Annotated in this window: 50 protein-coding genes (2 of these 50 only partly in view); 29 read left to right on the top strand and 21 right to left on the bottom strand. The window is 36.7% G+C overall.

The annotated features are described in order from the left end of the window. Positions 1 to 297, bottom strand: partial view of a T9SS type A sorting domain-containing protein gene (locus tag AEQSU_RS02500; protein ID WP_014781283.1) — the 5' portion only. Its footprint begins 438 nt before the window's first position; the window shows 297 of its 735 coding nt (coding positions 1–297); the start codon lies at positions 295 to 297; its stop codon lies off the left edge, out of view. Positions 298 to 657: 360 nt separating this feature from the next. Here AEQSU_RS02500 and AEQSU_RS02505 point away from each other — a divergent pair, with 360 nt between their 5' ends. From AEQSU_RS02505 to AEQSU_RS02515, 3 genes are all read left to right on the top strand, one after another. Continuing rightward, positions 658 to 2,349, top strand: a complete 1,692-nt coding sequence (locus AEQSU_RS02505) for a T9SS type A sorting domain-containing protein (RefSeq protein ID WP_014781284.1) — start codon at positions 658 to 660, stop codon at positions 2,347 to 2,349. A gap of 339 nt (positions 2,350 to 2,688) precedes the next feature. Beyond that, a complete protein-coding gene (locus AEQSU_RS02510; protein ID WP_014781285.1) occupies positions 2,689 to 4,359 on the top strand; it encodes a T9SS type A sorting domain-containing protein in 1,671 nt (556 codons plus the stop codon). A gap of 111 nt (positions 4,360 to 4,470) precedes the next feature. Next, entirely contained in the window at positions 4,471 to 5,034 is a 564-nt protein-coding gene (locus tag AEQSU_RS02515; protein WP_052309051.1) for an NUDIX domain-containing protein, read from the top strand. A gap of 131 nt (positions 5,035 to 5,165) precedes the next feature. Here AEQSU_RS02515 and rsmG read toward each other — a convergent pair whose 3' ends face one another. Continuing rightward, complete coding sequence (gene rsmG / locus AEQSU_RS02520) at positions 5,166 to 5,795, bottom strand: 16S rRNA (guanine(527)-N(7))-methyltransferase RsmG (RefSeq protein WP_014781287.1); 630 nt, start codon at positions 5,793 to 5,795, stop codon at positions 5,166 to 5,168. Between the two features lie 84 nt (positions 5,796 to 5,879). Between rsmG and AEQSU_RS02525 the strand changes: the two genes are divergently transcribed. From AEQSU_RS02525 to purT, 4 genes are all read left to right on the top strand, one after another. Beyond that, entirely contained in the window at positions 5,880 to 7,022 is a 1,143-nt protein-coding gene (locus AEQSU_RS02525; RefSeq protein WP_014781288.1) for a fatty acid desaturase family protein, read from the top strand. Between the two features lie 5 nt (positions 7,023 to 7,027). Then, complete coding sequence (locus AEQSU_RS02530; protein ID WP_014781289.1) at positions 7,028 to 8,215, top strand: pyridoxal phosphate-dependent aminotransferase; 1,188 nt, start codon at positions 7,028 to 7,030, stop codon at positions 8,213 to 8,215. A 120-nt stretch (positions 8,216 to 8,335) separates the two neighbouring features. Beyond that, positions 8,336 to 11,245: a GEVED domain-containing protein gene (locus AEQSU_RS02535; protein ID WP_014781290.1), complete on the top strand. Its 2,910-nt coding sequence runs from the start codon at positions 8,336 to 8,338 to the stop codon at positions 11,243 to 11,245. A gap of 95 nt (positions 11,246 to 11,340) precedes the next feature. Beyond that, positions 11,341 to 12,507 (top strand): formate-dependent phosphoribosylglycinamide formyltransferase, encoded by a 1,167-nt coding sequence (purT, locus tag AEQSU_RS02540; RefSeq protein ID WP_014781291.1) that lies wholly within the window; start codon positions 11,341 to 11,343, stop codon positions 12,505 to 12,507. A gap of 24 nt (positions 12,508 to 12,531) precedes the next feature. On the opposite strand, the gene AEQSU_RS02545 is transcribed toward purT, so the two are convergent. Both AEQSU_RS02545 and trkA read right to left on the bottom strand, forming a co-directional pair. After that, positions 12,532 to 14,037 (bottom strand): TrkH family potassium uptake protein, encoded by a 1,506-nt coding sequence (locus tag AEQSU_RS02545; RefSeq protein WP_014781292.1) that lies wholly within the window; start codon positions 14,035 to 14,037, stop codon positions 12,532 to 12,534. Further along, positions 14,037 to 15,386 (bottom strand): Trk system potassium transporter TrkA, encoded by a 1,350-nt coding sequence (trkA, locus tag AEQSU_RS02550; RefSeq protein ID WP_014781293.1) that lies wholly within the window; start codon positions 15,384 to 15,386, stop codon positions 14,037 to 14,039. The genes AEQSU_RS02545 and trkA overlap by 1 nt, the downstream gene beginning before the upstream one ends. Positions 15,387 to 15,623: 237 nt before the next feature. Between trkA and ubiE the strand changes: the two genes are divergently transcribed. Beyond that, the gene (gene ubiE / locus AEQSU_RS02555) at positions 15,624 to 16,355 is read left to right on the top strand and encodes a bifunctional demethylmenaquinone methyltransferase/2-methoxy-6-polyprenyl-1,4-benzoquinol methylase UbiE (protein ID WP_014781294.1); all 732 of its coding nucleotides are present in this window, start codon (positions 15,624 to 15,626) and stop codon (positions 16,353 to 16,355) included. A 3-nt stretch (positions 16,356 to 16,358) separates the two neighbouring features. Next, entirely contained in the window at positions 16,359 to 17,066 is a 708-nt protein-coding gene (gene porT, locus AEQSU_RS02560) for a type IX secretion/gliding motility protein PorT/SprT (protein ID WP_014781295.1), read from the top strand. On the opposite strand, the gene AEQSU_RS02565 is transcribed toward porT, so the two are convergent. Then, positions 17,053 to 17,781 carry an RNA methyltransferase gene (locus AEQSU_RS02565; RefSeq protein WP_014781296.1) on the bottom strand — a complete coding sequence of 243 codons (729 nt, stop codon included), beginning with the start codon at positions 17,779 to 17,781 and terminating at the stop codon, positions 17,053 to 17,055. The genes porT and AEQSU_RS02565 overlap by 14 nt on opposite strands. Positions 17,782 to 17,817: 36 nt before the next feature. Here AEQSU_RS02565 and tamL point away from each other — a divergent pair, with 36 nt between their 5' ends. The 5 genes from tamL (at position 17,818) to AEQSU_RS02590 (ending at position 25,438) form a co-directional block, all read left to right on the top strand. Then, a complete protein-coding gene (gene tamL / locus AEQSU_RS02570) occupies positions 17,818 to 20,376 on the top strand; it encodes a translocation and assembly module lipoprotein TamL (RefSeq protein WP_042492252.1) in 2,559 nt (852 codons plus the stop codon). A gap of 102 nt (positions 20,377 to 20,478) precedes the next feature. After that, a complete protein-coding gene (gene fbaA, locus AEQSU_RS02575; RefSeq protein WP_014781298.1) occupies positions 20,479 to 21,546 on the top strand; it encodes a class II fructose-bisphosphate aldolase in 1,068 nt (355 codons plus the stop codon). A gap of 135 nt (positions 21,547 to 21,681) precedes the next feature. Then, complete coding sequence (accD, locus tag AEQSU_RS02580) at positions 21,682 to 22,557, top strand: acetyl-CoA carboxylase, carboxyltransferase subunit beta (RefSeq protein ID WP_014781299.1); 876 nt, start codon at positions 21,682 to 21,684, stop codon at positions 22,555 to 22,557. 122 nt (positions 22,558 to 22,679) lie between these two features. Then, positions 22,680 to 22,949: a 30S ribosomal protein S15 gene (gene rpsO / locus AEQSU_RS02585; RefSeq protein WP_014781300.1), complete on the top strand. Its 270-nt coding sequence runs from the start codon at positions 22,680 to 22,682 to the stop codon at positions 22,947 to 22,949. 245 nt (positions 22,950 to 23,194) lie between these two features. Next, complete coding sequence (locus AEQSU_RS02590; protein ID WP_014781301.1) at positions 23,195 to 25,438, top strand: polyribonucleotide nucleotidyltransferase; 2,244 nt, start codon at positions 23,195 to 23,197, stop codon at positions 25,436 to 25,438. Between the two features lie 150 nt (positions 25,439 to 25,588). Here AEQSU_RS02590 and AEQSU_RS02595 read toward each other — a convergent pair whose 3' ends face one another. The 3 genes from AEQSU_RS02595 to AEQSU_RS02605 all read right to left on the bottom strand — a co-directional run bounded on the left by AEQSU_RS02595 (position 25,589) and on the right by AEQSU_RS02605 (position 27,310). Then, a complete protein-coding gene (locus AEQSU_RS02595; protein WP_014781302.1) occupies positions 25,589 to 26,143 on the bottom strand; it encodes a hypothetical protein in 555 nt (184 codons plus the stop codon). A 28-nt stretch (positions 26,144 to 26,171) separates the two neighbouring features. Beyond that, complete coding sequence (locus AEQSU_RS02600) at positions 26,172 to 26,507, bottom strand: hypothetical protein (protein ID WP_157429242.1); 336 nt, start codon at positions 26,505 to 26,507, stop codon at positions 26,172 to 26,174. 236 nt (positions 26,508 to 26,743) lie between these two features. Then, positions 26,744 to 27,310, bottom strand: a complete 567-nt coding sequence (locus AEQSU_RS02605) for a hypothetical protein (RefSeq protein ID WP_014781304.1) — start codon at positions 27,308 to 27,310, stop codon at positions 26,744 to 26,746. Positions 27,311 to 27,406: 96 nt separating this feature from the next. Between AEQSU_RS02605 and AEQSU_RS02610 the strand changes: the two genes are divergently transcribed. From AEQSU_RS02610 to AEQSU_RS02645, 8 genes are all read left to right on the top strand, one after another. Continuing rightward, entirely contained in the window at positions 27,407 to 28,441 is a 1,035-nt protein-coding gene (locus AEQSU_RS02610; protein ID WP_014781305.1) for a hypothetical protein, read from the top strand. Between the two features lie 11 nt (positions 28,442 to 28,452). Further along, a complete protein-coding gene (locus AEQSU_RS02615; RefSeq protein ID WP_014781306.1) occupies positions 28,453 to 28,848 on the top strand; it encodes a hypothetical protein in 396 nt (131 codons plus the stop codon). A 177-nt stretch (positions 28,849 to 29,025) separates the two neighbouring features. Beyond that, a complete protein-coding gene (locus AEQSU_RS16580; RefSeq protein ID WP_157429243.1) occupies positions 29,026 to 29,364 on the top strand; it encodes a hypothetical protein in 339 nt (112 codons plus the stop codon). A gap of 322 nt (positions 29,365 to 29,686) precedes the next feature. Then, the gene (locus tag AEQSU_RS02625) at positions 29,687 to 30,232 is read left to right on the top strand and encodes an RNA polymerase sigma factor (RefSeq protein WP_014781307.1); all 546 of its coding nucleotides are present in this window, start codon (positions 29,687 to 29,689) and stop codon (positions 30,230 to 30,232) included. A gap of 1 nt (position 30,233) precedes the next feature. Further along, positions 30,234 to 30,854: a hypothetical protein gene (locus AEQSU_RS02630; protein WP_014781308.1), complete on the top strand. Its 621-nt coding sequence runs from the start codon at positions 30,234 to 30,236 to the stop codon at positions 30,852 to 30,854. Positions 30,855 to 30,980: 126 nt separating this feature from the next. Continuing rightward, positions 30,981 to 31,844, top strand: coding sequence for a sigma-70 family RNA polymerase sigma factor (locus AEQSU_RS02635; RefSeq protein WP_014781309.1), 864 nt, complete (start codon positions 30,981 to 30,983; stop codon positions 31,842 to 31,844). A gap of 369 nt (positions 31,845 to 32,213) precedes the next feature. Next, the gene (gene rpe / locus AEQSU_RS02640) at positions 32,214 to 32,876 is read left to right on the top strand and encodes a ribulose-phosphate 3-epimerase (protein ID WP_014781310.1); all 663 of its coding nucleotides are present in this window, start codon (positions 32,214 to 32,216) and stop codon (positions 32,874 to 32,876) included. Between the two features lie 42 nt (positions 32,877 to 32,918). Continuing rightward, on the top strand, positions 32,919 to 33,902 hold the full coding sequence (locus tag AEQSU_RS02645; RefSeq protein ID WP_014781311.1) for a YpdA family putative bacillithiol disulfide reductase: 984 nt from the start codon (positions 32,919 to 32,921) through the stop codon (positions 33,900 to 33,902). Here AEQSU_RS02645 and AEQSU_RS02650 read toward each other — a convergent pair. The 12 genes from AEQSU_RS02650 to xrtF all read right to left on the bottom strand — a co-directional run bounded on the left by AEQSU_RS02650 (position 33,883) and on the right by xrtF (position 48,619). Next, positions 33,883 to 34,719 carry a zinc-dependent peptidase gene (locus tag AEQSU_RS02650; RefSeq protein ID WP_052309012.1) on the bottom strand — a complete coding sequence of 279 codons (837 nt, stop codon included), beginning with the start codon at positions 34,717 to 34,719 and terminating at the stop codon, positions 33,883 to 33,885. The genes AEQSU_RS02645 and AEQSU_RS02650 overlap by 20 nt on opposite strands. 152 nt (positions 34,720 to 34,871) lie before the next feature. After that, a complete protein-coding gene (locus AEQSU_RS02655; protein ID WP_014781313.1) occupies positions 34,872 to 36,302 on the bottom strand; it encodes a SusD/RagB family nutrient-binding outer membrane lipoprotein in 1,431 nt (476 codons plus the stop codon). Between the two features lie 11 nt (positions 36,303 to 36,313). Further along, on the bottom strand, positions 36,314 to 39,526 hold the full coding sequence (locus tag AEQSU_RS02660) for a SusC/RagA family TonB-linked outer membrane protein (protein WP_014781314.1): 3,213 nt from the start codon (positions 39,524 to 39,526) through the stop codon (positions 36,314 to 36,316). A 377-nt stretch (positions 39,527 to 39,903) separates the two neighbouring features. Then, on the bottom strand, positions 39,904 to 40,437 hold the full coding sequence (locus AEQSU_RS02665; protein ID WP_014781315.1) for a hypothetical protein: 534 nt from the start codon (positions 40,435 to 40,437) through the stop codon (positions 39,904 to 39,906). A 330-nt stretch (positions 40,438 to 40,767) separates the two neighbouring features. Further along, complete coding sequence (locus AEQSU_RS02670; protein WP_014781317.1) at positions 40,768 to 41,088, bottom strand: four-helix bundle copper-binding protein; 321 nt, start codon at positions 41,086 to 41,088, stop codon at positions 40,768 to 40,770. 84 nt (positions 41,089 to 41,172) lie between these two features. After that, entirely contained in the window at positions 41,173 to 41,526 is a 354-nt protein-coding gene (locus tag AEQSU_RS02675; protein WP_014781318.1) for a heavy-metal-associated domain-containing protein, read from the bottom strand. Between the two features lie 102 nt (positions 41,527 to 41,628). Further along, complete coding sequence (locus tag AEQSU_RS02680) at positions 41,629 to 43,863, bottom strand: TonB-dependent receptor (protein WP_014781319.1); 2,235 nt, start codon at positions 43,861 to 43,863, stop codon at positions 41,629 to 41,631. Further along, positions 43,860 to 46,370, bottom strand: a complete 2,511-nt coding sequence (locus AEQSU_RS02685) for a heavy metal translocating P-type ATPase (protein WP_014781320.1) — start codon at positions 46,368 to 46,370, stop codon at positions 43,860 to 43,862. Before AEQSU_RS02685 ends, AEQSU_RS02680 begins: the two co-directional genes overlap by 4 nt. A 108-nt stretch (positions 46,371 to 46,478) precedes the next feature. Next, complete coding sequence (locus AEQSU_RS16080) at positions 46,479 to 46,898, bottom strand: HYC_CC_PP family protein (protein WP_014781321.1); 420 nt, start codon at positions 46,896 to 46,898, stop codon at positions 46,479 to 46,481. 155 nt (positions 46,899 to 47,053) lie between these two features. Next, entirely contained in the window at positions 47,054 to 47,602 is a 549-nt protein-coding gene (locus AEQSU_RS02695) for a DUF3347 domain-containing protein (protein WP_014781322.1), read from the bottom strand. A gap of 40 nt (positions 47,603 to 47,642) precedes the next feature. After that, positions 47,643 to 48,077 carry an exosortase F system-associated membrane protein gene (locus tag AEQSU_RS02700; protein ID WP_014781323.1) on the bottom strand — a complete coding sequence of 145 codons (435 nt, stop codon included), beginning with the start codon at positions 48,075 to 48,077 and terminating at the stop codon, positions 47,643 to 47,645. Further along, positions 48,074 to 48,619 (bottom strand): exosortase family protein XrtF, encoded by a 546-nt coding sequence (gene xrtF, locus AEQSU_RS02705; RefSeq protein ID WP_014781324.1) that lies wholly within the window; start codon positions 48,617 to 48,619, stop codon positions 48,074 to 48,076. The genes AEQSU_RS02700 and xrtF overlap by 4 nt, the downstream gene beginning before the upstream one ends. 98 nt (positions 48,620 to 48,717) lie before the next feature. Here xrtF and AEQSU_RS02710 point away from each other — a divergent pair, with 98 nt between their 5' ends. Next, positions 48,718 to 49,173 carry a GAF domain-containing protein gene (locus AEQSU_RS02710; RefSeq protein ID WP_014781325.1) on the top strand — a complete coding sequence of 152 codons (456 nt, stop codon included), beginning with the start codon at positions 48,718 to 48,720 and terminating at the stop codon, positions 49,171 to 49,173. Positions 49,174 to 49,327: 154 nt separating this feature from the next. Here AEQSU_RS02710 and AEQSU_RS02715 read toward each other — a convergent pair whose 3' ends face one another. Continuing rightward, on the bottom strand, positions 49,328 to 50,584 hold the full coding sequence (locus AEQSU_RS02715) for an ABC transporter permease (protein ID WP_014781326.1): 1,257 nt from the start codon (positions 50,582 to 50,584) through the stop codon (positions 49,328 to 49,330). 158 nt (positions 50,585 to 50,742) lie between these two features. Between AEQSU_RS02715 and purH the strand changes: the two genes are divergently transcribed. The 6 genes from purH to rodA all read left to right on the top strand — a co-directional run. Next, positions 50,743 to 52,275 (top strand): bifunctional phosphoribosylaminoimidazolecarboxamide formyltransferase/IMP cyclohydrolase, encoded by a 1,533-nt coding sequence (gene purH / locus AEQSU_RS02720; RefSeq protein ID WP_014781327.1) that lies wholly within the window; start codon positions 50,743 to 50,745, stop codon positions 52,273 to 52,275. A 64-nt stretch (positions 52,276 to 52,339) separates the two neighbouring features. Next, the gene (locus tag AEQSU_RS02725) at positions 52,340 to 53,368 is read left to right on the top strand and encodes a rod shape-determining protein (RefSeq protein ID WP_014781328.1); all 1,029 of its coding nucleotides are present in this window, start codon (positions 52,340 to 52,342) and stop codon (positions 53,366 to 53,368) included. A 104-nt stretch (positions 53,369 to 53,472) separates the two neighbouring features. Beyond that, positions 53,473 to 54,300 carry a rod shape-determining protein MreC gene (gene mreC / locus AEQSU_RS02730; RefSeq protein ID WP_014781329.1) on the top strand — a complete coding sequence of 276 codons (828 nt, stop codon included), beginning with the start codon at positions 53,473 to 53,475 and terminating at the stop codon, positions 54,298 to 54,300. Further along, positions 54,290 to 54,799 (top strand): hypothetical protein, encoded by a 510-nt coding sequence (locus tag AEQSU_RS02735; protein WP_014781330.1) that lies wholly within the window; start codon positions 54,290 to 54,292, stop codon positions 54,797 to 54,799. The genes mreC and AEQSU_RS02735 overlap by 11 nt, the downstream gene beginning before the upstream one ends. Continuing rightward, positions 54,796 to 56,658, top strand: a complete 1,863-nt coding sequence (mrdA, locus tag AEQSU_RS02740) for a penicillin-binding protein 2 (RefSeq protein ID WP_014781331.1) — start codon at positions 54,796 to 54,798, stop codon at positions 56,656 to 56,658. The genes AEQSU_RS02735 and mrdA overlap by 4 nt, the downstream gene beginning before the upstream one ends. Continuing rightward, positions 56,658 to 57,671 carry the 5' portion of a rod shape-determining protein RodA gene (gene rodA / locus AEQSU_RS02745; protein ID WP_014781332.1) on the top strand. Its footprint extends 243 nt past the window's final position, so only the first 1,014 of its 1,257 coding nucleotides appear in the window; it begins with the start codon at positions 56,658 to 56,660; its stop codon lies off the right edge, out of view. The genes mrdA and rodA overlap by 1 nt, the downstream gene beginning before the upstream one ends.

Raw genomic sequence — 57,671 nt, forward strand, 5'->3', positions numbered from 1 at the left:
TGGAACAGTTGAACCTGGTTGAAGATCAGTATAGCACTGTAGTGCATAACATAATTCGAAATCCAAACCGGAAGCATTTTCAACAGCAACATATTCAATTCTAGTATATATTGTTTCTGAAGGATTATCATTGGCAACAAAGAACTCATAGTTCGCTGATGTTCCATATCCATATTCTCCAAATTCCAGAACATCCCCATTATTAAGAACGTTTCCTAATATATCAGTTACTGTGTATTGCGCATTTGCAACTGTAATTGAGCCCATTAGGGCTAAAAAAAGTAATTTAAGTTTCATTTTTTGAGTTTTTTAGGGTTATTTTTATTTAAAGTGATTACTCAGTATTACAAAAGTAAATATATTTATTGCAATTTCTTGTATCTTTAAGTATTCTATTCCAGTAATTTAACACTTTTCGGGCGTTTACGCAAGAGTTAAGCACTAATAATAAGAAATCTATGCTTTCTAATTTATTATAAAACAATTTCTGATTGAATTTCTTCCTATTTGCAAGTTTTTATAAAAAATAGAAGTCTATATCTTGACTTGCTAATAATTTTTAACATTAGTTCAAAAAATAGTATTATCTCAGGGAATGATACTATATAATAATGGAGTAAATTCGCCTTCAGACTTAACTTATTAAAAATCAGAAAAATGATTAATAAATTATCCCTATTTGTATCTTTTCTTTTGTTGGTAGCTAACAGCTTTTCGCAAACAATTGTATCGACTTCCCCTCAAAATCAAAATGTAATTTTTGAGGAGTTTACTGGAATTCATTGTACATTTTGTCCATCAGGACACACCATTTCTCAGGCGCTTCAAGATGCTAATCCGGATAGAGTTTCCTTAATTTACATACATCAAGGCGGTTATGCCAACCCTGGAAACGGTGAGCCAGATTTTAGAACCCAATGGGGGAACGCAATCGTAAATCAAACCTACTCAGGGTCAGGTTTTGGATATCCATCAGCAACCGTTAACAGACACATTTTTCCGGGTCGCTCCATGGCTAGCGGAGGAGGAACCGCTATGGCCAGACCTTATTGGGTAATTTCAGCAAATGAAACTATGGCAAAAGTTTCTCCAGTTAACCTTGCCGTTGAAGCAAGTATTGACGTACAAACTAATGTAATGACTGTTCATGTAGAGGGTTATTATATTAGTGACAGTCCAGAAACCACTAATTTATTAAACGTTGCTTTATTACAAAATAATACTAAAGGGCCTCAAACAGGCGGTGGAGCAGGCAACAATTATATCCACATGCACCGCTTAGTCGAGATGATAACAGGTCAATGGGGCGAGCTAATTAACAATACAACCGCCAATACTTTTGTAGATCGAACCTTTACTTACACCATCCCAACCGCATATAATGATGTACCAACCGTATTGGAAGACATGGAAGTAGTAGCTTATATTTCAAACACCAATCAGGAAATTCCAACTGGTCATTCCACCTTACCTACATTTACGGGGCTTACTATTGCCTATGATGCGTCACTTTTAGAAATCCCAGAAATATTACCGACTTGCGTTGATGAGTTTGGGACTGATATTATTGTCAAAAACGTTGGAATAGAGCCACTAACCTCCATAGCTATTCAATATATTGTTAATGGGGATTCACACACTTATAACTGGGTTGGGAATATCCTTTCACTTAGAACCGAAGCTATAAGTTTGCCACCAGTAAACTATACCTTAAATATTGAAAATACTTTGGAAGTAGCACTGCCTGCAGATGATAACAATTCCAATAACTCAATATCGACCACTTTCGAAAAAGCCCCGCAAGGAACCGGACTGGTAAACCTGGAGCTTATTACAGATAATTGGGGATATCAGATGAGTTGGAAAATTTTAGATTCCAATGGAGACATTGTAGATAGTGGAGATTCTCCTTACAGTAATAGTACAATTAATATAGACTTATCTCTTGAGGCCGATTGTTATTCTATTATCCTTACAGACAGCGGCAATAACGGCGGAACAACGGTAACCCTAACAGATTCTCAAGGAACGCAGCTTTTTTTCGCAGAAGGAAATTGGGGCAGTAAAAGAAAGGGCAATTTTAGAAGCAATGGTGTTTTGGAAATAAATAGTTTTAATACTGATAAGATTAATCTTTATCCAAATCCTGCAACTACAATTTTAAATCTTAGAAATGCAGAAAATGCAAACATTCTAATTTATGATGTTCTTGGAAAATTAATTATTTCTCAAAAAAACGTTGCTATGGATTCCCTAATCAATGTTTCTAAATTACGAGACGGAACCTATTTTATGAAGATTTCAAAAGATAACCTTACAACGACCAAGCGCTTTTTGATTTCGAAATAATCAAATTCACATAATTTAAAAACCTCGATTTTTCGGGGTTTTTTTATACTACATACTTACCCCTTCTAGTGTTTAAAAACTCGGAATGTTTTTGATTTTTTATATTCTAAAGATAAAGTTTGATACTAACCAAAATCTCAAAAACAAACCCTTTCTAATTATCAAAAAGGTTGATTAATAAATCTGAAAGGTTTTAGAAATCAATAAAACCGAGAGATTTAAAGACGCGACGTTTGAAAGTTTAACAGTAAAAAACTGCCGTTGAAGTTGTTATAATTAATTAGATAACCTACTTTTACCAAGAATCTTATACTTAAAATAATAATAAATCTTAAAATCATGTGTAAAAAACTACCCCTCAGCTTGGTTATTGCTTTATTTGCTTTTGCCACGTATGGACAAACCATCGTATCAACCTCACCAGAAAACAAAAATGTTGTTCTTGAAGAATTTACAGGTATTCATTGTGTATTTTGCCCAGATGGACATGCTATTGCTAAAAGCATACAAGACGCAAATCCAGACCGCGTTTCTTTAGTAAACATTCATACTGGTGGTTATGCAAATCCAGGTGCTGGCGAACCAGATTTCAGAACTCCATACGGAGCTGCTATCGCCGCTCAAACAGGATTAACAGGCTACCCATCAGGAACCGTAAATCGTCATGTTTTTGTTGGAGGCAAAACTATCCTAGATAGAGGACAGTGGGCATCACGCGCCAACCAGACGATGGCAGCTGCGTCCAATGTAAATGTTGGTGTTGAAGCAAGTATCGACATAAACACTAGTGTATTGACTATTCACGTTCAAGGATATTATACAAGTAATAGCCCAGAATCAACAAACTTACTAAATGTAGCTTTGTTACAGAATAACACCAAAGGACCACAAACTGGTGGTGGACAAGGAAACAATTATAACCACATGCACCGTTTGGTTGATATGATAACAGGTCAATGGGGTGAAGAAATAACCACAACCACTACTGGAACTTTAGTAGATCGTACTTTTACATACCCTATTCCTGTTGACTTTAACGGAGTTCCAACTGAATTAGTAGATATGGAGGTTGTAGCTTTCATTACTGATACACATCAAGAAATTCCTAGTGGTAGCAGAGTATTGCCAGAATTTACTGGACTTGTAAATGCAAATGACGCAAGTATAAGATCAGTAACAGACTTTCCTAAATCTTGCGAAACTGAACTTACACCAGAAATTAGCATCCAAAATTTAGGTCAAAACCCAATTACTGCTTTGGCTATTGAGTACACTGTAAATGGTGAGGCACACACTTACAATTGGACTGGAAATCTTGGATCACTTCGTAGCGAGACTGTAGAACTTCCAACAGTTCCTTTTGTATTACAAGGGTTAAATACTGTTGTAGTAACACTACCAAGTGACGATAATAATTCAAACAACAGCGTAACCAAAACTTTCAACCAAGCTCCTGTTGGATCTGGAATTGTATATATGGAATTACAAGTTGATAACAACGGATCTCAAACAAGATGGTATGTTACTAATTCAAGTGGTACCGTACTTTATCACGGTGGACCATACCCAAATGGTAACCCACAGGTTATAAACGAAACATTCACATTAACTGCAGACTGTTATTCATTCCGCGTTTTGGATATTCCAAGCAACGGTGGTGGTGAAATAACGTTAACAGATCATCACAGTAACCAATTATACCATACTGATGGTAACTATGGCAATGGAGAAACTGCGCCATTTGGAAGCAACGGTGTTTTGGGTGTAACTCAAAATCAATTAGATAATGTTAGCTTATATCCAAACCCAGCATCTAAAACAATTAATGTGAAAAATGCTGAAAACGCAAATGTTCAAGTATTTGATGTACTTGGAAAATTGATTCTTTCACAGAGTAATATTTCTATGGATGCACAATTAAATGTATCTCAGCTTCAAGCTGGTACTTACTTTATGAAAATTTCTAAAGACAATCTTATTACAACCAAGAAGTTCTTAGTAGTAAACTAAAGTTCACTCATAAATATTTTGAAAAACCCCGACACGTTCGGGGTTTTTTATATCTTAACCCTTCCAGCAACTGAAATGCTGGAAGGGTTTTCATTTAATAAATTATCTAATATGAAATATTCCATCAGCGAAGAAAAAGTAGTTTTCCACGACCATTACAAAATAATAAAAGCTAAAGTAGCTTACGACACTTTTGAAGGAAAACAAATTAAAACCAACCGTCTAGCTTTTGAAAGAGGAGATTCCGTAGCAATTCTTTTGTATGAAAAGGAAACCAAAAGCGTGCTATTAACAAACCAGTTCCGTTATCCAACTTGTAAAAATAATGATGGCTGGCTCCTTGAAATACCCGCAGGTTCTATGGAAGAAAATGAAAACCCAAATGAATGTGTAACCCGAGAAGTGATGGAAGAATTAGGCTATAAAATCACCAACCCTAAACATATAAACACATTCTACTCTTCGCCTGGAGCTTCAACTGAGCGCATTTTTCTGTTCTTTTCTGAAGTTTCTAAAAATGACAAAACTGAAAAAGGTGGAGGTGCAGAAGATGAAAATGAAGACATTCAATTGATAAGACTACCTGCTTCAGAAATTACTTCCAAAATTTTAGAATTTAAAGATGCTAAGACTATTCTTGCGCTGCAATGGTTTCTTTTAGAATGTAGTCATTAGTTGGTAATGAGTAATTATTAAATTTTGAAAGTTTTAAAAAACAAAAAATCTTCTATATTATTTTTGAAAATCCAGAGCAAAACCAGAAACTTGAATATTGAATATTGAATATTGAATATTGAATATTGAATTTACCCTTTATACTTCATAGGTAAATAAACTACGCTTTTGGTTTCATAAAAATCTTCTTCAAAAAAGTCATTCAAAGGAAAAACAGAGGCATTTCTATAAACTTTTAATTCTTCTGAAAGATCGCCTCCTTTTAAATAAAGAATTCCATTCTTACGATCGTGAATACTTTTTTTAGCAATTTTATCATTAACCCAATGTACAAAAGTTTCCATTTGGGCTACGGCGCGGCTAACTATGAAGTCATATTTTCCAGAAACCTCCTCCACACGAGCATTGGTGGTTTTTACGTTTTCAAGTTGCAAGCCTTCAACTACTTCGTCAACGACCTTTATTTTTTTCCCAATACTATCCACAAGATGAAAATTTACTTCAGGATAGAGAATGGCCAGTGGAATTCCCGGAAAACCACCGCCAGTTCCTACATCTAAAATTTTTGAGCCAGGAAGGAAAGGCTGCACCTTCGCAATTCCTAGTGAATGCAAAACGTGACGTATATAAAGTTCATCAATATCCTTTCGGGAAACAACGTTAATTTTCAAGTTCCAGTCTTCGTATAACTCTTGCAACTTATGAAACTGATTTTTTTGAATATCAGTAAGTTGCGGAAAATATTTCAATATCAGATCCATAATTATATTTAGGAGACAAAAGTATGTTATCTTTGCGAAAATTATGATTTTGGAAACAAAGATTTCACTAAAAGATAGTTATTTTTGTGCGTTTCACGATTGTATCCCCCAATTAAACAATACATTTTGACATATAAAAATTTAAATTTCTCCAGAGTTGACAGTGCTAAATTTTTTAGGACTTTAAACAAACGCGTTAACGATTACTTTAAAGATAACAACATCTCCAGAACTGGTAATTGGAAACTGCATCTGAAAACAATCATTATGTTTTCAATCTATCTTACCCCCTATTTCCTTTTATTGACCCTAGATTTTCCAGGTTGGGTGCAAGTGTTATTCACCATAGTTATGGGTGTCGGGATGGCTGGTGTTGGTATGAATGTGATGCACGATGCAAACCACGGGGCGTATTCCTCAAAAAAATGGGTGAATAAAGTTATGGGAGGCAGCATGTATATTCTTGCAGGAAACGTTTATAACTGGCAAGTTCAGCACAATGTTTTGCACCACACCTATACAAATATTCACGGCCACGATGAAGATCTAGAAGCTGGAAGAATTCTTCGATTTTCACAACATTCCAAATGGCACAAACTTCATAGATTCCAGCAATGGTATAGCATTTTCTTCTATGGACTGCTAACATTTAACTGGGTACTTACCACAGATTTCTTTCAAACAAAAAGATACTTAGCTCGTAAACTTTCCTACGGCAAACTGCCAAAACCAGCAAAACAATGGAGTATTCTGGTTATCACCAAATTAATTTATGTCTCGCTTTGGATTGTTATCCCAATTTTGTTTTTCAACATCGTTTGGTGGAAAATATTAATAGGCTTTTTCATAATGCATTATGTTGCAGGACTAATTCTGAGTGTTGTTTTTCAACTTGCACACGTAGTTGAGGACACTGAAATTATGCTTCCAGATGAAAGTGGAACGATGAAAAATACCTGGGCAATTCATCAGTTATTCACAACGATGAATTTCGCTACAAATAGCACAATTATGAATTGGTACACAGGTGGCTTAAACCATCAAGTAGAGCATCATATTTTTCCAAATATCAGTCATATTCATTACAAGAATATTTCAGAAATAGTAAAAAGTACTACCCAAGAATTCAACTTACCTTATAAAGAATATAAAACCACACGTCTGGCTATTCTTGCACATTTCCGTCATTTAAAAGAAATGGGGATGAAGCCAGTTGTATCTGCATAATCATTATGGACAACAGACTTTCAAAACGAGTAAACGAGATGGCTATCTCGGCAACCTTGGCAATGGCTGCCAAAACAAGAGAATTAAAAGAACAAGGAATAGACATTATTGGCTTGAGTCTTGGAGAACCTGATTTTCCTATTCCAGAATTTGTGAAACAAGCTGCCATTCAAGCAATTGAAGACAATTATCACTCCTACACACCAGTAGATGGCTATGGTGATTTGAAGAAAGCCATCATCACCAAATTCAAAAGAGACAACAATCTTGAATATAAACCTTCTCAAATAGTTGTATCAACAGGTGCAAAGCAATCTTTGGCTAACCTAACGATGGTACTTTTAAATGAAGGCGATGAAGTGTTGTTACCAGCGCCATATTGGGTTAGTTATGCAGACCAATGTAAAGTTGCAGGCGGAATTCCTAAAGAAATTTCAACTTCTATTGAAACCGATTTTAAGATAACAGCCCAATCTTTGGAAGCTGCAATTACGCCAAAAACTAAAATGATTATTTACAGTTCACCTTGCAATCCAAGTGGTTCAGTTTATAGTAAAAAAGAACTCAGGAAGTTGGCAGATGTTTTGGTGAAATATCCAGAAATCATCGTAATTAGTGATGAAATTTACGAACATATCAACTTTAGTGGCAATCACACTTCCATGGCAGAATTTGAAGATATGTATGACCGTACTGTGGTTGTAAACGGAGTTTCAAAAGCCTTTTCAATGACCGGATGGCGCATTGGCTACATTGGCGGTCCAGAATGGATTGCCAAAGCCTGTACTAAAATGCAAGGACAGGTAACGAGTGGCGCAAACGCCATTGCTCAAAGAGCTACAATTACGGCTTTGGAAAACCCTCCAAGCAAGATACAATTTATGGTAGATGCTTTTAAAGAAAGAAGGGGCTTAATTCTTAACCTACTTTCAGAAATTGAAGGCTTTAAAACCAACAAACCAGAAGGTGCTTTCTATGTTTTTCCAGATATTTCCTATTTCTTCGGAAAAACACTTCGTGGAAAAAACATAAATACCGCTTCAGATTTTTCATTGTATCTTTTAGAAGAAGCAAAAGTGGCTACTGTTACAGGTGAAGCCTTTGGCGACCCTAACTGTATTCGTTTATCTTATGCAGCTTCAGAAGCAGAAATCAAAGAAGCAATGCGTCGTATTAAAGAAGCATTGGCCTAAAACTTAATATACATTAACTTATTTTGAACGAGATTGATTATAATTAATTAATCTCGTTTTCATTTTAGAAATTATCTGTATTTTAGACCCTTATAAAATTTTAATCAAAACAAACCTCCTATGAAAACAAAGTTTACACTATTTCTATTTTTCTTTGCTATACTTTTTCAAGTGCAAGCGCAAGAAAAAACTAAAGCAACATATGTTGGCACCGTGGGCTCCGTAGTTCACGTACCATCAATAGCTTCTCAAACTAATTTAGCTCCTGCAAGGGTTAAGGAAGCTGTTATGCAAGACCGAAGAGCTTCAAAAAATTTAATTATCCCTGGAAAAGATCCTCAGATTGAAGATGATTACTTCTCAAGAAATCCGGATAAAATGGAGCAGCTTCTTAGCGGAAAAGCGCCAACCTTGGTTTTTGATGCTGCATCTTCAAGTTCACAACCCACAGATCCATCCATTGGTGTTGGTCCAAACCACGCCGTTGTAGTATTCAATACTGGTTTCAGAATTTTTGACAAAAGTGGAAACCCGTTAACAGGTCAAGTTAGTCCAAATCCAACTATTTTTCCAAACGGAGGATGTTGTGATCTTACTATTTCTTATGATAACGCAGCAGATAGGTTTGTAATGACATTTTTAGGAAGTGGCGCACAAGTTGCCGTTTCCGATGGTCCAGACCCAGTAAACGACGGTTGGTATGTTTACAATATCCCCCAAATTAATGATTATCAAAAGCTTTCTGTATGGAGTGATGGTTATTATATGACAGACAATACCTCTGCCACTAACAGAGTTTACGCAATGGAACGTACCAAAATGCTTGCTGGAGATCCAGGCGCACAAATTATTGGTTTTCCACTTCCAGGAATCGCTACAAGCGGTTTTTATAGCCCTCAAGCTTTAAATGTGACCAACGATGACCTACCAGCTCCTGGAGGAATGCCAATAGTATATATGCAAGACGATGCATGGTCTGGAGTTACTGAGGATCATTTAAAAATTTGGACAATAGATGTTGACTGGGCAAGCCCAGGAAGTTCAACAATTTCTGCTCCACTTGAGTTAACTACCACTCCATTCATTGGAGTATTTGATGGAGGATCATTCTCAAACCTAGCTCAGCCTGGCGGGGGATCTATTGATGCGCTACAAGCTACAATTATGAACCAAGCTCAATTTAGAAAATTTAGCGGCCACAACTCTGCAGTTTTCAATTTTGTTGTTGATACGGATGCAACAGGTGGTGAACTTGCAGGAGTTCGTTGGTTTGAATTACGCCAAGCTGGCGACGGACAACCATGGTCAATATATCAAGAAGGTACTTACACTGCACCAGACGGAAAACACGCTTGGCACGCAAGTATGATGATGGACGTACAAGGAAACATTGGGATGGGTTACACCTCAATGGCCGGCCCTTCTACTCCAGATCCTACAACCAAAAGGGTTAGTTCTTACTATACTGGACGTTATGCCAGCGATCCTTTAAATACCATGACTATCGCGGAAGAGTTGATTGCCGCTGGTAATCAAAACATTCCAGGCAATCGTTATGGAGATTATAGCAAAATTGATTTAGACCCTTCAAACGGCAAAGAATTCTGGTTCATCAACGAATATATGAACAGTGGTAGAAAAGATGTAGTTGGTGTATTTCAAATTGCGCCAAACTTCAACAATGATATTGGAGTGGTGAGTATTGATTCTCCTTCTACTGGAACACTTTCAAATGCTGAGACAGTTACAGTAACTATTTTTAACTACGGTCAAAATAGTGCTTCAAACTTTCCAGTTACTTTTCAAGTAGATGGTGGCGCAGTGGTTTCAGAAACTTTTACAGGAACAATTGCTTCTGCCGCAACTGCTCAATACACGTTTACTGCAACAGCAAATATGGGAACAGTTGGACAAACATATTCCATTACAGCAAAAACCAATTTATCCGGTGATGAAGACAATACAAATGATGCCCGTACAAAATCAGTTACTTATTTGCAACCAAATGATATTGGTGTGAGCGCAATTACAGCTCCAAATTCAGGTACTGATCTAACAGGTGCTGAAGCTATTAAAGTTACGATTAACAACTTCGGTGGTGAATCTCAGTCAAATTTTGATGTGTCTTATGACTTAGACGGAACAATCATTACTGAAGAAGTTGCTGGTCCTTTGGCTGGAAACGCTTCAATGGCTTACACATTTACACAAACAGGAGATTTTTCTGCTTTGGGAAGCTATAACTTAAGAGCTTATACTTCTTTACCTGGTGATAGCGATCCTTCAAATGATTCAACTACTAAAATCATTATTAAACAAAACTGTCAACCAGTTGGCGATTGTTCTTTTGGTGATGGGTTTACGCTTGTTCAAGTAACAGATATAAACAACCCATCAGGTTGTGAGGGTTATGCAGATTTCTCAAATCTTGTTGCAGGAATGGAGCCAGATTCCACGAACGACCTTACCATAAAAACAGGTTATGGAGATCAGTTTATTCGTGTATGGATTGATTTTAATGACGATTTTGTATTCACAAATGACGAAACCGTGGTTAACAACATTGAAGTTGCAAATGGACAAGGAAGCGGAACATATACGCTAACCACAGATTTAGTTATCCCAGCAGGAGCTGCAATAGGTCAACACCTAATGCGTGCAAAATCTAACTGGAATGGCCCAGTACCAGATGACGCTTGTGAAGAAACAAGTTTTGGTGAAACTGAAGATTATTCAGCAATGATAGGAACTGTTGGTATTGGCGAAAATATTTTTGACGAAAACGGTCTCACCATTTTAACGCTTGAAAATAACAATTTCGATGTAAGCTTAAAAACTGTAAATTATTCAGATGCTATGAACCTTTCGGTTTACAATACTCTTGGACAAAGAATGTTATTCAAGAAATTGGAAAACAATGGCAACGGATACAATTATAAATTAGACATGAGCTATGTGGCTCAAGGAGTTTACCTAGTTCGCGTTGGTAATAAACAAGACGGAAGAGTTAAACGAATTATCGTTAAATAATCGATAAATTCTTTCATTATTGAAAACCCAAAGTACTTATTGTGCTTTGGGTTTTTTCATGAAATCAATAAGAGTATTTTTACAAAAAACATAAAATGGCAAAAATTTTATTATTTGGAAGCGGAGAGTTAGGCAAAGAATTCACAATCGCCGCAAAACGAATCGGGCAAACCGTAATAGCTGTTGATAGCTACCCAAATGCACCCGCAGCGCAATTAGCAGATTTTTCTGAAGTAATAAATATGCTAGACGGAAATGCAATGGATGCTATGATTGAAAAATACAAACCAGACTATATAGTTCCCGAAATTGAAGCCATTCGCACCGAACGTTTTTATGAATACGAAAAACAAGGTTATACAGTAATTCCTTCAGCCAGAGCAGCAAATTTCACAATGAACCGAAAAGCAATTCGTGATTTGGCTTCAAAAGAATTAGGCTTAAAAACTCCCGAATATCGTTATGCCACCTCAGCAGAAAGTTTGAAAAAAGCAGTTGAAGAAGTAGGAATGCCTTGCGTAGTAAAACCTTTAATGTCTTCCAGCGGAAAAGGCCAAAGCTCCATAAAAACCGCAGCAGATATTGAAAAAGCTTGGAACTATTCACAAGCAGGCTCTCGCGGCGATGTAGCCGAAGTGATTGTAGAAGCCTTTGTAAATTTCAACTATGAAATCACGCTGCTTACCGTAACCCAACGCAACGGAAAAACACTTTTCTGCCCACCAATCGGTCACCGCCAAGAACGTGGAGATTATATGGAAAGTTGGCAACCCGCACCAATGGAAAGTGCTATTTTAAAAAAAGCCCAGCAAATGGCCGAAAAAGTAACAACTGCCCTAACCGGCTTCGGAATTTGGGGTGTTGAATTTTTTATGGCAGATGACGGCGTTTATTTCTCAGAACTCTCTCCACGCCCACACGACACAGGAATGGTAACGCTCGCGAAAACTCAAAATTTCAATGAATTTGAATTGCATCTTCGCGCCATACTTGGACTTCCAATTCCAGAAATAACGCAGGAACGTATAGGTTGTAGCGCGGTAATCTTAGCTTCTGAAAATTCCGAAAACCCAACGTATGAAGGTTTGGAAATAGTAGCAGCTTCCTCAAAAACAGATTTCAGAATTTTCGGAAAACCTGCTTCCCGTCCTTATAGAAGAATGGGCGTAGTTTTAACCTATGATAATCTTGACGGAAATATTTTAGAAGTAATTGAAAGAGCAAAAAATTTGGCGAGCGAAGTAAAAGTAATTTCAGGTTAACACTTAAAAAAATCATAACTCAAATTACCTATTCCTCCAGAAAAAAGGCGTCAACAAAATAAGCACGGTAAATAATTCCAACCTACCAATAAGCATCAAGAAGCTGGACCACCATTTTGCGGCATCCGGTAAATATGCATAATTATCCACAGGACCAAGATCGCCAAGCGCAGGACCAACGTTTCCTAAGGTTGAGGCAGCACCTCCGAGAGCTGTTTTAAAATCCAAACCAAGCCACGAAAAAACCAAAGTACCAATTATAAAAGAAAGCATATAAAGAATAAAGAAACCAAGAATATTAAAAACAATTGGCTGCGGCACTGCTTTTTGATTGTAACGAACAGGTAAAATAGCGTGCGGATGTAGCGTTCTTTTGAATTCTAGCACACCGTTTTTAATCATAATTAAATGGCGCATTATTTTGATTCCACCTGCGGTTGATCCTGCACAACCACCTAAAAACATCATTCCGAAGAAGAAAATAGTTAAGAAAGGTGTCCACAAAGTATAATCTGCACTCACGAAACCTGTGGTTGTAATAATAGTAAGTACTTGGAAAAGCGAGTGACGTACTGCACTTTCAAAAGGACCCCAAACCATAGGATGCGCAATGCTTGACAGCGAAACATCTGCTTGAAAATATATCAATAAAGCTCCAACAATTGTTAGTCCAACGATCAATATTGAATACATTTTAAATTCTTCGTCATGTAATATTTTTTGAAACTTCCGCTTAAAAGCGAAATAGCTCAAAACAAAATTACTTCCCGCCAAAAACATAAACACGATGATAATATATTGCACCATCGGATTATCGTTCCAATAAGCAACGCTAGCATTTTTAGTTGAAAATCCGCCTGTACTAAGTGTTGCAAGAGAGTGGTTGATAGCATCAAAGAAACTCATTCCCGCAATTTTCAACAAAATGGTTTCAGCTAAAGTGTAACCTACATAAATTAACCAAAGTCTTTTCGCGGTGTCCGTAATTCGTGGATGTAGTTTGTCTCCACCAGGACCAGGTGCTTCGGCTGCAAAGAGTTGCATACCGCCAATGCCCAGTAAAGGCAAAATTGCAATTGCCAAAACGATGATACCCATACCACCGATCCAATGTGTAATGCTTCGCCAGAATAAAACACCTTTTGGAATGCTTTCAATATCGGTTAAAATGGAGGCTCCCGTAGTTGTATAGCCACTCATTGTTTCAAAAAAAGCATTGGTAAAACTGGGAATAGCTCCGGTGAAAATATAAGGTAGCGTACCAATGAGCGCCATAAAAATCCACCCAAAGGCAACAATTATGTATCCTTCTCTTTTTTGAATTTCTTTTCGGTGGTTTTTAGTCGAAACCATAACAATACCACCAACTCCCACTGCCACTGCCCCAGCCATAAGCATTTGCGCCAAAACACCATCTTTGTAGTACCAACTTACAACGGATGACAAAAGCATAAAACCACCATTCACCATTAGCAAAAGGCCCATTAAATGCGAAATGATTTTGTAGTTAAGTTTGGTCAGTGAACTCATTATATAAAGAGTTTTTCAACTTTTCCGATGGATTGCGGCAAACAGCAAATTACAACTCTATCGCCATTTTTTATTTCGAAATCGCCCAAGGCAATAATCCCTTCACCGTTTCTAACAACGCCACCAATTATAGCCGAAGCAGGAAAATCCAGGTCTTTTATCCTTTTGTTGCAAACTTTGGATTTTGACGAAACCATAAATTCCAAGAGTTCGGCATTCATGTTGTTGAGCTTCGTCATAGCAACCACTTCGCCTCTACGAACGTAGCGAAAAATGTTATTGGCAGCTAAAAGTTTTTTATTTATAAGCGTATCAATTCCGATGGAATGCGAAAGTTGAAAATAATCCATATTTTCCACCAAGGCAATTGTTTTTTTTACTCCCTTGGATTTTGCCATCAAACAAGACATAATATTAGTCTCGCTATTACCGGTTACGGCGATGAAAGCATCCATATCTTCAATAGATTCTTCAGTTAGCAAATCTACATTTCTACCATCACCATTAATTACAAGACAGCCAGGAATATCATCCGCAATTTCGAAAGCTTTGTCTTTACTGCTTTCTATAAGTTTAACGTTGAAATGGTTTTTACATAAATCCATTGCGGTTTTGTAACCAATTTTACTTCCGCCAAGAATCATCACGTTTTTAATTTCCTGTTTGCTTTTTCCGGAGAGTCGAAAAATTTGATCGTCCCCCTTTTCAACCGTTGTAAAATAAACCTGATCACCTTCTTTAAATTGCGTATTTCCGCGAGGGATAATGGTGTACTGAGTTCCATAGCGTTGAATCGCGATAGGTACAAACTGCAATTCGGGATAAATTTTCGCCATCTCCTTCACCGTTTTGCCAACAAAAGCAGAAGTACGGGAAAGATTGAGGCCAATCATTGTGAGCGCTCCGTTTTCAAATTCATAATTTTCGTTGAAAGCACTCTGTCCAAGTAACAATTCAATTTCATTGGAAGCTAAAGATTCAGGAGAAATCAATTCATCAATACCAAATTTGGTAAAACCTACTTCATCTTTCTTATCAATAAACTCTGTATTGGAAATACGTGCAATTGTTCGTTTGGCGCCCAACTGTTTTGCGAGAACGCAAACGGTTATATTCGTGGTTTCACTAGAAGTAACCGCAATAAGAAGGTCTGTTTCGGCTACGCGTGAATCCTTCAAAACTGCGATTGATGTACAATCTCCGCGCACGACGCGAATATCTAAATGCGTATCGGCGTGTGCCAAACATTCGCGATCGGTATCTATAAGTGTAATGTTTTGCGATTCAAAAGAAAGCAATTTAGCAAGGTGAAACCCTACTTCACCAGCGCCGGCAATGATGATTTTCATTGAATAATTATTTTTGTTTGAAAAATAAACAGGGACAAATATATAGAAATAAAAAGTAGAGAGGCACGGACGTGGGTCTTTATGATTTTGATTGTTAAGATGCAGGGTCGTGCGTGTTTATGATTTTGATTATGGGGACGTTATAATAGTCGAGACGTCCGATTATAATTATAGAGAAGCAAGTCGATGAATCTTTACGGTTTCAGTAAAAAACACTAGTTTTGCAAGCGCAATTTTATGGAAAAGAAAATAACACCTTATAAAAATTCTTCAGAAGGAAAAAAGAAGCAGGTTGAGCAGATGTTCGACACTATTTCTGAGGAATATGACGGCCTAAACCGAGTAATTTCATTAGGTTCAGATATTAAATGGCGGAAAAAAGTCATTAAAATGGTTGCTGAAAAAAATCCAAAAACCATACTTGACATTGCCACGGGAACCGGCGATCTTGCTATTCAGTTTGCTGAAAATTCTTCCGCAGAAAAAATTATTGGTTTGGATCTTTCTGAAGGTATGCTTTCGGTAGCTCGCAAAAAAGTTTCGGGAAAGCCCATTTCAGAAAAAATTGAATTTATTCAAGCAGATTCTGAAGCCTTGCCTTTTGAAGACAATAGCTTTGATGCTATCACGGTTTCCTTCGGTATCCGCAATTTTGAAAACCTTGAAAAAGGTCTTTCAGAAATTCTTCGGGTATTGAAAAAAGGAGGCATTTTCGTGATTTTGGAAACTTCTGTTCCTTCAAAATTTCCTTTTAAACAAGGTTATCATTTTTACTCAAAAAACGTTTTACCGCTTGTAGGCAAAGTGTTTTCGAAGGACAAAGTTGCTTACAAATATTTAAGCGAAAGTGCATCAGCATTTCCTCATGGTGAAAACCTCAACAATATTTTACGCAAAATTGGGTTTAATGAAGTGAAAAATATACCGCAAACCTTTGGCGTAGCAACCATATATAATGCTACTAAATAATTTATGAAGAAACTATTTTTTATACTGGCCGTTTTATTATTTGCAAACAGTGCGAGTGCACAATGGTTTTTCAATAATGAGCGTATTGCCAACTTAGAAAATTTTGACAAGAAACGCCTTTCTTGGGGTTACTTTTTGGGCTTCAACAATTACGATTTTAAATTTGACTACAAAGATGACTTAGGTAAGAATACGGATATTCAAGTAGATCGTTCTTCGGGCTTCAATGTTGGTTTGGTGGGCGATGTGCGTATAAATGAATATCTAAATTTACGTTTGGAACCAGGTTTATATTTTATGCAACGAAACCTTATTTTTCCTGGTTTTGAAGAGAAAAAAGATTTTTTGCGTGAAGTGAAATCTACTTACGTTCATGTGCCTCTTTTATTAAAAGTTTCAACTAAAAGGTTGAACAATATTAAACCATTTATCGTGGGTGGTCTCTCCACATCGCTCAATCTTTCTAGCAACGAGAAAAACCCTGAAGACAATGAGCAGGGAAGATTTCGGATGACAAAAAATACTAATTATTACGAACTTGGTTTTGGGATAGATTTTTATCTGTATTATTTCAAATTTACGCCTTCCATTCGTGGCATTTTTGCGCTGAATAATGAATTAGTTCCAGATGACGATCCCAACAGTCCATATACTGGAAACATTGAAAAAATGTCCAGTCGAGGCATTTTTGTAAACTTTACTTTTCAATAGTTCTTCTAAATTCACTTAAAAGAATAGCCGTTGCTGTTGCAACATTAAGGCTTTCGGTTTTTTGAATTTTTCCAAAACGAGGAATTGTTATTTTGTGGGTTATCTTCTGAATTATTTCTTCGGAAATACCATTCGCTTCATTGCCCATCACTATTATTCCGTTCTCGGGAAGTTTTTCAGAATAGATGTTTTTTCCATCCATAAATCCTCCGTAGATAGGTAATTTCGTTTTTTCCAAATATTCAGAAAACGATAAATAATGAACCTGCACTCGCGCCAAAGAACCCATCGTTGCTTGAACTACTTTGGGGTTAAAACAGTCTGCCGTGTCTTCGGAACAAAGTAATTGCTGCACTCCAAACCAATCGCAAAGCCGAATAATGGTTCCTAAATTTCCAGGATCGCGAACAGCGTCTAAGGCAACTATCAATCCTGAATCCTTCGTTGCTCTGGGTTTTGGAATTTCAAAAACCGCCAAAGAAGTGTTTGCAGTTTTTAGAAAACTAATTTTTTTGAGTTCAGCTTCGGTTATGTGAAAATGGTTTTCAGTAGAAACTTGAGCCACGTCTGTTGAGAAAAACCAGCGAAGTTTCATGTTTTCGCGGAGCAATTCGGCTATCACCTTTGGTCCTTCAGCCACAAAAAAACCAGTTTGGTCGCGGTACTTTTTCTGTTGAAGACTCGTTATTAATTTTGTTTGACTTTTGCTGACCAAAATATAGTATTTTTGAATTTGAATAAACACACACACTTGAAGCGCGACCTCACAAAAATATCACTATTTATAGTATTAGTCAGTTTATTTTTTTCCTGTAATGCAGTAAAACGTGTGCCCGAAGGAAAATTTTTGCTCACGGAAAACACAATTCTTGTTGATAGCGTAAAGATTAAAGACGAAGGTGTTTACAGTCAGTTGGCTCAAAAACCCAACCCATCCATCCCACTTATAGGCATTCCATTTGCTTTGCACATCTATAATCTTGCAGATCCGCAGCCAGATTCTACCTATTATAAATGGCTTTACAAAAACCCAAAACGAGAGGATCGATTAATTAGTTTTCTTTCAAAAAAACAAGTGGATCAAATAGATAGCAGCTATGTGGGTTTCAACAAGTGGCTGCAAAAATCTGGTGATGCGCCAGTAATAATCACCGATAGGAAAATTGAAAAATCACTAGAACGGCTAAAACGATGGTACGCAAGCTATGGTTATTTTAATGATGAAGTGGATTATAAAATAGTGCCTAGCGAAAAAAAGAATAAAAGAGCATCCATCAATTATTACGTAAAAAAGCACAAACCCTATATTATTGGCGATTCTATTGCTGAAAAGATAAGTTCGCCAGTTGTTGATTCACTTTTTCAAATTACAAAAAGGAATAAATTCATTGTTCCCGGAAAGCAATATGCGGCTAATGATTTTGTAAATGAACGTGACCGTCTTACTATATTATTAAGAAATTCTGGGCTTTATCATTTTGAACAAGATTATGTAGGTTTTGAGGCGGATACTGTAAATACAGACCATAAAGCTGATATAACCTATATTATTCCAAATAGAAAAATTACTCAGGGCGACAGCACATACACCACTCCTTTTAAAGTACACACCATTAATGAAGTTAGAATTGTTACGGATTTTAGTTATGAAAACCGCGACAAAAAATTTCAAGATTCCTTGAGTTATAATGGCTATAAGCTTTTCAGCTATGGTAAAATGCGGTTTAGGCCAAAAGCTATTGCCAGTGCTATTTCAATAACGCCAGGAAAAATCTATAAAGATATAGACCGAACGTTGACCTATACCCAAATAAGCGACCTGCGGATTTTTAAATATCCCAACATTAGTTATACAGAGGTTGAAGCAGACAGCACAGGAAGACTTTTAAATTCCACTATTTTGTTGAGTCCACGAGATCGCTTTAACTTGGGAGTAGATTTTGATGCTTATACTTCAACCATTCAACAGTTTGGGATTAGTTTCAGTGGAAATATGCTTTTCAGAAATATTTTTCGAGGCGCGGAAATCCTTGAAATTTCAGGACGTGGAAGTCTCGGTTCTTCTAAAGATGCTGCGGAAAGTGACAGTGGTTTTTTCAACATTTCAGAATTTGGAACCGACGTAAAACTCACCTTTCCACGAATTCTTTTTCCTATAAATACTGAAAAAGTTATTCCGAAATATATGTCGCCCTCCACCTCTGTTAGTTTTGGTTACAGTGTCCAAAATAATATTGGGCTGGATAGGCAAACTTCCAACGCGATCTATAATTATAGATGGAAACCTTCAAAAATACTTACCTATCAGGTAGATTTATTTAACCTTCAGTTTGTTAGAAACCTGAATACGGAGAATTATTTCAATGTTTACAAAAGTTCTTATAACAGGCTGAACGAAATAGCTGGTGATCTTAATTATGACTTCAACAATCCTTCGCCAGACCCAGCATTGGAAGTTCCAGAAGAGACAAATGAATTTATAGATAATGTTTTAAATGAAACAATAAGCGCTGATCCCCAAACCCTTCAAGAGGTGAAGAGTATTCGAGAACGCCAAAGACGTCTTAGTGAGAACAATCTTATTTTTGCAACAAACGTAACATTAACAAGGGATACAAGAGAAAATATAAACGATAATAATTTTTCACGTTTACGGATAAAACTGGAATCTGCAGGAAATTTACTTGCTGGAATTTCAAACCTTGCTGGACTTAACTCAAACAGTGATGGAAATTATGAAGCCTTAGGCGTTGTTTTTTCGCAATACGCAAAGGTGGAAGGCGAATACATAAAACATTGGGAAATAAATAGCAATAACGTGTTTGCTGTACGTGCTTTTGCTGGTATTGCAATTCCGTATGGCAATAGTAACAGCATTCCGTTTACAAGAAGTTATTTTGCAGGAGGAACTAATGACAATAGAGGTTGGAGAGCTTATGATTTAGGGCCAGGAAGCAGTGGTAGTTTGCTCGATTTTAATGATGCCAACTTTAAGCTCGCTTTCAATGCAGAGTACAGATTTACTATTCTCGGCGAGGTAAAGGGCGCACTATTTGTGGACGCTGGAAACATTTGGAATGTTCTGGACGATATCAAAAACCCCGCATTTCGATTTGAAGAAATTGCAGATTTAAAAGAAATTGCTGTGGCTTCAGGGTTTGGACTTCGCTATGATTTTGGTTTTTTCGTGTTTCGCTTTGATGTTGGGTTTAAAACCCACAACCCCGGAAGACCTGTTGGCGAACGCTGGTTTAAAGACTACAGCTTCTCAAAAGCTGTTTACAACATCGGTATCAACTATCCTTTTTAAACCATATAAATTTGTTATTTTTGTTTGCTGAATGAATTCAATATTTGGAATTTTATCAAGAAGCACCAATTAACTATAAACAATTAACTCTTTAACACAGCTATGGGTCACGGAATTAAACCAGGTGTAGCCACCGGCAAAGAAATTCAAAAAATACATCAATACGCAAAAGAAAAAGGTTTTGCGATGCCTGCCGTAAACGTTGTGGGATCAGACAGTGTGAATGCTGTTATGGAAACCGCTGCAGCACTAAAGGCTCCTGTGATTATTCAATTTTCAAACGGCGGTGCGCACTTTAATGCTGGAAAAGGACTTTCCAACGAAAATGAAAAAGCCGCAATTGCTGGAGGTGTAGCTGGTGCAAAACACATTCACGAACTTGCAAAAGTTTATGGAGCTACCGTAATTCTTCACACAGATCACTGCGCTAAAAAATTACTTCCTTGGATTGACGGGTTACTAGATGTAGGCGAAAAATTCTACAAAGAAACTGGAAAACCGCTCTATAGCTCACATATGATAGATCTTTCCGAAGAACCTATTGAAGAAAATATTGAAATCTGCAAACGCTATTTAGAGCGCATGAGCAAGATTGGGATGACCCTTGAAATTGAATTGGGAATCACAGGCGGCGAAGAAGACGGCGTTGATAATACAGATGTAGATTCTTCAAAATTATATACGCAGCCAGATGAAGTTGCTTATGCTTACGAAGAGCTTTCGAAAATAAGCGATCAATTTACCATTGCTGCTGCCTTCGGAAATGTTCACGGGGTTTATAAGCCTGGGAATGTAAAACTGACTCCTGTCATTTTGAAAAATTCTCAAGAATATGTTCAGAAAAAATTCAATACGGGTCCAAATCCAATAGACTTTGTGTTTCACGGTGGAAGCGGTTCTACGTTGGAAGAAATCCGCGAAGCAATTGGCTACGGCGTTATAAAGATGAATATTGACACCGATATGCAATTTGCTTTTACTGAAGGTGTTCGCGATTATATGGTTAACAATCTGGAATATTTAAAAACCCAAATAGGAAACCCAGACGGTCATGACCTTCCAAACAAAAAATATTACGATCCAAGAAAATGGCTTCGCGATGGCGAAATCACTTTCAAAAATAGGCTTACAAAAGCTTTTGAAGATTTAAATAACGTGAATACTTTATAAATCAGACCCCTAACCCCTAAAGGGGAGTAATAGTCCTGGCAAGTAAGTGCAATCCATATTTAAATTTCTATTTACTCAAATAATTATAAATAACCGAGAACTGAAAACTCATAACTCATAACTCCCAACTAAATTATGCCTTGGTTTAAAAGAACAAAAAAGGGAATTCAAACCCCAACCGAAGATAAAAAAGACGTCCCTAAAGGACTTTGGTATAAATCACCTACTGGAAAAATCGTAGATAGCGAAGAGCTTGAAAAGAATTTTTACGTAAGTCCGGAAGATGGTTACCACGTGCGAGTTGGTAGTAAAGAATATTTCGAAATTCTTTTTGACGACAACAAATTCAAAGAACTGGATAAAAATCTTACCTCTCAAGACACCTTAAAGTTTGAAGACAAGAAAAAATATACAGATAGACTGAAGGAAGCACAGGACAAAACTGGTCTTAAAGACGCAATTCGTTGCGCCGTTGGAAAATCTATGGGCGAAGATTTGGTTATTGCTTGTATGGATTTTAGTTTTATTGGTGGTTCTATGGGAAGCGTTGTAGGCGAAAAAATTGTTCGTGCCGCAGATTATTCCTTGAAGAAAAAAATTCCATTATTGATAATCTCAAAAAGTGGTGGAGCCCGAATGATGGAAGCCGCACTTTCATTGATGCAGCTTGCAAAAACAAGTGTAAAACTTGCTCAGTTAAGCGATGCCGGAATACCTTATATTTCGTTGAGCACCGACCCAACTACAGGTGGAACAACCGCATCTTTCGCTATGTTGGGCGATATAAACATTGGTGAGCCAGGCGCACTAATTGGTTTTGCTGGACCTCGCGTTGTTAGAGATACTACGGGGAAGGAATTGCCTGAAGGTTTCCAGACCGCAGAATTTGTTTTGGAACACGGTTTCCTCGATTTCATAACCCACCGTAGAGACTTAAAACGAAAAGTGAATCTCTATCTAGATTTGGTTCTAAACAGACCGCTTAGAGAAAAAGTTGAAAAATCGGCTTGATTTTCTAAAATTTAAAAAAAACTGGCTATAGAAGGCCGTATACTGATTACTTTTATTACTTTTGCAACCTTGATTATCAAAACGGTAATCGATACATAAAAATCATTTACACAAATATTAGCATGTATTTAGACATTAAAGAAAAAGAAGATATTTTCAAAAAACACGGAAAATCTGTAAAAGACACAGGTTCTGCAGAAGGACAAATTGCATTATTCACTTATAGAATAGAGCATTTAACTAAGCACCTTAAAGCAAACCACAAGGACTACAACACTGAGCGTTCTTTGGTAATGTTAGTAGGTAAAAGAAGAGCTCTTTTGGACTATTTAACCAAGAAAGACGTACTTCGTTACCGTGCTATCGTTAAAGAATTAGGATTACGTAAGTAATTTTTTTAAAGGGCTCTTTACGAGCCCTTTTTATTTTTATTGCTTATTATTTATTGACATTAACCTGCCATTCCGAACTTGTTTCGGAATCACTTCAAGTAAGTTTAAAGATTTATTAGAACACAGAAAAGCTACCCAAAGGTTTTTCATTGGTCAACCACAACAACACAACAACACTAAGTCTGAAAATCAGACTTTGACCAAAAGTAACTGCGCACAATCGCGTGCGCATAAATGAAAAACAAATGATACCTAAAGTATTTAGAGAGGTCATAGACCTAGGTGATGGAAGAGAAATTTCCATCGAAACCGGAAAATTGGCAAAACAGGCCCATGGTTCTGTTGTTGTACAATCCGGAAAATGTATGTTGCTTTGTACCGTAGTTTCCAACTACGAGCAAAAAGACTTAGATTTTCTACCATTAACAGTAGACTATCGCGAAAAATTCGCAGCTTCAGGTCGTTATCCTGGTGGTTTCTTCAAAAGAGAAGCAAGACCGAGCGACGGTGAAGTATTGACAATGCGTTTGGTGGATCGTGTATTGCGTCCCCTTTTCCCAAAAGATTATCACTCAGAAACACAAGTTATGATTCAATTAATGAGTCATGATGAAGATGTAATGCCAGATGCTATGGCAGGTTTAGCCGCTTCTGCAGCTATTCAACTTTCAGATTTTCCTTTTGAATGTGCTATTTCTGAAGCAAGAGTAGGACGTGTAAATGGCGAATTCGTAATCAACCCTTCAAGAGCACAGCTAGAAGAATCTGACATCGATATGATGATTGGTGCTTCTGCAGACAGCGTAATGATGGTAGAAGGCGAAATGAAGGAAATTTCTGAAGAAGAAATGACCGAAGCAATTAAATTTGCACACGAACATATTAAAGTACAATGTGCTGCGCAGATTAGATTGGCCGAAGCTTTTGGAAAAAAAGAAACTCGTGAGTATCCAGCAGAAAGAGAAGATGCAGACCTTGAGAAAAAGGTATACGATATGGCTTATGATAAAGTATATGCTATTGCACAAGCTGGTTCAGCTAAGCACGAAAGAAGTGCTGCTTTTTCTGAAATAAAAGATGCTATTAAAGCTACTTTTTCTGAAGAAGAATTAGAAGACTTTGGCGATCTAGTTTCAAAATACTACCGTAAAGCAGAAAAAGCTACAATTCGTGATTTAACATTAAACGAAGGTCTACGTTTAGATGGCCGTAAAACAGTTGACATTCGCCCAATTTGGTGTGAAGTTGATTATTTACCATCTGTTCACGGTTCAGCAATTTTCACTCGTGGAGAAACGCAAGCCTTGGCAACCGTAACTTTGGGAACTTCAAGAGAAGCAAACAAAATTGATATGCCATCTTACGAAGGAGAAGAAACTTTCTACCTTCACTATAACTTCCCACCTTTCTGTACAGGAGAAGCTAGACCAATTCGTGGAACATCTCGTCGTGAGGTAGGTCACGGTAACTTGGCACAACGTGCACTTAAAGGAATGGTACCAGCAGATTGCCCGTACACGGTACGTGTAGTTTCTGAAGTATTAGAATCTAACGGTTCATCATCTATGGCAACTGTTTGTGCAGGTACAATGGCAATGATGGATGCCGGTATCCAAATGAAAAAACCAGTTTCTGGTATCGCAATGGGATTAATTTCTGATGGTGATAGTGGAAAATATGCAGTACTATCTGATATTTTGGGTGATGAAGATCACTTAGGAGATATGGACTTTAAAGTAACCGGAACGGCAGATGGTATTACAGCTTGCCAGATGGATATTAAAGTGAAAGGATTGGGTTATGAGATTCTTGTAGCTGCATTAAACCAAGCGAGAGATGGTCGTTTACACATTCTTGATAAATTGACCGAAGCTATTGCTGCACCTCGTGAAGATGTGAAACCTTATGCACCTAAAATGGTGACTGTTCGTATTCCTAATGAATACATTGGCGCATTAATTGGACCAGGTGGAAAAGTTATTCAAGAACTTCAAAAAGTAACAGGATGTACTATCGTGATTAACGAAGACCCTGTAACTGAAGAAGGTATTGTTGAAATTTTAGGTACTGGACAAGAAGGAATTGATGCTGTTTTAGCAAAAATTGATTCCTTAACCTTTAAGCCAGAAGTTGGAAGCGTTTACGAAGTGAAAGTAATCAAGATGCTTGACTTTGGTGCTGTTGTTGAATATATGGATGCTCCAGGAAACGAGACTTTGCTACACGTTAGCGAACTTGCTTGGGAACGCACAGAAAACGTAACCGATGTTGTAAATATGGGTGATGTTTTTGATGTAAAATTCATAGGTTTCGACCCAAGAACGAAGAAAGATAAAGTTTCTAGAAAAGCGTTATTGCCAAAACCAGAAGGTTACAAAGAACGCCCACCACGTGACGATAGCCGAAGCGGTGGACGTGATAATCGTGGACGCGACAACCGTGGCCGTGATGATCGCAATAGTCGTGATAGAGATAGAAAGAGAGATTAAATTTAGTTATGAGTTATGAGTGCTGGGTTAAGATCTATAATTAACTCTAAACTCATAACTCTTAACTCTTAACTCTTAACTCTTAACTTAAAAAAAACGTCTTCATTCCTGAAACTTTGGAAGAAGGCGTTTTTTCATTATGGTTCATTTTTAATTACGCTTTCGGTTCCATTGAAGCACCAAGCCCACGGTGGCAATGCTTTCTACAGCATTAATGTTACCGCCCAATTTAAGACCCATGGAGTATCGTTCTCCCAATTTAAATTGCAATTTGGCGCCTATCGGAAAACCAATGGTACTTTCATCGATATCTCCCCTAGTTCGGGTAATTTCATCGGTTAAACCATAAGTGTTATAATGAAAGTAACCTGCGCCAATATAGACTTCTGTAAATATTTTTTCACCTAACGGAAAACTTCTTCCATATAAAAAATTTACTTCGGCAATATCGTCGCTGCTGCCTATAAAATTGCCTTCAGTCCCAAATCCACCAGCCAAACTAAAGATGCTTTTTCCGTAATCAAAACTAACATCGCCAGTTAAATAAGGTCCAGAATTTGAACCTACATAAACTCCTAATGGACTGACGGAAAAGGAACGATATGAAAAACTATTTGAACTGGTCTCATTTTGAGCCTGGGTAATGAAGGTGGTTAAAAAGCAAACCACACCAAAAAAGATAAACTTGTTTTTTAAAGATTTCATAATTAAGGATTTTAGAAGTTAAAGATTCTTACATTATTTTACGATTATATTTTGTTTTATGATAATACTGCAATAATAGTCCGCCTGTAAAAAGGGTTTTCTGGTTACTGATGGTCGCTTGCATTTCAAACCCAATTGCAAAACGGCTCGTTACCATTGGACTCAAATTTAGTTTTATTGGCACTGCAAAAAATGATTCGTTTTCAAGATCATATTTAGTACCGTTATAAGAATTATAATGGCGCGAGTATATACCAGCTCCGGTGTAGCCCGAAATATAGAACCGTTCGCCAAGTTTAAATTCTCTCCCATAAAGCAAATCAATTTCATAAAACCAATCATTATTATCTCCTAAAAGTTTCACTTTACTACCACCCAAAGCAGATAATCCGAATAAATTTTTAGCATCATTAAAATTGACTTGTGCAGAAAACGGATATACAAAACAGAATCAATCTTAACCAAGATTTGCTTTTAATTTGAAATATACTTGAAAACCATTAATCCCCATTTATATTATTAGGGAGTAGTATGTACGGTTTCTACAGTTGGTCGAGTTGATTAAAAGGTTTTCAATAGTATGGTTAAATGAAAACTTCTCTATTCATAAGGACTTCTACTTCTTCGCGTAAATTGAAGATGAATACCGCTTCCAAACAAGAACTTATCCTTATTTAGATTTACGTGGAATTGCAATCCCAAAGAAAATCCATTTTTTAGCATTAGCCTTGTTATAACAGTAACTGGAACCCCAATGGTTTTGTAGTCAACTTCAAATTCTTCATAAAAGCCCGTATTTCGGTCACTGATTGTTTCAATGGTATTCAACCTAAAATAACCTAAGCCTGAAAATACGTCAACAAAAAATCGATTCTTAATTTGGAACTCTCTTCCATACAAAAGGTTTAACTCATAATAGGAGTCATTGTGATCCAGAATATTTATTTCTCCACCACCTTCAGCTCCTATTCCCACTAAATTATTGCCAAGGGAGAATCGAACATCTCCGCTAAAACCAAGACCCGTATTTTTATTTTCAGAATAAACCTTTGCTGGGGAAAAACTAAAGGAATGATAAGCAAAAGTGTTTGGCACTTCATTATCTTGTGAATACACATTAAGAATACCGAAAAGTATAAATACGAATAACAACGCTTTTATTCTCATAACCTAGATATTATAAATCAAAGATGATAAAAATAATATTTGCAACGCAACCTTTCCAAAAATTTTAGACTATAGAGTAACACAAACAAAACAATTATGAAAAATCTTTGGTACCTACCTCTTATCCTGTTGCTCACGGTTTTCAATTCTTGCGAAGATGAACCTATAAGCAAAGCAGATCCTTCAAAAGTAATTATTGTAAATTCTGAATTATACAACCTTATCCAGAAAGCTTGTAGCAATGATTTTGAGAACCAAATTACCTGTATCGATTTCAATTATGCTTTTACATTAGTGGTTTATGATGAAAACATGGAAGTTTTCGCCTACCAAATTATAAATAGCGATATAGAATTCAGCGACTTTTTAGATGCGTTGGAAGAAGGAAAATCCATTGGGCTAAGTTACCCAATTAGCAGTGTTTTAAACAATGGCGAACCCTACGTTATCAATAACAACGACGAACTGAAAGATGCAATAAATAAATGTTTGCAGGCAGACACTATCACGACGTGCAACAATATTCTAACAGAAACTTCGTGCATGTGGAAAATTGACCATTTGGCTGGTCCCAATAGCGAATACGAGGGTTCTTATTTTGAAGTAACCAATTTTGGAAATGCAGGTTTGTATTTTCAAGATCATTCCTTCGGCGGAACTTGGATAACCTATTTTATTGAAGAAGAACTGCATCTCAACATTTTCCTAACTGGAGATGCTAACGTAATCGACGATTGGAATTTTGATTGGAAAGTAGTTAGTTTTGACGAAACACAAATGGAAATCACAAACGGAACAGACAGCTATCGTTTACTAAAAGATTGTTACGAACCTTGCCGAAAATTTCTTTTTGAAGAGTGCGAAACCGAGTCAAATTCCGGCAGCGCAATTTTTGATTTGGAAAGCTACTTTGATTGTTTCTTCCCATTAACAGGAATCCCTGATCCAGCAACCGTTGCTGCAAGCTATTATGAAACGTATGATGATATGCTAGCAGGCACCAATCCTATTGTTAATATAATGTATGAAAACACCGTAAACCCTCAAGTTATTTATATTAGGTTTGAAGATGTAAATACTGGAGAACCTGTTGCTTATTTACCCATAATTTTAAAAGCTATTAACTGTTAAAACTTAAAAACATGAAAACAAATTTTTATACAATTTTAATACTTTCCGTGCTAGTATGCTTCTCCTGTTCAAAAGATAACGATGAAAATGCAGTTGACCAACCACCGATTCAAAACGACTGTGGAGGTGGAATGGCAAAAACGTTATATACTGAATGTTGTGTAGAAGGCCCTATACAGGCAAAATCTGATCAAATAATTTCGCTTACATATACAAGCAATTTTGAAAGTGATATTTATGAATGGACAGTGCAAGGGAATTCAATTACGCTTGTAGAAGGGCAAAATGCTGCAACAGCAAAATTTAGAACCGCAAAGAATTTTGTAAAAGATTCTATATTAGGCTTTAGTATCTCACCAGAAGGAGTACCAGCATGCGGCAATATTATTGTAATAACAGCCTATTGAACCTTTTAAAAAATCAAAATATTTCTTTTGAATACGGAAGAACTAATAAAACAATGCATAAAAAAACCACCGCATAGCTCAAAACAAAATTTGCGAGAAACACATTGCCAAGATATTTTTCACCTCTTTGTCTGTTTGTTCAGATCTTATTGTAATAAAATCTAACTAAAAAATGATATGAAAACAAAACATCAAAAATTCTTAGCTCTATTATTGACTGCAACATTTTTACTAATTTCGTGTAGTAAAAATGATGATACCCCTAAAGAAAATTTAGTATTGGAAATTGGACAGGAATACCAAGGAGGAATCATTTTCTATCTAGATAATTCTGGCGAACACGGATTAATTGCATATCAATCCGATCTTGCAGACGCTCCTTGGGCTGTTTCACTCAACCAAACCCAGTACCTCCAACCGCTCCTATTGCCCAAAATGACGGCATCGGTTTTGGAGCGCAAAACACACTTGCCATCATCAACTTTTGCCACGAACCAGATAGTGCAGCGCGATTAGCTTATGATTTGGATGGAAATGGATATAATGATTGGTATTTGCCTTCAATTGATGAATTGGTATTAATCTATGAAAAAAGAAACTTGATTGGAGGTTTTCCTGATTTAAACAATGATGCAAATAATGGAAAATTTATTGTTTAAGCAAGTTCTTCAGAAGGATGGGGAACAAATGATGGTAACGGAGGCTTTTTATATTTGAATTATGAAGTGTATGATTTTTCAGTAACAACTGTTCTTCCAGATAATAGAGAACTATTTACTGGAAAAGACAGCAAAATGATTGTACGACCAATAAGATCATTTTAAAATCAAAATTCTATTTGAAAACAGAAGAACTAATAAATCAATGCATTAAAAACAACCGGACAGCTCAGAACGAACTGTTCCAGCAGTACAAAGACACCCTTTTTTTTACCTCTTTAAAGTATTGTAGAAATCAAGCCGACGCAGAAGACAACTTGCATGACACCTTCATAACTATATTTCAAAAAATAAAAACCTTTAAACACAAAGGTTCTTTTGAAGGCTGGATGAAACGAATTACTATATTTAAAGCCATAGATAAATACAAAGCACAAAAACCTGTGCCTATTGAAATAAACAACGACATTCTTGAAGAAACTGTTGAAACTGATGAAGAAACCGATATTTCAATAGACCAACTTTTAAAACTCATTCAAGAATTGCCAGACCAATATAGACTGGTTTTTAACCTCTTTCAAATGGACGGTTTTACACATAAAGAAATTGCTGAACTTATGAATATTTCCGAAGGAACTTCCAAATCAAACTACCATCGTGCAAAGTTGATTTTGCGTGACAAAGTTGAAGCAATAAACAACCCCAAATATTCAAAAATAAATTAAAATGGGACAGAAAAAAGACATAGGACAGCTATTTGAAAATAGACTGGCAAACAAAAAAAACAATCCCAGCAAGAATCTTTGGAAAAAGATAAACACTTCCTTAGACGAAGAGAAACGCAGAAAAAAAAGAATCCTTTTCTATTGGCTTGTGGGCAGTGGAATTTCTACTTTATTCATATTCTTTCTATTGTTTAGCAGCGAGAGTTTGTTGCAATCAAACATTGAAAAACCAGAAAATAACCCGTCTTCAACTGAGCAACCATTCTCTTCTTCAGAAAAAGAAAATAATGAAAATACTAATGAAATTGTAACTAAAAATTCAATAAACGTTACAAAGTTAAATTCCCAAAAACTTTCTCAAACTACACCAATTCAAGAGAATTCAATTTTGAGTGAAAAGGAAATTTCTTCGAAATCTAAAATCAACAATAAAATAACCACTTCAAAAAACAAAGCAATAGAAGAAACATACAATGTTTCCGAAAAATATTATTACTACAACAGTAAAGATGGCAAGCAGCTGATAACGACCAATAAAAACGAAATTGATAGTCTGGTGGCCGAACAATATAAAACATTAGATTCCGTAGCAAACAAAAAAGCTGACAATCCTGGACAATAAGCAGAAGATTCTATAGTTTGAAATGACATAGCTTTAAAAAGTTTATAACTTTTGTAACCTTTTACGCATCTATTACGTATAACTAAGTACACAAGTTTAAACCTTAATCTACAGGACATTTCTTAAATGAGACAACTTAAAATTACAAAGCAGGTAACCAACAGGGAAACTGCTTCATTAGACAAATACCTTCAGGAAATTGGTAAAGTTGACTTAATCACCGCAGACGAAGAAGTAGAATTGGCACAACGCATAAAAGCGGGTGACCTTCTTGCTTTGGAAAAATTGACCAAAGCAAACTTACGTTTCGTGGTTTCGGTGGCGAAGCAATACCAAAACCAAGGACTTACCCTTCCAGATCTTATTAATGAAGGAAACCTTGGCCTTATTAAAGCCGCACAACGTTTTGATGAAACGCGTGGTTTTAAATTTATTTCTTATGCCGTTTGGTGGATTCGTCAGTCTATTCTTCAAGCTTTGGCAGAGCAATCACGTATTGTTCGTTTGCCTTTGAACAAGATTGGAAGCATCAACAAAATCAACAAAATGTATGCTTATTTGGAACAAGCCAATGAGCGCCCACCTTCCGCAGAAGAAATTGCGAAGGAACTAGACATGACCATTAATGACGTAAAAGAGTCCATGAAAAACTCTGGCCGTCACGTATCAATGGACGCACCGCTTGTAGAAGGAGAAGATAGTAACCTTTACGACGTTTTGCGAAGTGGTGAAAGTCCAAACCCGGACCGCGCTTTGTTGCACGAATCGCTTAGAACAGAAATAGAACGTGCTTTGGAAACATTAACGCCACGGGAAGCAGACGTTATTCGTCTTTATTTTGGTCTTGGAGATCAACACCCAATGACTTTGGAAGAAATAGGTGAAACATTTGATCTTACACGTGAGCGCGTTCGCCAAATTAAAGAAAAGGCAATCCGAAGATTAAAGCATACTTCAAGAAGTAAAATATTAATGACATATTTGGGATAGCTTCGACTCCTCTCAGCTACGGTTTTCGGTCATCGAGCGTAGCCGAAGTGCCAAACACCCATAAAGTTAACTTACAGTATAATCCTGGTTTTAAATCAGGATGACAACTGTTCGTTTTTTGATTGATGAATGAACCCTCGGCTGATTACCGAGGGTTTTTCATTCAATACAAAATAGCGAACGCCATCCCGATAACTATCGGGACCAAATAAAATTAAAATTTCAAAAATATAATTCTTAATGGCGACTCGCGATTCACCACCACTAAACTCATTTAACTGGCGAGTCAGTAGTCGTATCTACCAAACTCATAAAAATTGAAACCCATAAACTCCCAACTTATCTTTACCTTTGCAAAAACTTTAAAAAATGAACGACATACTAATTGCACCTTCCGTCCTTGCCGCAGATTTCGCTTACCTTCAGCGCGACATCGAAATGATAAACAATAGCAAAGCAGATTGGTTTCACATAGATGTGATGGATGGGCTTTTTGTTCCAAATATTTCTTTCGGAATGCCCGTGATTAAAAGCATTGCGGCACATGCTAAAAAACCCTTGGACGTTCATTTGATGATAATAGATCCAGATCGCTACATAAAAGCATTTGCTGATTTAGGAACAAATATACTTTCAGTTCATTATGAAGCTTGCACGCATCTACATCGTTCTTTACAAGCCATAAAAGCTGAAGGAATGCAAGCTGGCGTAGCCATAAACCCACATACCAATGTTTCGCTTTTAGAAGACACTATAAACGATATTGATTTGGTCTGTATGATGAGTGTAAACCCAGGTTTTGGCGGCCAGAGTTTTATTGAAAACACTTATAAGAAAATAAAACAACTTAGAAAAATTATTGAAGCCAACGGCGCTTCCACTAAAATTGAAATTGATGGCGGGGTAACTAACGAAAACGCCAAACAACTTGTTGCTGCTGGCGCAGATGTTTTAGTTGCCGGAAGCTATGTTTTTGGGTCGACCGATCCTTCACAAACCATTCAAGATTTAAAGAAACTTACAAATAATTAAAAACTGCGCTGGAGTTCATAACATTCCATCGCACGGCTCAGAATGACTGACACGAAAGACGTTTTAATAATTGGCGCTGGCCCAATAGGTATTGCCTGTGCTTTGGAATGTAAAAAAAAAGGTCTTCAGTACATAGTTATTGAAAAAGGGACACTTATCAATTCAATTTATAATTATCCGCTAAATATGACCTTCTTTTCCACTTCGGAAAAATTGGAGCTTGATGGTATTCCCTTCATCAGTAACAACCCCAAACCTACTAGAAATGAGGCTTTGGAATATTATAGGCGTGTAGCTACTTCTAATAAACTTCTTATAAATTTATATGAAACGATTCTTTCGGTTGAAAAAACTGAAAGTCATTTCATCGTAGTTTCAGAAAAAAACACTTACAAAGCCAAGAATATTATTATAAGTACAGGTTTTTACGACATTCCAAAAATGCTGAACATTACAGGCGAATCATTACCGAAAGTGATGCACTATTACAAAGAAGCGCATCCATTCGTAATGCAAAAGGTAATTGTGGTTGGCGCAAGCAATTCCGCTGTAGATGCTGCTTTGGAAATATATCGGAAAGGTGGTGAGGTAACTATGATTGTCCGTGGACCAGAAATAGGTGAACGCGTTAAATATTGGGTAAAACCAGACATTGAAAACCGAATTAAAGAAGGAAGTATAAAAGCATATTTTAATTCTGAAATTGAAAAAATTACTGAAAGTGAAGTTTTCATAACCACCCCAAAAGGTAGAGAAATTTTAAAGAATGATTTCGTAATTGCACTCACTGGATATAGACCCCATTTTGATTTTCTGAAAAAGATAGGAGTCAAGTTTTCGGAAAATGAAAACCAATTCCCACTATACAATCCTGAAACAATGGAAAGCAATATTGACGGACTATACTTAGCAGGGGTAATTTGTGGCGGAACGGAAACCCATAAATGGTTTATTGAAAACTCGCGAATTCATTCTAAAATTATTGCTCAAAACATTTCAGAAAAAATCAATATCCAGCAAAATTAAAGTTCAGCAACTTTTTGGTATAATCATATAACTTCGGAAAAGCATCTTTAAAATCTTCTGGCGACTCAAAAAAGTATTCAGCAAGCACAGCCATAAATTCATATTGATTTCTAAAAGCGTAAGCTCTAAAAAATTTAGTTTCGTCTAGTTGGCGCCTAACCTCAGGATTTGCCACCGTTTTCATAATATTTTGAAATTGCTTAACGAAGCGAGCAGAATCCAAATCGTCACCACCTTTGGTCTCCAACTGCATGGCGTGCATAAATTCGTGAATGCCAACATTTAGATTGTCATTGCTTATTTGAAAACCTTCTTCAAAATCTTCCCAAGAAAGTACCAAGGCTCTTTGTCGAGGATTAAATTCGCCTTTGTGGTAATTATTGTTTGTGGTGCTGTAAAACTTAGAAGGATAGATAAGTATAACATCTATTAAAGTGTATGTATAATTTCTTCTACCAAAACTAAGCATACAAGCTATTGCAGCAATTAAAACTTCAATCCGCTCTGTAATTATCAAATTATCCCTTCCAATAAATTTTTTCTCAGAAATAAACTGAGCCACTCTATGGTTGAATTGTTTTTTGTGCTTCTCCGAAAGTTTATTATAAAAATCGAATTGATTTTTAAGTATGGTCTCTTTAGAAGCACTCACCTTCTTATAAACAAAATAATGCCTAAACAAGGGTCTATTAAAATAGGAAGCGTACCAACTTTCGAAAACACGAAAAAAATAAAACACAATACCAAACATTACGACACCGTAAGCATAAGGAGCAAGCTCAGGTGCGTAGGTTTCTACTTTTAAAGTTATATACAAATTTATCAAGAAAACTTTATTAGATGACTTAAATATAATGCTTTTGAAATTATATTGACAGTAGAATAATTTTGCCAAAAAATAAAAGCAAAAAAAATCCCCGGCCAAAAGCCAGGGATTTAATTAAATATTAGTTTTTAGGGAGCTTAAAATTAAAAGCCCCAAGTATTAGCATTTTTATCCCAGAAAAGCCTAGTTTCTGTTTTATCACCACCAATCGCGGCAGCTGCTTCAGCATACATATCAGGATTTAGGTTAATCTCAGATACTGGATAAGGATAACGCACAGGATATCCAGACTCAGCTTTTAATGGTTTAACCAAAACTGGGAAATCCAAACGTCTAAGTGAAAGCCAAGAAGCAAAAGTTCTGTTATACAGAGCTAAATAACCTTGAGTACCAATAGACTCTTTCCAAGCAGCAGGGTTGTAAGCCACCTCTGGTTTTGCAATATAAGCAACAGCACCATCAACACCCCAAAAATCAAAGGATGCAGTTATACCCGCGTTATAGTGACTTGCAGCATCGCCAACACCGTAACCTCTTGCAGCACCTTCGGCTAACAAAAATTCAGCTTCAGCATATTGTAGTAACCATCCTGGATAATCTGAACCAAGGATATCTGGTGTAACGTGACTGTAATCAGTGTAAACCGTTTGGTCTCCAATTACACCTCCAACAAAAGCACCATCTTTTTCAGTAAAATAAGCACCTCTTCTTGGGTCTTCCAATCCATTCATCAAATCAACCATAGTTTTACCTGCAACGTAATCGTTACGGTTACTAAGCACTAAGTTGTCATTTAAAGGATTTCCGTTTGGAGGAGAAGTATAAAGGTAACCAGCATCATCTGCGTTGCTTGTGAATACTCCAGAAGCAAAAGCAGATTCAACCGCAGCTTGAGCAGTAGCACCATCAACATCAGCTAATGTAATACCCATTCTCAACTTAAGCGTATTTCCAAACTTTTTCCATAAGGCAACATCACCACCATAAACTTTGTCAGAAGCATCTGTAAAACTTCCTTTTCCAGTATCCATAGAATTAATCGCTGCAGTTAAACGTACAATTAAATCTTTGTAAATAGTTAAGGCATCATCATACTTAGGAGTTAGATTCTCTATATCCAATGCTTCTGAATAAGGAACGTTACCGTAAGTTTCTACCAAGTCACTAAAAGTATACACATTCAGTATTTCAATGATAGCCAATTTGTTTGGTTTCAACTCGTTTGTAATGTCATTATCAGTTGCATCAATATTTATACTTGCCTGCTTAAGATCTCTCAATACGTCTCTATACATTTCTCTCCAGTGGTTATCTGGAATAGGACGTGTTGCTTGATCATAGTTACTTTCATCAGGATAAGTAGTCTCCTGCCAGTGTTGCGCCCACAACCTATGGTTGTTAAGGTTAACGTTTGGCGTAGTTATCTGATCAGCAAGCTGTTTTTGAGCAGAAGCGAACAAACTCTCACCGCTAACTGCTGTAGGGTCTTTTATATTTTTATTCAGATCCTCTAAACTATCTGAACAAGAAGCAGCAAAAATGGCCGCTGTTAAAATTAAAATCAGTTTCTTCATTTTTCTATGTATTAAAATTGTGCTTTAATGTTGAACCCATAATCTTGGGTAGTTGGCAATGAACCTGTAATATAACCTTGAGAGTTACCAGAGCTCAATCCAGATTCTGGATCTGCGTAAGGTGTGTTTTTATGAAGGATCCAAAGGTTTGAGCCAGAAAGCGTAAACTGAAGACCTGTCATAAAAGTATTCTCAAGAAACTTAGAAGGCATTGTGTAGCTAAGAGAAGCTTGACGTAGTTTTACATAGCTAGCGTCATACACAAACTCTGATTGTGGGTATGCGGCATAACCAAAAGCTCCTTGCTCAGAAGCATCAAGTCTCTTAGTGTTTGGAGTACCATCAGCAAGTACACCTGGATTAATGAAACCACCACCATTTTCGATTGTGTTTCTTACAGGGTTACCTAAATCATTTAGGTAAACTGTATCAGGATATAAACCTGTTGATTGACCGTAGTATTGATCTAATGAAAATACAGCTCCTCCTTGTTGAACGTCAATTAAGAAACTCATAGACCAAGCCTTATAGTTTAAAGTGTTGGTAACACCTAACAACCAGTCTGGGTTAGTATCTCCAATTACTTCGTTAGGTCCTGTTTTTGCATACTTACCGTTTGCGCCAACAATTTTATTCCCATTATCATCGTATTTGTAATCAGCACCGTAAATAACTCCGTAAGGCTGGTTAAGGGCAGCGTTAATTTTAACACCACCTTGGTAGCTAGCTAATTGAATTACTTTAGCGCCTTTAGGAAGCTCAAGTACTTCACTTTTGTTTTTGGTGAAGTTACTATTCAACATCCAGCTAAAGTTATCATTCTTTACTGGAGTAACATTTAAAGATACTTCAATACCCTTGTTTTCAATATTACCAGCATTCACAAGCTTTCTAGATGAACCAGTTGCTTCAGAAATTGGAACTTGTACAATTTGATTAATCGAGTTAGTCTTATAGTAAGCAAAGTCGAAACCAATTCTGTTATTCACAAATCTCATTTCAAGACCAGCTTCATACCCTTCGGTTCTTTCTGGTTCTAAAAAACGGTTGTTAGCAGTACTAGGTACAGAAGTTCCTATATCCGTATTGATATCATAACTACTTTCTAATCTATCAAAATCAGCACCATTTCCTACTTCAGCATAGTTAACTCTAAGCTTACCAAAAGAGATAGCATTTACGTTCAATAATTTACTGAACACAAAACTTGAAGAAATAGATGGATAATTGAAAGCAGCATCATCTTTAGGAAGTGTAGAGAATCTGTCTCTACGGAAAGTCCCGTCTATGTAAAGCACATTCCAAAAACCAAGAGAGGCACTAGCGTAAATACCATCTACACCAATTTTCTCAGCTCTTTCTTGAGAATTCGGAAGAGGCGATCTTGAATTTTGTAAAGAGTAAAGTCCTGGAACCACTAATCCACCAGCTGTAGATGAAGTTAATTGGTTAAACTCATTTCTTCTAATGTTAGTTCCTATTAGACCTGCAATACTAATGTCTTCTGTAATGTCACCATCAAAGTTAAACATTAAGTCATAGTTAGTTTCAGTAACTGTCAAATCTCTTCTTAAATATCCTGAATCAACGTTTCCACGAGTAATACCAAAAGAAGTTGGAACAGAACCCACAGCTCTACGCTCTTCTTGTTGCTCATTATAAGTATCAGTAGAAACTCTACCTGTAACATTTACCCAATCAGCAAGTTTGTAGTTTAAGTCAAAATTACCTAAGAAACGGCTTCTACCATCATTTTGGTAGTTTTCGTAACGTGTCCAGTATGGGTTATCCCAAAATATTGGGCTAGTTCCTGGAGCAGAATCACCTGGATTCCAACCAATGTTTCTTTTGGTGTTATAATAAATATCCCTTTGAGCTTGTAAATCTACGTTAGTTTGCCACCATTGTTTCATGTTACCAACTACGTTATCGTTATAACCAGTAGAGTTACGACCAACAGCATCTGTTTTAATAAAATTAGCAAAAGCTCCTGCTGTCAAATTTTCTGAAAGATCAAATGTCCCAGTAAAAATAAAGTTATGTCTATCTATTTGGCTATTTGGCATTAAACCAGACTGATCCAATTTGGTATAAGACATACGGTATGAACCATTCTCAAAACCATTTGAAATCGAAATAGAGTTTGTAAGAGTCAATGGAGTTTCAAAGAATGTAATAGGTCCGTTCTTCGCAGCTGTCCAAGGTGTTTTCTTAAGATAGTTTGGCGAAGCAGGGTCAAATGAATCCCACTGATAAATGAATAGATTAGGATCAAAAGCAGGTCCATAAGAAGCATCATCAATATAATTGACAACAACATCATTTATACCATCACCATTAATATCTTCAGAGGTAAAAGTCTCTCCACCGTACCCAGCACCATAGCTTGATTGATACTCAGCAAAAGTGCTCTTGTCGATAAAACCAACTTGCGCATTAGAGTTAATAGTAACTCCCATACCTTTAGATTTCTTACCTTTTTTGGTAGTAATAATGATTACACCACTAGCAGCACGAGAACCATAAAGTGCAGATGCCGCAGCACCTTTAAGCACGTTTACAGACTCAATATCGTCTGGATTGATATCAGCAGCAGCATTACCATAATCATAATAGTTACCAGCAGAAGAGTTCTTTTGGTTTGCACTGTTGGTGTTTCTGTTACTAATTGGCACACCATCCACAACAAATAATGCTTGGTTGTCACCAGTTAAAGAGGTAATACCTCTAATAACAACGTTGGTAGAACCACCAAAGTTATTGTTTCTTCTAATTTGTAGACCAGCAACCTTACCGGAAAGACCGTTTGTAAAGTTATTGGTTTTTACAGTAGCCAAATCTTCTCCAGCTACTTGCTGCGTAGAATAACCCAGAGATTGTTTCTCACGAGAAATACCAAGTGCAGTTACTACTACTTCGTCCAGAACAGCTCCGGCCGCCATAGTAACGTTCATCTTATTTGAGGCCCCAACAGCAATCTCTTGGGTCTCAAAACCTACATAGCTATAAATAAGTGTTTGTCCTACTGCAGCCTCAATGGAGTAATTACCATCAAAATCAGACTGTGTTCCGGTACTTGTACCTTTTATAATTATGTTAACTCCTGGAAGCGGTAGACCCGTGTCATCGGCCACTGTTCCGGAAATCGTTTTTTCCTGTGCAAAAGCGAGCTGCACAATCAACACTAGCAAAAGTGTTAAAATTCCACTAAACTTTGTTTTCATTTTTTTGTTTGTTTGAATTAGCACCCCAAAAGTGCCAATAAAATCTCACAATTCCAACTTTTAATGAAAGTAGATTATGAAAATTTTATCAAAAAGTTATTTTAAAATTAACGCTTGGGGCTAAATTTTATCATAATTTTTTGCAAAGCCTTGGTTTCCTTGGCTTTTCGGGAGTCACGCGAAGTTGATATTTGAAATAAAGTTTTCAAAAAAAAATAAAATTATTTTCAAACACTTTATGAACATTTGCTCTAACTTCACAAATAATGCTCGTTTTGGGTATTTTGAGGGAAATATTAGAAGATAGAAATTCCCTCCAAAGGATTCTTAAAGTTCAAAAAAACTAAAGTTACTACTTAATATATGTAGCTAAAATATTATTTGGAGGTACTTTCTCCCTTAAATTGCTGCGAATTGCTTTTAAAAAGCACGTTGAAAGTCGTCAAACTTCCATAACAGCGGGTTATATATTGTTGAAGATCTATTTTATCTTGTTCTGCAAGTTCTTTACTTGCATTAATTTTTTGCTCCATAACACGAAGCCTATCGCGCAACATAACTATTTTATGAAAGAAGGTATCAATAGGAATTTCTTTTGACGCCAAATTGTTATCAGAAGGTTTCAAAATCATGGTTCCTCCTTTCCACTTATCTGCGATTGGGACTATTTCACTGAAGCCGTTCCATTTCTTAAGAATGTCGCGAAGACTTTTTTCAACTTCGTAAAAGCTTACGGTGTCCACCTCATCTTCGGCGGCTTCAATAATTTCAAAGTCGTCGTCTGTAGCAATTGTTTCTAATCCGTTTTCAATAAAGGTTACCCAATACATTTTTGCGGTAACGTTAGTCACTACTCCTTTGCCGTGTTTTTGATGATTTATTCTCGAGCCTATTCCTAAAATTTGTTTCATAGTAATTTTTAATTTTGCTTGTAAAAATAAAAAATGATTGTTCTTTAAAAAGACAAATCTCAAATTTGTTAAATAAAAAAACCATCCAAATTTTAAATCTGGATGGTTTTCTGGGTCTTTCAAAAAAGACCAACCAAAAACTACTTCTTTTTAGGAGCAGCTTGTGGAGCCTTTTTGTTATCCTGTTTTTTGGCTTGCGCTTTTGCAGGTTCCGGCTTTTTGTTTTGCTTTTCTTGTGGCATGACAATTATTTTTTTTAATTAATAATATAAAGGTAGAATAGACCAATGTTAAATTACTCTCTTATTAGCTAAAATTTAACACACCAGTTTAAGCTGCATACGCTCTACATTCCGCTGCGCATTTTCTGCAGGCTTCAGCACAATCTTTACAGTGTTGCGCTTCGTGATTTCCACATTCTTCCGCACAAGTCTCACAAACTTTTGCACAGTAACTCACTAAATCTTTAACGTCCCTAAAATTTGTCGCCAAAAGTTGGTTAAGAGTACTGCACACTTCGGCACAAACTCTATCTGTACGGATACAGTTTACCATCATTTTTACATTTTCTTCATCTAAACATGCGTCTGCACAGTAGTTACAATGGTTTATGCAATTACCGAGGGCGTGAATTAATTTTTCGTTTTTCATAGCTTTAGTTTTTATTATCTCAATTTACAAACTAAGCTCATCACTCCGTATTAAAGAAAATATAAAAAATAAAAACTCATTGATCTATTTGTGGTCATCCACAACTTCTTGGTCGCGGTATTTACAGCAAGGGTCTATTGCATTATAAACTTCATCTGTAGCCTTTACTGCTTCGGTATCGTGACCACTATCTGCAATACTCTGCTGAATTGTAGCCAGATCTGTTTTCTTTTCATTATAGATTAGATCCAACTGGTGGGTATCTACATTCCAAGTTGCCATTTTCACACCTTTTGCTCCAATAGAAGCATTTTCTATGCGTTCTTTACACATTCCGCAAACGCCATCCACATCAATCGTGGCTTTTGCATTTTTGTTTTGGGCGAAACCAGTTGCGCCAATAAATGATAAGGTAATAATTAAGATTGCTTTTTTCATGTCTGTTGTATTTAAATTTAATTTAGTTTCTCATTAATCTCTGTGACCTCTGTGCCTCTGTGGTTTATTTTCACCACAAAGACACAGAGGACGCAAAGGGCTTTAGTTAAGTCTATATCTCAATCCCGCGTAATACGAACTTCCAAAAATTGGGCCATAAACGTAAGTTGTGTCAAAGGTTGTTCCAAATGGGTTATCGCTACCAACTATTGGATTTTGCTGTTTCACATTGGTAATATTCTCTCCTCCAACATAAAGCTCAAAACTACTATTAAAAACTTTAGTAATCTGCGCGTTTACCGTTGAAAGACTTGGTGAAAATTCTGAAAGCCCAATGGTGTTCAAATAAGTTTCGTTTGAAGCAAATCGCTGCTCTCCAACATAATTATAAGTAGCATCAAATTTCCAAACTCCGCCTTTCGTCGTCATTTTTGTTTCGTATGAAGCATTAGCAAAAAATCGATGATTTGGCGTTAATGGATTTTGTTTTCTTCCACTTAAATAATCGGTTTCTACATCGTAATATTTATAAGCAAGTCTCATATCAAAACGCTCAAAAACATTATAGTTGAATTCCGCCTGAAAATTATTAGAAAAACTCTCTCCCTCCAAATTATAAAAACTTATTTCTGAAGGATTTTCCCAGTCAACCACAATTTGGTTTACAAAATCTGTTCTATAAAAATCTACAGTTATATCTGCTTTTTTATTGAAAAGATTAAAACCTTGCATATAAGAAATACCATAATTCCAAGCAATTTCAGGATCTAGCCCGTAAATCTCACCACCATTCCCCAAAATATTTAAACTACGCGAAGTGGCAAATAGATTCTGATTTTCAGTAAAAATGTTTGCACTTCGTTTTCCTCTTCCAGCTGAAACACGAATGGCAGATTTGTCCCAAGGTGTATAACGTAAATGAAAACGAGGCGTTATGAATGCCCCCAATTTGTTATGTAAATCACCTCTTAATCCAAGGCTATAACTCAGATTATCTGAGTTATCGAAATTATATTCAAAAAACGCCCCAACAGAATTTTCAGTTCGGCTGTAATTTTCTGTATACGCCAATTCATCATAATCGTCATACGTTACATTTATTCCAGTTTTAATCTTGTTCCGAGAATCGCCAATAATTGAATTGTAATTTAACGAAGCAAATAAACTATTATGCTGAATATTATAATCGTTCAATCCAAAATACGATTCCTGGTCGTGATGACTAAACGCTACCTGAATTCCTCCGGTACGCCAAGGAATGTCTGGATTTACGAAGCCAAATTTTCCTGAAACATCAAAACGCTGGGTTTTTATTTCGCTACCCCAAGCATTCATTGTACCTCGATCTGTTTTAGGATCAAAAAGAATTTGTCCTGTCTGCTTTTCATCATTCAAATATCTCACATTAAAAAAGCCGACGTATCCATTATCTTGATCGATATATTGCCAACGGTTCATTACGTTTACTTGCTGCATTATTGGTGCATCTAGAAATGAATCGTCATTTTTATCAAATTCACTTTCACGCAAATTACCGTGAATGTATAATCCTGTGCTCCATCTGTCGGTCACTTTTGTATTTAAGTGTGTGTTCAATTCAAAACGACCGTCGCCAGATCCATAAGCATTCACAAAAACCTTGGCATCTGTTAAGGGTTTTTGCAATTCTGCATTGATTTGTCCAGCTATACTTTCATAGCCATTTGTAACACTTCCGGCGCCTTTTGTAATCTGAATACTTTCTACCCAAGTACCCGGAATAAAGCTCAAACCATACGCCTGCGATGCCCCACGAATACTCGGTACATTTTCGGTAGTAATTAAAATATACGGACTGTTCAATCCAAGCATTTTAATCTGTTTAGTTCCTGAAATAGCATCGGCAAAATTCACATCAATAGAAGGATTAGTTTCAAAACTCTCAGCAAGATTACAGCAAGCCGCTTTTAAAAGCTCGGCACTACTCACGTTTATTACGTTTTGTGTTTGCAGAAAAGAACGCGAACTGGCTTTTTGACGTGCTGTTACCGTAACCTCATCCAAGTTAGCCGTAGATTTTAATGAATGTGAAATCCTTTTTGGTGAATTAACCGTAATAGTATCGGTTTTATAACCCACAAAACTAATAACCATTTTTTTGTATTCGGGTTTGTAGTCAATTTCAAAATTACCGTCAAAATCTGTTACTGTTCCCACGGAAGTATTTAACCAATAAACATTCGCTCCACCAAGCGGAACTTCTTTGTTATCATAATCTTCAGAAATAGTTCCAGAAATTTTTTCTTGTGAAAAAACGCAAAAAGGAAGTATAAATAATGTGTATAATAAATTTTTCATTTTTTAATCAATTTAGCCGTTCGTAATCGAAGCGCGTTAGTAATTACAGAAACCGAACTGAAACTCATAGCCAGCGCAGCAATCATTGGTGATAATAATATTCCGAAAAACGGATAAAGCACTCCAGCGGCAATTGGCACACCGAGTGTATTGTAAATTAATGCGAAAAATAGGTTTTGCTTTATATTGCTCATTACTTTTTCACTTAAATGGAAAGCTTTCACAATTCCGTGCAGATCACCTTTTACTAAGGTTATTCCTGCACTCTCAATCGCAACATCGGTACCAGTCCCCATTGCGATACCTACATCACTTTTTGCCAAAGCAGGCGCGTCGTTTATACCGTCGCCAGCCATTGCAACTTTTTTTCCTTCGGCTTGCAATTTTTCAACTACTTCAAGTTTGTTCTGCGGAAGCATTTCGGCCTTAAAATCTGCTAAATTTAATTCTGAAGCTACAGCTTTCGCCGTGTCGTGATTATCGCCAGTAAGCATTATAACCTGTATTCCTTTTTCCTGAAGTTCGGCAATTGCTGTTTTGCTGTTTTCCTTTATTTTATCTGAAATAACAACGTAACCAACCACTTTTCCTTCAACCGAAAGCATTGGCACGGTTTTACCTTTTTTCTGTTCTTCTGAAATTTTCTCTTGAAGTGCTTCGGAAATGCTTGCACCAGCTTCTTCCATCATCTTTTCGTTCCCGAGTGTGGCTTTTTTTCCGTTGATAGTTCCAGTTACTCCTTTACCTGTAACCGAATTGAAATCTTTTATCTTTAAAACTTCAGAGTTCTTTTCCTTTCCATATTTTACGGTTGCATCAGCCAAAGGATGTTCGCTGTTTTGATTAAGAGAAACTATATATTGAAGCACTTCTTCTTCTGAAAAATCTTCCGAACCTACTTTTTCAACTGAAGGTTTTCCTTCGGTAATAGTTCCTGTTTTGTCAATAATTAAAACATCAATTTTGTTTAAAGTTTCCAGCGCTTCGGCATTTTTGATGAGCACGCCGTTTTGAGCGCCCTTCCCTACTCCAACCATTACAGACATTGGCGTGGCAAGACCCAAAGCACACGGGCAGGCGATTATTAAAACCGCAATGGCGTTGACCAAAGCATAAACGTAAGATGGTTCTGGCCCAAAAATGGCCCATATAATAAACGTGATAACCGAAATTAAAACCACAATCGGTACAAACCAACCCGAAATTCTATCTGCTAATTTCTGAATTGGCGCGCGACTTCTACTAGCCTTGTTTACCATTTCAATAATTTGTGAGAGCAAGGTATCGCTCCCAACTTTTTCGGCTTTCATTACAAAAGTTTGTTTGCCGTTTATTGTTCCGGAACTCACTTTATCGCCTTCTGCTTTTGAAACTGGAACAGGTTCACCCGTAATCATTGACTCATCCACCGAGCTTTCGCCTTCTAGAATTCTTCCGTCCACTGGGATTTTCTCTCCCGGTTTTACGCGAAGTTTGTCGCCTACTTCAATTTTATCAATTGCGATAGTTTCCTCTTTGCCATCTACAATTCGAATGGCTTTGTTCGGTGCTAATTTCAGCAATTCTTTTACTGCGGAACTTGTTCTATTATGTGCACGAGCCTCCAAAACTTGCCCCATTAAAACCAAGGTAAGAATCACTGCGGCAGCTTCAATATAAACGTGCACAGTTCCAGATTCCGTTTTAAATTGATCTGGGAAAAAGTCTGGAAACAGCATTCCAAAAACGCTGAAAAGCCACGCCACTCCCGCACCAATCCCGATGAGCGTAAACATATTGAGATTTCTCGTTTTTATAGATTTATAGGCGCGTTCAAAAAACATCCAAGTGGCATAAAAAACCACAGGTAATGAAAGACCAAGTTGAACCCAATTCCAATATTTCATTGGCATTAAATCGTACAATGGATTGTTTGGAATCATCTCTGACATCGCAATCAAAAAGATAGGAACCGTAAATGCAACGGCAATCCAAAACTTTTTCAGCAATGTTATATAGGTTTTATTCTCGGCAGATTCGTCTACTTCTTTTGGCACTAAATCCATTCCACAGATTGGGCAGGCACCGGGTTCATCTCGAATTATTTCCGGGTGCATTGGGCAAGTATATTCTGTGGCGGCGTTTGAAGTTTTTACTTCTTCCACCAAATCCATTCCGCAGACTGGGCAATCGCCTGGTTTGTCGTATGTTTTTTCGCCCTCGCAGTGCATTGGGCAATAGAAAGTTCCAGAACTATTTTGATTGGCTCGTTTTTCTTCCTTTTTAGTTTTGTGTTTTTGCGCTGCTTCAGCATCTTCGGGAAGAAAAATACTGTAACTTCCGCCATCATCTTCCAATGCTTTTTCAAAAACTTTCAGCGGAATATGCTTTTCCATTTCAATGATAGCTTCGGCTTTTTCAAGATTTACCGATGCATTGGAAACGCCTTTAATTCCATTTAAAGTTTGTTCCACATGATCTCTGCAACCGTTGCAGGTCATTCCGTGTATTTTATAGGTGTGTTTCATTTTTGATTTTTAAAATCTAAATTTCAGTGAATTGTGACCTAATTAAAATAAGTCACAACAAATTAACATATCAAATTAATGAAATGTAACTTCAGAAAAATTTAAAAATCAAATAAGGAATGTGTCGTACAGAATATTTAAATCCTGTTCGAGGGGTGGCGGATTATAATCCGCAAAGAAGGTTTTTTCTGTGGAAGTGATTTCAACTTCCTGAAGTACAAAAACAGAAATGAAAGTAGCAACAAAGGTTTTGTTCAATTTTAAATTGAACGAAGCTTTTGCAAAATTATCATCTGTATGTATTTTGGTAATATGATTTTTACAGCAATCGTGGGAGTCGTGTGTAGTAGTTTCACCTCCGCAATCCGAATCAAGTACATTTGTTTCCATACCACAGGAAAGAAGTTTCTCTCCCAACGTAATTTCAGACATCATTTCCAAGCCACCGCAAAAGTGTTGCGAATAGGCCATTCCTGAACTGCTTGCAAGCATCAGTATGGAAAGAAATATGGAAATTGCTTTTTTCATTGCTTTCGCAAAAGTACGAATATTATTTGAAAGTCGATGAGTCGATGAGTCGATGAGTCGATGAGTCGATGAGTCTAGATGTTTAGAAAGATTTGGAAATCAAATTAATTCTAAACATCTAAAGACTAGAGCTGGAAACTGCCACTGAAAACTGCTTACTTAATTTCAGCGTCAACACGGCCGCATTTCAGCATTTTATCACCGAAGTAAGGGTTTAAAATATCTCTGCTGCTGCTTATCCAGTATGCTCCTTTATTGTTGAAAGCCATTGGGCAGAATTGTTTGTAAAGCATTCCTTCTTTAAGAGTTCCTTGAAGCATTTTTTCAAGACCGAGACTTAATGGTTCAAAATTTTCACGCTGCATTTTAATGTCATTTGAACCAGCCATTGCAGTTGCTGCATTTTGCGAAGCTTCATCTGCATTCGCTTCCTTTAGAAGCAATTCAAGTTTTGAAGCTTCGGATGCGGTTGTGGTTGCGTCTGTATTTACTAAAGCTGCTTCCACAAGAAGATACTGTTCAAAAATAGCTTCAACCTTTGGGTCGTTGAACTCTGCTTCTTTTTGAGCCAATTCGTAAGTTTCAACAACATTCTCGGTGTTGTCCACAGTTACAACTTCTGGTTCGGTTTGTTTCGGATTGTCTTTGCACGATGAAACGGCAACGGCTAGTATAGCGCAGAAAATAAGGGTGAAATTTTTCATAATTATAAACAATTTTTTGAGATGCAAAGGTATAAAAATTTCATTGTGATTTGAACTTCTGAAAATAAAAGGCCGGAAGCAATAAAAGCAGAAACAAGGGTTGAATCAAAAATCTGCGCACATAGAACAAAACTAGATGGCTACCCGTTCCTTCCGCAGTAAAAATAATGAAGCTGAATACTAAAAAAAGAAGCACAAACAACAGACTGTAGAGAATACCAGAAAGTTTTATAAATTCTCTATCGCGAAAAACCAACCAAATAATGGCCAAAGAAATTATGGTGTTAAGCAAAAATCGAAGTGAAATATTGGTTTGAAGTTCAAAAGTGTCCATCTCCGGAAGTGGTAAGGTTTTGTAATCCATTTTGAAGAACTCCAAAAGCGGATCGTAGAATAACGAGTCTTCATAGGCTCTGATGAGCACTAAAAAAATGACAAGAATAACTATGGATACTATTCTGTATAGTCTTTTCATTTAACTGAATTTAGTTTCAGCATTCGCACCCAAATCATCCAAAGAATAAAAACCATGCTATATATTATTCCAGGAAAAATTACGGAATGTAAGATGTTTTCATACTGCGGATATCTATAAAGCGCAACCGTAAGAATTGCTATTCGAATAATATTTACAATATAAATCAGCACAGCTCCAGCAAAAATAAAAAGCAATGTTTTTTTAAATTTTTCTGAAAAAGCGACGATAAAAGCCACGAATAAAATAATAACACTCACGGAATTACAGCCTTCAACAACACTAACGGTGTATTTATTATCAATGGTCAGCAACATTCCCTGTTCCAATACATCTTTTCTTAAAACTGAATTATAACCAAAGCCATCAAGAACTGCGGCACTTTGCGTTGCAACAAGACTTGTAATATAATCTGGAAAGTACGTTCCATTTTCTGAAACGTTCAAATAAACCGAATACAAAATCCCAAGAATTAAATAGGTTCCTAAAAACAGCAGCAAAAACCGAATTACGGTTTTATATTTTATAAAAAGTTCTTTCAATGGACCTAGTTACTTTTTAACAAAAATACAGTATTTGTTATTGGCGAATATAACCGTTTTGAAATACTTTTACCGAAGTAATCAAGAACCAAAAAACTATGTCCTTTTCACATTTAAAGCCGAAAATCACCACCATTCTATCAAACGATCACGAAACCAGTGAACAAAGAATGAAAGAAGTCTGTGAACTTTTACAAACTTCTGTTGGATACTATGATTGGGTTGGTTTCTATTTTGCGAATGAGGCTGAGAAAACACTTCACCTAAAAGCTTTTGCCGGCGAACCTACAGACCATACGGTTATTCCTTTTGGGAAAGGAATTTGTGGGCAAGTGGCGATTAGCAACAAAAATTTTGTGGTGGCAGACGTGAAGGCTCAGGACAATTATATTGCTTGCAGCATTACGGTTAAAGCCGAAATAGTAATTCCACTTTTTAAAGACGGAAAGAACATTGGTCAAATAGACATAGACTCACACCTTGAAGACCCTTTTTCTGAGGTAGATGAACGTTTTTTGGAATGGGTAAACTCTGAAGTTGCGGAAATACTTTAGATAGTTGAAGAAATATTTAGTTACAACTTCTGAATAAATTCCAAATTACAAGCACCAAATTCCAAAACTTCTAGATTATCCGTTTGGAATGTGAAGTTTAAAATTTTGGAATTTATTTGGAATTTGGTGCTTGAGATTTGAGATTTGCACAGCTTTACATTCCTGTTCTTATCGCCTCCACAGGATCTAGTTTTGAAGCAGAAATTGCTGGAAGAATTCCAGAAATTAGTCCTATTGCTGCGCTGATAGCGGTTCCTAAAAACATATTCCACGGAGAGAGTACAAATTCAAAATCGCCTGTAAATTGCGATGCAAGAATGGAAACTATAAACACTAAAAATAAGCCAATCAATCCACCAATTACGGCAAGGATTACAGCTTCAAACAGAAATTGAAATAGGATAAATTTATTTTTAGCTCCCAATGATTTCTGAATTCCTATCAAATTGGTTCGTTCTTTTACGCTTACGAACATAATATTTGCAATTCCAAAACCACCAACGAGTAGCGAAAATCCACTAATAATAAGCCCGATCATATTCATGCTTCCTGTTATCTGGTCAATTAAATCTGCAAAACCTTGGAGTTGGTTGATGAAAAAATTACTTATTTCATCTGGTTTTAAGCCTCTTTTTTGTCTGAGTTTTTGATCTAATATGGCTTTAAATTCTGCCTGGTCAATATCTTTTTTAGGTTTTACAACTATCTGAGGAAAGGTTTGTTTGTTATTGTCACCAAAAATACGCCGTACAACATTTACAGGCATCCAAACGGAAGTATCTTTAGAATTCCCAAATAAGCCTGCTCCTTCTTTTTTCAAAACCCCAATTACATTGAATTTTCTCCCGTAAATCCGCACTTCTTTTCCAATAGCAGTTACGCCATCACCAAACAACTGATTGGCAATTTCATTACCTAAAACCACGACCATAGAGCCGCTATTTGATTCTGAACCGTTGAAAAACCTTCCTTCAGCAAGTTTCAGCGATTCAATATTATAATAACTATCTGTCACGGCGCCAATAGGCACGTTATCTACTTGTCTGTCTTCATATTTAATGCTTTCCGCAGGAACATTTAAGGTGAAAGTTGCCGCTTCAATATTTGGAGTGTTTCGTTCAATGTACTGATATTCATCATAAGTAACATCTGGGAACTGTTGCCATTTCCATCGCGGAATATCAGTTGGTCCAAAATTGAAGCGCATTACAATGATAGTGCTATTGTCCAAACCGCTGATACTGCCTTCAATTTCACGTTTTAAAGAATCAACCGCTGCTAAAACCGCGATTATGGAAAAAATACCAATCGTAACACCAACTAAGGAAAGAAAAGTTCGCAACTTATTATTTCGCAACGCACTAAGCGCAAAATTGAAACTTTCTTTTAAAACGCGAAGATAGATTAGCATTAATAATTTTTGATTAACGCTTAAAAATTCTGAATTCTGAATTCATAATTCTGAATTATTAAACGGTTGATAAATTTATAAAAAGTAAGACGTTTTCTCTCTGCTTATGTTACAAATTTACTATTCAATTATGTACTTTTGCACCTTAATTTTTCATAATGAACAATTCCAAAAAAATTACCTCTGCATTAATTTCAGTTTTTAGCAAAGATGGCTTAGGTCCAATCGTTAAAAAACTGAACGAACAGGGCGTAAAAATATACTCTACAGGCGGCACTAAAAAATTCATAAATGACCTTGGAATCGAGGTTATTGCGGTTGAAGATTTAACAGATTACCCTTCTATTTTGGGCGGTCGTGTAAAAACACTTCATCCAAAAGTTTTCGGTGGCATTTTAAACCGCCAGGATAACGAAAGTGATGTTGCCGAAATGGCACAATACAACATTCCGCAGCTTGATGCAGTAATTGTAGATTTATATCCTTTTGAAAAAACCGTTGCTTCAGGAGCATCCGAAGCAGATATTATTGAAAAAATTGACATTGGAGGCATTTCCTTGATTCGCGCCGCAGCTAAGAATTTTAAAGACACCATTTGCGTGTCTTCTGTTGATGATTATGCAGAGTTTTTGGAATTGATTTCAGTAAACAATGGCGAAGTTTCAATGAAAGACCGCAAACGTTTTGCTGCGAAATCTTTCAATGTTTCTTCAAATTATGATACTGCAATTTTTAATTATTTCAATTCAGAAGAAAAATTACCAGCTTACAAAATAAGTGAAACCAACGGACAGGAACTTCGTTACGGCGAAAACCCACATCAAAAAGGTTTTTTCTTTGGAAATTTTGATGAAATATTCACAAAAATCCACGGGAAGGAATTGAGCTACAACAACCTTCTAGACGTTGATGCCGCTGTAAATTTGATGAGCGAATTTAAAGGTGACGCTCCAACTTTCGCAATATTAAAACACAATAACGCCTGCGGAATTGCACAACGCGAAACCGTGCAACAAGCTTATATGGCTGCCTTGGCAGGTGACCCTGTTTCAGCTTTCGGAGGAATTTTAATCAGCAATGTTGAAATTGACGAAGCAACGGCAAACGAAATACACAATCTTTTCTGTGAAGTTGTAATTGCGCCTTCATTTTCAGCAAAAGCACAGGAAATTTTAGAAGGAAAAAAGAATCGAATTTTATTGATTCAGAAAGAAATTGCTTTACCTTCAACAACCGTACGCACCTGTTTAAACGGCGTTTTGGTTCAAGATAAAGATACTATTACAGATGATGCTGAAATTTTAACGCATGCAACAAACAATAATCCTAATTCCAAAGAGTTAGAAGACCTGTTGTTCGCATCTAAAATTTGTAAGCATACAAAAAGTAACACAATTGTTTTAGCAAAGGGAAAACAACTTTGCGCCAGTGGAACCGGTCAAACCAGCCGCGTAGATGCATTACGGCAAGCAATTGATAAAGCAAAAGCCTTTAATTTTAACCTTGAAGGTGCCGTGATGGCGAGTGATGCTTTTTTCCCGTTTCCCGATTGTGTGGAAATTGCAGACAACGCAGGAATAACCGCTGTAATTCAGCCTGGAGGTTCTATTAAGGATCAATTGAGCATCGATTATTGTAACGCGCACGAAATGGCAATGGTATTTACCGGAACACGCCATTTTAAGCATTAAATTTTATTACATTTGTTAAAACCAAACCTAACACGTTAACTCTCAATACCACGAACTATAAACTATGGGATTTTTTGACTTCCTAACTGAAGAAATAGCCATTGACCTTGGTACCGCAAATACCCTGATTATTCACAACGATAAAGTAGTTGTAGACGCTCCATCCATCGTTGCGCGCGACCGCACAACTGGAAAAATAATTGCTGTTGGCCGCGAAGCCGCGATGATGCAGGGAAAAACACACGAAAACATAAAAACCATCCGTCCGCTAAAAGATGGTGTAATTGCAGATTTTGATGCAAGTGAAAAGATGATAAACATGTTTATCAGCGATATTCCTGCGTTAAAAAAGAAGTGGCTGAAACCTTCCTTGCGAATGGTTATCTGTATTCCAAGCGGAATTACCGAAGTGGAAATGCGCGCAGTAAAAGAAAGTGCTGAACGTGTTAACGGAAAAGAAGTTTATTTGATACACGAACCAATGGCAGCTGCGATTGGTATTGGTGTTGACATAATGCAACCAAAAGGAAATATGGTTGTGGATATAGGAGGTGGAACTACTGAAATTGCCGTAATCGCTCTTGGTGGAATTGTTTGTGACAAATCCGTTAAAATTGCTGGTGACGTTTTCACGAATGATATTGTGTATTATATGCGGACTCAACACAACCTTTATGTGGGTGAGCGTACTGCTGAAAAAATTAAAATCCAAATTGGTGCGGCTACTGAAGATCTTGAACTTCCGCCAGACGAAATGGACGTTCAAGGACGAGATTTGCTTACTGGAAAACCGAAGCAGGTTCAGACTTCTTACAGAGAAATTGCAAAAGCTTTAGACAAATCTATCCTTCGAATTGAGGATGCGGTTATGGAAACCCTTTCACAAACGCCTCCAGAACTTGCCGCAGATATTTATAACACTGGTATTTATCTTGCTGGTGGTGGTTCGATGCTACGTGGTTTAGACAAAAGACTTTCGCAAAAAACGGATCTTCCGGTTTATATTGCCGAAGACCCGTTGCGTGCAGTTGTCCGTGGAACAGGAATTTGCTTGAAAAACCTTGCCAAATACAAGAGTGTGTTGATTAAATAATTTTTTAGAAGAAATTGTTTCCGCTAAAAAATTTAAAAAAGAATAATTGTCCATTTATGGCGTTGCTCCCATCAGAAAGCAGAATTTATTAATCCCACAAAGCAATGCAGCAGATTATATTTTTCTTCATTCGGAATAAAAATTTCCTGTTGTTTGCTGTGCTTTTTATTATTTCTGTTGGCTTAACAATTCAAACACACAATTACCACAACGATAAATACATTAGCTCCGCCAATTATATTACAGGCGGCGTTTATACCTTCAGAAATAATATAACCGATTATTTTTCATTGGCGAAAGAAAATGATCAGCTGCTTCAGGAAAATTTAATACTTCGGAAAAAACTGGATTTATTTAAGGAAACTGAAGTTTTTGGAAAATTAGATAGTACTATTCTTCAAAACAAGTACGAATATTTCACTGCGCGGGTAATCAACAATAATTATTCAAAAACGAAGAACCAACTTACGCTGGATAAGGGTAGGAATGACAGCATAACAATTGATTTGGGCGTCATTTCTTCAAAAGGAATTGTAGGTATTGTAAGTGATGTTTCAGAAAATTATTCGACTGTTCAATCCATTCTGAATACCAAAAGTAGAATTAATGCAAAACATAAAAAATCAGGGCATTTCGGCTCGCTTAAATGGAACACAGAAGATCCAAATGTAGTTCAGTTGGTGGATATTCCACGTCTTGCACCACTAAAAAAAGGTGATACAATTGTTACTGGCGGGCGTTCAACGATTTTTCCTGAAGGAATTTTAATCGGGACCGTAAAAGATTTTCACTTGGATAATGACGACAACTATTATTATGTAAACATTGATTTATTCAATAATATGACAAGTCTGGAGCACGTTTATTTAATAAAAAACTACGAAGCCGAAGAAATAAAGGAACTGGAGAAAGCTGTGGAAGATGAAGAATAATGATATTTTTATAAATATAGTTCGTTTCATCGTACTTGTTTTCCTTCAAGTACTGATGCTCAACAACATAAACCTTGCAGGCTATATAAATCCTTATTTATATATCTTCTTCATCTTGATGTATCCTTTGGATGGAAACAAAGGACTCCTAATTTTTCTGAGTTTTCTTTTAGGACTTTCCATTGATATATTTGAAGATTCTGGCGGTGTGCACGCTGCGGCTTGTGCTTTTATCGCCTACATTCGCCCAGTAGTTTTAAAATATTCTTTCGGAGTTAGTTATGAATATAATAGCGTCAAAATAAAAAAAGCAGATTTAGCAGAGAGATTCACATACATTGCTTCCTTGGTTTTTATTCATCATTTTGTTATGTTTTCTTTGGAAATATTTAGCATAAAGCATATACTTCTGTTATTAAAATCTACGTTGTTTTCAGGGATATTTACAATTATTCTAATAATGGGAACGATGATATTATTCAATAAAAAATCTACGTGAGAAAAGTAATCCTTATAGCCTTGGTTTTAACAAGTGGCGTTATTTTCGCCGCTAGACTTTTCTATTTACAAGTTTTAGATTCTTCCTCAGATTCGCTTTACCAGAACAGCGCCATTAAGGTAATGTACGATTATCCGCAACGCGGATATATGTTTGATCGTAACGACAAGCTTTTAGTATCTAACCAACCGTCTTATGACGTTATGGTTATACCTAGAGAAGTAAAAACCCTAGATACTCTTGAGTTTTGCAATCTTTTGAAAATTTCGAAAGAAGATTTCATAGAAATTATGAAAAAAGCAAAAAGGGAGTCACCACGATCTCCTTCTGTTGTAATTCCACAGTTTAATAAAGCCGATTACGCTTCCCTTTCGGAAAAAATGTACAAATACCAAGGGTTTTACATTCAGAGACGTTCGCTTCGTGAATATCAAGTAGATCATTCAGCAAACGTGATGGGTTATATTGCTGAAGTGAATAACGCCATCATTGAAAAAAACCCGTACTATCAAATGGGGGAACTCATTGGTACTGTTGGCGTTGAAAAGGAATATGAAGAAGTTTTACGCGGTGTGAAAGGTGTAAAGTATATTCAGAAAGATCGCTTTAACAGAGACATTGGGCCTTATAAAGAAGGCATATTTGATACCCTACCAGAACGCGGGAGCGATGTTCAATTAACAATTGATGCAGCGCTTCAAAAATACGGACAAGAGTTGATGGTTCATAAACGCGGCGGCATCGTGGCCATTGAACCCGCAACTGGCGAAATACTTGCCTTAATTACCGCACCAAGTTATGACCCTTCACTTTTGGTGGGTCGCGATCGTTCCAAAAATTTTACGAAATTATGGTATGACACCATTGGCAAACCTTTATATGATAGGGTTTTGATGGGAGAATATCCTCCAGGATCACCTTTTAAAACGCTTACAGCTTTAGTTGGACTACAAGAAAATGCCATAGGGGTAGATGATGTTGTTACATGTACAGGCGGCTATCATTTTGGAAGAAGGGTTTTGAGGTGCCACCACAGAGGTCCTGTTGCAATGATTTCTGGTATTGCTAATTCCTGTAATACATACTTCTGTACAGTTTATAAAAGAATGATGGACACATACCCAACGCCACAAGAAGGTATTGATGCCTGGCGAAAAGATCTTATGAGTTTTGGTCTTGGCGACTTTTTGGGTTACGATCTCCCTAGCGGTAAGAGAGGTAATATTCCTACTTCAAAATACTACAATAAAATTCACGATTTTCCAGTACACAATTGGTCTTCTTTGGCAACAATCTCTAATGCCATTGGTCAAGGCGAAGTGTTGCTTACACCAATTCAAATGGCGAATTTTACTGCCGCTATTGCTAACAGAGGCTACTATTATACACCTCACGTTATTAAAAATATAATTGGACCAGATACTATTCCTGCTAAATTTAAAGAAAAGCATCACACCACTGTTGACCCCAAATATTTTGAACCTGTAGTTGAGGGAATGTTTCAAGTTTATGAACGCGGTACCGCTGCTTCAATACGAGTTCCAGGAATTGAAGTTTGTGGGAAAACGGGAACTGCAGAAAATTATACTAAAATTGATGGCAAACGAGTACAACTTACAGACCACTCTATTTTTGTTGCGTTCGCACCAAAAGACAATCCAAAAATAGCCATCGCTGTTTTTGTTGAAAATGGGTATTGGGGCTCGCGTTGGGCGGGAAGAATTGCCGGACTTATGATTGAAAAATATCTAAAAGGCGAAATAACCCGAACCGATATGGAAAAATATGTGCTGGCAGGAAATCTTGAAGCGGAATATGCCAAACAATACAGCGGTCAACCCTTTTCAATAAACCACTAATGGCAGCAACTAGAAGTTACGTCCGTTTTGATTGGTTAATTATTTGTATATATATCGCCTTGGTTTCGATGGGATGGATAAATATTTATTCTGCCTCTCTAAGTGATGCCGCTCAAGGTTTTTTTGATTTTGACCAGATTTATGGCAAACAGATGATTTGGATTGGGCTAAGCATTATCCTAATTATTTTTGTTCTGGCTATTGAGTCTAAATTTTATGAAAACTACGCCAGTGTTATTTACATCGCGTCCTTACTTTCACTCCTTGGTTTATTCGTATTTGGAACTACCATTGCTGGAACTACGGCTTGGTATGACTTCGGCGGAACACGTTTACAACCAAGTGAATTTGCCAAAATTGCAACAGCGCTGGCCTTATCTAAATATGTGAGCGATATTCAGACAAATATGCAGAAATTAAAACACCAAATTGCAGCTTTTGTTATACTTGCGCTTCCAGTTATATTGATTATTATGCAACCAGATCCTGGTAGTGTTTTGGTGTACGCTGCTTTTGTTTTTCCTCTTTATAGAGAAGGCTTGCATGGGGTTTATCTGCTTTTGGCGCTTTTCGCAATAGTTCTTTTTGTATCTACACTCGCTTTTGGGACAATTTGGGTAGCCTTGGCAATTTTATTAATAGCTGGAGCCATCTTTTATAAAAATAGAAAAAGAAGACCGAATATCATAAAATACATTTTGATTGCTGTAAGTTGTATTGTCTTTGCATTTTCAGTAAGCTACATTTTCAACAATGTATTTAAACAACACCATCGCGATCGTTTTAATATTGTTTTAGGAAAGGAAGTTGATGCGCGCGGTATTGGTTATAACACAAATCAAAGTGAAATTGCCATCAGCAACGGCGGTTGGCTGGGCAAAGGTTGGACTCAAGGCACACAGACAAAAGGTAACTTCGTGCCCGAGCAACATACAGATTATATTTTCAGCACCGTAGGTGAAGAATGGGGGTTTTTGGGAAGTATGGTTGTGGTTTTATTATTTATAGCCTTA

This window comes from Aequorivita sublithincola DSM 14238 (assembly GCF_000265385.1).
Taxonomy (GTDB): Bacteria; Bacteroidota; Bacteroidia; order Flavobacteriales; family Flavobacteriaceae; genus Aequorivita; species Aequorivita sublithincola.

Excerpts from the sequence above, each read along its gene's own strand:
- AEQSU_RS02505 (WP_014781284.1), top strand. The coding sequence starts at position 658 with ATGATTAATAAATTATCCCTATTTGTATCTTTTCTTTTGTTGGTAGCT.
- AEQSU_RS02510 (WP_014781285.1), top strand. The coding sequence starts at position 2,689 with ATGTGTAAAAAACTACCCCTCAGCTTGGTTATTGCTTTATTTGCTTTT.
- AEQSU_RS02515 (WP_052309051.1), top strand. The coding sequence starts at position 4,471 with ATGAAATATTCCATCAGCGAAGAAAAAGTAGTTTTCCACGACCATTAC.
- rsmG (WP_014781287.1), bottom strand. The coding sequence starts at position 5,795 with ATGGATCTGATATTGAAATATTTTCCGCAACTTACTGATATTCAAAAA.
- AEQSU_RS02530 (WP_014781289.1), top strand. The coding sequence starts at position 7,028 with ATGGACAACAGACTTTCAAAACGAGTAAACGAGATGGCTATCTCGGCA.
- AEQSU_RS02535 (WP_014781290.1), top strand. The coding sequence starts at position 8,336 with ATGAAAACAAAGTTTACACTATTTCTATTTTTCTTTGCTATACTTTTT.
- purT (WP_014781291.1), top strand. The coding sequence starts at position 11,341 with ATGGCAAAAATTTTATTATTTGGAAGCGGAGAGTTAGGCAAAGAATTC.
- AEQSU_RS02545 (WP_014781292.1), bottom strand. The coding sequence starts at position 14,037 with ATGAGTTCACTGACCAAACTTAACTACAAAATCATTTCGCATTTAATG.
- trkA (WP_014781293.1), bottom strand. The coding sequence starts at position 15,386 with ATGAAAATCATCATTGCCGGCGCTGGTGAAGTAGGGTTTCACCTTGCT.
- ubiE (WP_014781294.1), top strand. The coding sequence starts at position 15,624 with ATGGAAAAGAAAATAACACCTTATAAAAATTCTTCAGAAGGAAAAAAG.
- porT (WP_014781295.1), top strand. The coding sequence starts at position 16,359 with ATGAAGAAACTATTTTTTATACTGGCCGTTTTATTATTTGCAAACAGT.
- fbaA (WP_014781298.1), top strand. The coding sequence starts at position 20,479 with ATGGGTCACGGAATTAAACCAGGTGTAGCCACCGGCAAAGAAATTCAA.
- accD (WP_014781299.1), top strand. The coding sequence starts at position 21,682 with ATGCCTTGGTTTAAAAGAACAAAAAAGGGAATTCAAACCCCAACCGAA.
- rpsO (WP_014781300.1), top strand. The coding sequence starts at position 22,680 with ATGTATTTAGACATTAAAGAAAAAGAAGATATTTTCAAAAAACACGGA.
- AEQSU_RS02590 (WP_014781301.1), top strand. The coding sequence starts at position 23,195 with ATGATACCTAAAGTATTTAGAGAGGTCATAGACCTAGGTGATGGAAGA.
- AEQSU_RS02595 (WP_014781302.1), bottom strand. The coding sequence starts at position 26,143 with ATGAAATCTTTAAAAAACAAGTTTATCTTTTTTGGTGTGGTTTGCTTT.
- AEQSU_RS02605 (WP_014781304.1), bottom strand. The coding sequence starts at position 27,310 with ATGAGAATAAAAGCGTTGTTATTCGTATTTATACTTTTCGGTATTCTT.
- AEQSU_RS02610 (WP_014781305.1), top strand. The coding sequence starts at position 27,407 with ATGAAAAATCTTTGGTACCTACCTCTTATCCTGTTGCTCACGGTTTTC.
- AEQSU_RS02615 (WP_014781306.1), top strand. The coding sequence starts at position 28,453 with ATGAAAACAAATTTTTATACAATTTTAATACTTTCCGTGCTAGTATGC.
- AEQSU_RS16580 (WP_157429243.1), top strand. The coding sequence starts at position 29,026 with ATGAAAACAAAACATCAAAAATTCTTAGCTCTATTATTGACTGCAACA.
- AEQSU_RS02630 (WP_014781308.1), top strand. The coding sequence starts at position 30,234 with ATGGGACAGAAAAAAGACATAGGACAGCTATTTGAAAATAGACTGGCA.
- AEQSU_RS02635 (WP_014781309.1), top strand. The coding sequence starts at position 30,981 with ATGAGACAACTTAAAATTACAAAGCAGGTAACCAACAGGGAAACTGCT.
- rpe (WP_014781310.1), top strand. The coding sequence starts at position 32,214 with ATGAACGACATACTAATTGCACCTTCCGTCCTTGCCGCAGATTTCGCT.
- AEQSU_RS02645 (WP_014781311.1), top strand. The coding sequence starts at position 32,919 with ATGACTGACACGAAAGACGTTTTAATAATTGGCGCTGGCCCAATAGGT.
- AEQSU_RS02655 (WP_014781313.1), bottom strand. The coding sequence starts at position 36,302 with ATGAAGAAACTGATTTTAATTTTAACAGCGGCCATTTTTGCTGCTTCT.
- AEQSU_RS02660 (WP_014781314.1), bottom strand. The coding sequence starts at position 39,526 with ATGAAAACAAAGTTTAGTGGAATTTTAACACTTTTGCTAGTGTTGATT.
- AEQSU_RS02665 (WP_014781315.1), bottom strand. The coding sequence starts at position 40,437 with ATGAAACAAATTTTAGGAATAGGCTCGAGAATAAATCATCAAAAACAC.
- AEQSU_RS02670 (WP_014781317.1), bottom strand. The coding sequence starts at position 41,088 with ATGAAAAACGAAAAATTAATTCACGCCCTCGGTAATTGCATAAACCAT.
- AEQSU_RS02675 (WP_014781318.1), bottom strand. The coding sequence starts at position 41,526 with ATGAAAAAAGCAATCTTAATTATTACCTTATCATTTATTGGCGCAACT.
- AEQSU_RS02680 (WP_014781319.1), bottom strand. The coding sequence starts at position 43,863 with ATGAAAAATTTATTATACACATTATTTATACTTCCTTTTTGCGTTTTT.
- AEQSU_RS02685 (WP_014781320.1), bottom strand. The coding sequence starts at position 46,370 with ATGAAACACACCTATAAAATACACGGAATGACCTGCAACGGTTGCAGA.
- AEQSU_RS16080 (WP_014781321.1), bottom strand. The coding sequence starts at position 46,898 with ATGAAAAAAGCAATTTCCATATTTCTTTCCATACTGATGCTTGCAAGC.
- AEQSU_RS02695 (WP_014781322.1), bottom strand. The coding sequence starts at position 47,602 with ATGAAAAATTTCACCCTTATTTTCTGCGCTATACTAGCCGTTGCCGTT.
- AEQSU_RS02700 (WP_014781323.1), bottom strand. The coding sequence starts at position 48,077 with ATGAAAAGACTATACAGAATAGTATCCATAGTTATTCTTGTCATTTTT.
- AEQSU_RS02710 (WP_014781325.1), top strand. The coding sequence starts at position 48,718 with ATGTCCTTTTCACATTTAAAGCCGAAAATCACCACCATTCTATCAAAC.
- AEQSU_RS02715 (WP_014781326.1), bottom strand. The coding sequence starts at position 50,584 with ATGCTAATCTATCTTCGCGTTTTAAAAGAAAGTTTCAATTTTGCGCTT.
- purH (WP_014781327.1), top strand. The coding sequence starts at position 50,743 with ATGAACAATTCCAAAAAAATTACCTCTGCATTAATTTCAGTTTTTAGC.
- AEQSU_RS02725 (WP_014781328.1), top strand. The coding sequence starts at position 52,340 with ATGGGATTTTTTGACTTCCTAACTGAAGAAATAGCCATTGACCTTGGT.
- mreC (WP_014781329.1), top strand. The coding sequence starts at position 53,473 with ATGCAGCAGATTATATTTTTCTTCATTCGGAATAAAAATTTCCTGTTG.
- AEQSU_RS02735 (WP_014781330.1), top strand. The coding sequence starts at position 54,290 with ATGAAGAATAATGATATTTTTATAAATATAGTTCGTTTCATCGTACTT.